General features: G+C 72.6%; 52 protein-coding genes and 1 riboswitch (1 of these 53 running past the window's edge). Of the genes, 26 read left to right on the forward strand and 26 right to left on the reverse strand.

The features are described from left to right. Nucleotides 1–116 precede the first annotated feature (116 nt). A complete protein-coding gene (locus tag IT780_RS02195; protein ID WP_199509641.1) occupies nucleotides 117–2498 on the reverse strand; it encodes a glycoside hydrolase family 32 protein in 2382 nt (793 codons plus the stop codon). A gap of 89 nt (nucleotides 2499–2587) precedes the next feature. Between IT780_RS02195 and IT780_RS02200 the strand changes: the two genes are divergently transcribed. Then, a complete protein-coding gene (locus IT780_RS02200; RefSeq protein WP_199509642.1) occupies nucleotides 2588–3271 on the forward strand; it encodes a response regulator transcription factor in 684 nt (227 codons plus the stop codon). Between the two features lie 2 nt (nucleotides 3272–3273). On the opposite strand, the gene IT780_RS42965 is transcribed toward IT780_RS02200, so the two are convergent. Beyond that, nucleotides 3274–5133, reverse strand: coding sequence for a sensor domain-containing diguanylate cyclase (locus tag IT780_RS42965; protein ID WP_199509643.1), 1860 nt, complete (start codon nucleotides 5131–5133; stop codon nucleotides 3274–3276). 379 nt (nucleotides 5134–5512) lie between these two features. Between IT780_RS42965 and IT780_RS02210 the strand changes: the two genes are divergently transcribed. The 4 genes from IT780_RS02210 to IT780_RS02225 all read left to right on the forward strand — a co-directional run bounded on the left by IT780_RS02210 (nucleotide 5513) and on the right by IT780_RS02225 (nucleotide 9345). After that, on the forward strand, nucleotides 5513–6883 hold the full coding sequence (locus tag IT780_RS02210; RefSeq protein WP_199509644.1) for an ABC transporter substrate-binding protein: 1371 nt from the start codon (nucleotides 5513–5515) through the stop codon (nucleotides 6881–6883). A 110-nt stretch (nucleotides 6884–6993) separates the two neighbouring features. After that, nucleotides 6994–7935 (forward strand): carbohydrate ABC transporter permease, encoded by a 942-nt coding sequence (locus tag IT780_RS02215; protein WP_199510046.1) that lies wholly within the window; start codon nucleotides 6994–6996, stop codon nucleotides 7933–7935. After that, nucleotides 7932–8846, forward strand: a complete 915-nt coding sequence (locus IT780_RS02220; RefSeq protein ID WP_199509645.1) for a carbohydrate ABC transporter permease — start codon at nucleotides 7932–7934, stop codon at nucleotides 8844–8846. Before IT780_RS02215 ends, IT780_RS02220 begins: the two co-directional genes overlap by 4 nt. A gap of 133 nt (nucleotides 8847–8979) precedes the next feature. Continuing rightward, complete coding sequence (locus IT780_RS02225) at nucleotides 8980–9345, forward strand: hypothetical protein (RefSeq protein ID WP_199509646.1); 366 nt, start codon at nucleotides 8980–8982, stop codon at nucleotides 9343–9345. A 55-nt stretch (nucleotides 9346–9400) separates the two neighbouring features. On the opposite strand, the gene IT780_RS02230 is transcribed toward IT780_RS02225, so the two are convergent. Beyond that, nucleotides 9401–9967: a hypothetical protein gene (locus IT780_RS02230; protein WP_199509647.1), complete on the reverse strand. Its 567-nt coding sequence runs from the start codon at nucleotides 9965–9967 to the stop codon at nucleotides 9401–9403. 162 nt (nucleotides 9968–10129) lie between these two features. On the opposite strand from IT780_RS02230, the gene IT780_RS02235 reads away from it, so the two are divergent. Then, on the forward strand, nucleotides 10130–10885 hold the full coding sequence (locus IT780_RS02235) for an SGNH/GDSL hydrolase family protein (RefSeq protein WP_199509648.1): 756 nt from the start codon (nucleotides 10130–10132) through the stop codon (nucleotides 10883–10885). Nucleotides 10886–10912: 27 nt separating this feature from the next. Here IT780_RS02235 and IT780_RS02240 read toward each other — a convergent pair whose 3' ends face one another. Genes IT780_RS02240 through IT780_RS02255 form a run of 4 tightly spaced genes read right to left on the reverse strand, consistent with a single transcriptional unit; the run spans nucleotide 10913 to nucleotide 14509 of the window. Further along, nucleotides 10913–11866, reverse strand: coding sequence for a protein kinase family protein (locus IT780_RS02240; protein ID WP_199509649.1), 954 nt, complete (start codon nucleotides 11864–11866; stop codon nucleotides 10913–10915). Between the two features lie 32 nt (nucleotides 11867–11898). Then, a complete protein-coding gene (locus IT780_RS02245) occupies nucleotides 11899–13317 on the reverse strand; it encodes a HAMP domain-containing sensor histidine kinase (protein ID WP_307831001.1) in 1419 nt (472 codons plus the stop codon). Then, nucleotides 13314–14021 carry a response regulator transcription factor gene (locus tag IT780_RS02250; protein ID WP_199509650.1) on the reverse strand — a complete coding sequence of 236 codons (708 nt, stop codon included), beginning with the start codon at nucleotides 14019–14021 and terminating at the stop codon, nucleotides 13314–13316. Before IT780_RS02250 ends, IT780_RS02245 begins: the two co-directional genes overlap by 4 nt. A 20-nt stretch (nucleotides 14022–14041) precedes the next feature. Then, the gene (locus IT780_RS02255) at nucleotides 14042–14509 is read right to left on the reverse strand and encodes an FMN-binding protein (protein ID WP_199509651.1); all 468 of its coding nucleotides are present in this window, start codon (nucleotides 14507–14509) and stop codon (nucleotides 14042–14044) included. A gap of 177 nt (nucleotides 14510–14686) precedes the next feature. Here IT780_RS02255 and IT780_RS02260 point away from each other — a divergent pair, with 177 nt between their 5' ends. Further along, nucleotides 14687–16036, forward strand: a complete 1350-nt coding sequence (locus IT780_RS02260) for an AI-2E family transporter (RefSeq protein ID WP_199509652.1) — start codon at nucleotides 14687–14689, stop codon at nucleotides 16034–16036. 3 nt (nucleotides 16037–16039) lie between these two features. Here IT780_RS02260 and IT780_RS02265 read toward each other — a convergent pair whose 3' ends face one another. Both IT780_RS02265 and IT780_RS02270 read right to left on the reverse strand, forming a co-directional pair. After that, on the reverse strand, nucleotides 16040–17953 hold the full coding sequence (locus IT780_RS02265) for an ATP-binding protein (RefSeq protein ID WP_199509653.1): 1914 nt from the start codon (nucleotides 17951–17953) through the stop codon (nucleotides 16040–16042). A gap of 10 nt (nucleotides 17954–17963) precedes the next feature. Then, nucleotides 17964–19592: a GAF domain-containing sensor histidine kinase gene (locus IT780_RS02270; RefSeq protein ID WP_199509654.1), complete on the reverse strand. Its 1629-nt coding sequence runs from the start codon at nucleotides 19590–19592 to the stop codon at nucleotides 17964–17966. 440 nt (nucleotides 19593–20032) lie between these two features. On the opposite strand from IT780_RS02270, the gene IT780_RS02275 reads away from it, so the two are divergent. Beyond that, nucleotides 20033–20662 (forward strand): DUF6230 family protein, encoded by a 630-nt coding sequence (locus IT780_RS02275; protein WP_199509655.1) that lies wholly within the window; start codon nucleotides 20033–20035, stop codon nucleotides 20660–20662. An 88-nt stretch (nucleotides 20663–20750) separates the two neighbouring features. Further along, on the forward strand, nucleotides 20751–22421 hold the full coding sequence (locus IT780_RS02280; RefSeq protein ID WP_199509656.1) for a DUF6114 domain-containing protein: 1671 nt from the start codon (nucleotides 20751–20753) through the stop codon (nucleotides 22419–22421). On the opposite strand, the gene IT780_RS02285 is transcribed toward IT780_RS02280, so the two are convergent. Together IT780_RS02285 and IT780_RS02290 are read right to left on the reverse strand one after the other, a co-directional pair. Next, nucleotides 22418–22816, reverse strand: a complete 399-nt coding sequence (locus tag IT780_RS02285; RefSeq protein WP_199509657.1) for a DnaJ family domain-containing protein — start codon at nucleotides 22814–22816, stop codon at nucleotides 22418–22420. The genes IT780_RS02280 and IT780_RS02285 overlap by 4 nt on opposite strands. Nucleotides 22817–22836: 20 nt before the next feature. After that, entirely contained in the window at nucleotides 22837–23604 is a 768-nt protein-coding gene (locus tag IT780_RS02290; protein WP_199509658.1) for an endonuclease/exonuclease/phosphatase family protein, read from the reverse strand. Between the two features lie 95 nt (nucleotides 23605–23699). Here IT780_RS02290 and IT780_RS02295 point away from each other — a divergent pair, with 95 nt between their 5' ends. Together IT780_RS02295 and IT780_RS02300 are read left to right on the forward strand one after the other, a co-directional pair. Then, nucleotides 23700–24776, forward strand: a complete 1077-nt coding sequence (locus IT780_RS02295) for a glutamate-cysteine ligase family protein (RefSeq protein ID WP_199509659.1) — start codon at nucleotides 23700–23702, stop codon at nucleotides 24774–24776. A 62-nt stretch (nucleotides 24777–24838) separates the two neighbouring features. Beyond that, complete coding sequence (locus IT780_RS02300; protein WP_199509660.1) at nucleotides 24839–26044, forward strand: helix-turn-helix domain-containing protein; 1206 nt, start codon at nucleotides 24839–24841, stop codon at nucleotides 26042–26044. On the opposite strand, the gene IT780_RS02305 is transcribed toward IT780_RS02300, so the two are convergent. Beyond that, entirely contained in the window at nucleotides 26045–27679 is a 1635-nt protein-coding gene (locus tag IT780_RS02305) for a serine/threonine-protein kinase (RefSeq protein WP_199509661.1), read from the reverse strand. 111 nt (nucleotides 27680–27790) lie between these two features. On the opposite strand from IT780_RS02305, the gene IT780_RS02310 reads away from it, so the two are divergent. Further along, complete coding sequence (locus IT780_RS02310) at nucleotides 27791–28195, forward strand: four-helix bundle copper-binding protein (protein WP_199509662.1); 405 nt, start codon at nucleotides 27791–27793, stop codon at nucleotides 28193–28195. Between the two features lie 25 nt (nucleotides 28196–28220). After that, the gene (locus tag IT780_RS02315; RefSeq protein ID WP_199509663.1) at nucleotides 28221–29207 is read left to right on the forward strand and encodes a DUF6461 domain-containing protein; all 987 of its coding nucleotides are present in this window, start codon (nucleotides 28221–28223) and stop codon (nucleotides 29205–29207) included. On the opposite strand, the gene IT780_RS02320 is transcribed toward IT780_RS02315, so the two are convergent. From IT780_RS02320 to IT780_RS02350, 7 genes are all read right to left on the reverse strand, one after another. Further along, on the reverse strand, nucleotides 29204–30064 hold the full coding sequence (locus IT780_RS02320) for a TauD/TfdA dioxygenase family protein (RefSeq protein ID WP_199509664.1): 861 nt from the start codon (nucleotides 30062–30064) through the stop codon (nucleotides 29204–29206). The genes IT780_RS02315 and IT780_RS02320 overlap by 4 nt on opposite strands. Next, entirely contained in the window at nucleotides 30061–30843 is a 783-nt protein-coding gene (locus IT780_RS02325) for an ABC transporter ATP-binding protein (RefSeq protein WP_199509665.1), read from the reverse strand. The genes IT780_RS02320 and IT780_RS02325 overlap by 4 nt, the downstream gene beginning before the upstream one ends. Continuing rightward, entirely contained in the window at nucleotides 30830–31858 is a 1029-nt protein-coding gene (locus IT780_RS02330; RefSeq protein WP_199509666.1) for a taurine ABC transporter substrate-binding protein, read from the reverse strand. Before IT780_RS02330 ends, IT780_RS02325 begins: the two co-directional genes overlap by 14 nt. A gap of 8 nt (nucleotides 31859–31866) precedes the next feature. Continuing rightward, nucleotides 31867–32730 (reverse strand): ABC transporter permease, encoded by an 864-nt coding sequence (locus tag IT780_RS02335; RefSeq protein ID WP_199509667.1) that lies wholly within the window; start codon nucleotides 32728–32730, stop codon nucleotides 31867–31869. Between the two features lie 56 nt (nucleotides 32731–32786). Next, nucleotides 32787–33824: a BMP family lipoprotein gene (locus tag IT780_RS02340; RefSeq protein WP_199509668.1), complete on the reverse strand. Its 1038-nt coding sequence runs from the start codon at nucleotides 33822–33824 to the stop codon at nucleotides 32787–32789. 8 nt (nucleotides 33825–33832) lie between these two features. Continuing rightward, nucleotides 33833–35437, reverse strand: a complete 1605-nt coding sequence (locus IT780_RS02345; protein ID WP_199509669.1) for a methyl-accepting chemotaxis protein — start codon at nucleotides 35435–35437, stop codon at nucleotides 33833–33835. A 100-nt stretch (nucleotides 35438–35537) separates the two neighbouring features. After that, nucleotides 35538–36518 carry a DMT family transporter gene (locus IT780_RS02350; protein WP_199509670.1) on the reverse strand — a complete coding sequence of 327 codons (981 nt, stop codon included), beginning with the start codon at nucleotides 36516–36518 and terminating at the stop codon, nucleotides 35538–35540. A 72-nt stretch (nucleotides 36519–36590) separates the two neighbouring features. On the opposite strand from IT780_RS02350, the gene IT780_RS02355 reads away from it, so the two are divergent. From IT780_RS02355 to IT780_RS02380, 6 genes are all read left to right on the forward strand, one after another. Further along, nucleotides 36591–37895, forward strand: coding sequence for a M20/M25/M40 family metallo-hydrolase (locus IT780_RS02355; RefSeq protein ID WP_199509671.1), 1305 nt, complete (start codon nucleotides 36591–36593; stop codon nucleotides 37893–37895). Between the two features lie 28 nt (nucleotides 37896–37923). Further along, a riboswitch (SAM riboswitch) is annotated at nucleotides 37924–38040 on the forward strand. 33 nt (nucleotides 38041–38073) lie between these two features. Next, the gene (locus IT780_RS02360; protein ID WP_199509672.1) at nucleotides 38074–39306 is read left to right on the forward strand and encodes an aminotransferase class V-fold PLP-dependent enzyme; all 1233 of its coding nucleotides are present in this window, start codon (nucleotides 38074–38076) and stop codon (nucleotides 39304–39306) included. Between the two features lie 107 nt (nucleotides 39307–39413). Then, nucleotides 39414–39653, forward strand: coding sequence for a PspC domain-containing protein (locus IT780_RS02365; RefSeq protein ID WP_199509673.1), 240 nt, complete (start codon nucleotides 39414–39416; stop codon nucleotides 39651–39653). 103 nt (nucleotides 39654–39756) lie between these two features. Continuing rightward, nucleotides 39757–41298, forward strand: coding sequence for a serine/threonine-protein kinase (locus IT780_RS02370; protein ID WP_199509674.1), 1542 nt, complete (start codon nucleotides 39757–39759; stop codon nucleotides 41296–41298). A gap of 77 nt (nucleotides 41299–41375) precedes the next feature. Beyond that, entirely contained in the window at nucleotides 41376–42209 is an 834-nt protein-coding gene (locus IT780_RS02375; protein ID WP_199509675.1) for a cyclase family protein, read from the forward strand. Nucleotides 42210–42268: 59 nt separating this feature from the next. After that, complete coding sequence (locus IT780_RS02380) at nucleotides 42269–42601, forward strand: STAS domain-containing protein (RefSeq protein WP_199509676.1); 333 nt, start codon at nucleotides 42269–42271, stop codon at nucleotides 42599–42601. Nucleotides 42602–42620: 19 nt separating this feature from the next. On the opposite strand, the gene IT780_RS02385 is transcribed toward IT780_RS02380, so the two are convergent. Then, nucleotides 42621–43037 carry a universal stress protein gene (locus IT780_RS02385; RefSeq protein ID WP_199509677.1) on the reverse strand — a complete coding sequence of 139 codons (417 nt, stop codon included), beginning with the start codon at nucleotides 43035–43037 and terminating at the stop codon, nucleotides 42621–42623. 102 nt (nucleotides 43038–43139) lie between these two features. Between IT780_RS02385 and IT780_RS02390 the strand changes: the two genes are divergently transcribed. Together IT780_RS02390 and IT780_RS02395 are read left to right on the forward strand one after the other, a co-directional pair. Continuing rightward, nucleotides 43140–44534: an APC family permease gene (locus tag IT780_RS02390; RefSeq protein WP_199509678.1), complete on the forward strand. Its 1395-nt coding sequence runs from the start codon at nucleotides 43140–43142 to the stop codon at nucleotides 44532–44534. Between the two features lie 31 nt (nucleotides 44535–44565). Continuing rightward, the gene (locus tag IT780_RS02395) at nucleotides 44566–45372 is read left to right on the forward strand and encodes an SAM-dependent methyltransferase (RefSeq protein WP_372443597.1); all 807 of its coding nucleotides are present in this window, start codon (nucleotides 44566–44568) and stop codon (nucleotides 45370–45372) included. A gap of 3 nt (nucleotides 45373–45375) precedes the next feature. On the opposite strand, the gene IT780_RS02400 is transcribed toward IT780_RS02395, so the two are convergent. Continuing rightward, nucleotides 45376–45840 (reverse strand): hypothetical protein, encoded by a 465-nt coding sequence (locus tag IT780_RS02400; protein ID WP_199509679.1) that lies wholly within the window; start codon nucleotides 45838–45840, stop codon nucleotides 45376–45378. Nucleotides 45841–46108: 268 nt separating this feature from the next. Here IT780_RS02400 and IT780_RS02405 point away from each other — a divergent pair, with 268 nt between their 5' ends. From IT780_RS02405 to IT780_RS02415, 3 genes are all read left to right on the forward strand, one after another. Next, nucleotides 46109–46900, forward strand: coding sequence for an MBL fold metallo-hydrolase (locus tag IT780_RS02405; protein ID WP_233412051.1), 792 nt, complete (start codon nucleotides 46109–46111; stop codon nucleotides 46898–46900). A 128-nt stretch (nucleotides 46901–47028) separates the two neighbouring features. Continuing rightward, entirely contained in the window at nucleotides 47029–47415 is a 387-nt protein-coding gene (locus IT780_RS02410) for a MarR family winged helix-turn-helix transcriptional regulator (protein WP_199509681.1), read from the forward strand. Continuing rightward, entirely contained in the window at nucleotides 47412–47819 is a 408-nt protein-coding gene (locus IT780_RS02415) for a carboxymuconolactone decarboxylase family protein (protein ID WP_199509682.1), read from the forward strand. Before IT780_RS02410 ends, IT780_RS02415 begins: the two co-directional genes overlap by 4 nt. 70 nt (nucleotides 47820–47889) lie before the next feature. Here IT780_RS02415 and IT780_RS02420 read toward each other — a convergent pair whose 3' ends face one another. Then, on the reverse strand, nucleotides 47890–48294 hold the full coding sequence (locus IT780_RS02420) for an NUDIX domain-containing protein (RefSeq protein WP_199509683.1): 405 nt from the start codon (nucleotides 48292–48294) through the stop codon (nucleotides 47890–47892). Nucleotides 48295–49505: 1211 nt separating this feature from the next. Between IT780_RS02420 and IT780_RS02425 the strand changes: the two genes are divergently transcribed. Continuing rightward, entirely contained in the window at nucleotides 49506–50021 is a 516-nt protein-coding gene (locus IT780_RS02425) for a helix-turn-helix transcriptional regulator (RefSeq protein WP_199509684.1), read from the forward strand. A 9-nt stretch (nucleotides 50022–50030) separates the two neighbouring features. Here IT780_RS02425 and IT780_RS02430 read toward each other — a convergent pair whose 3' ends face one another. The 3 genes from IT780_RS02430 to IT780_RS02440 form a co-directional block, all read right to left on the reverse strand. Then, complete coding sequence (locus tag IT780_RS02430; protein WP_199509685.1) at nucleotides 50031–51044, reverse strand: hypothetical protein; 1014 nt, start codon at nucleotides 51042–51044, stop codon at nucleotides 50031–50033. Nucleotides 51045–51237: 193 nt separating this feature from the next. Then, nucleotides 51238–52113, reverse strand: coding sequence for a choice-of-anchor Z repeating domain-containing protein (locus IT780_RS02435; RefSeq protein ID WP_199509686.1), 876 nt, complete (start codon nucleotides 52111–52113; stop codon nucleotides 51238–51240). 5 nt (nucleotides 52114–52118) lie between these two features. Beyond that, the gene (locus tag IT780_RS02440) at nucleotides 52119–53663 is read right to left on the reverse strand and encodes an ROK family transcriptional regulator (RefSeq protein WP_199509687.1); all 1545 of its coding nucleotides are present in this window, start codon (nucleotides 53661–53663) and stop codon (nucleotides 52119–52121) included. 359 nt (nucleotides 53664–54022) lie between these two features. On the opposite strand from IT780_RS02440, the gene IT780_RS02445 reads away from it, so the two are divergent. Continuing rightward, on the forward strand, nucleotides 54023–55585 hold the full coding sequence (locus tag IT780_RS02445; RefSeq protein ID WP_199509688.1) for a carbon-nitrogen hydrolase family protein: 1563 nt from the start codon (nucleotides 54023–54025) through the stop codon (nucleotides 55583–55585). 34 nt (nucleotides 55586–55619) lie between these two features. On the opposite strand, the gene IT780_RS02450 is transcribed toward IT780_RS02445, so the two are convergent. Continuing rightward, a protein-coding gene (locus tag IT780_RS02450; RefSeq protein ID WP_199509689.1) for an HD domain-containing protein crosses the window boundary here: on the reverse strand, nucleotides 55620–55693 show its final stretch. The gene runs 484 nt beyond the window's last position; the window shows 74 of its 558 coding nt (coding positions 485–558); its start codon lies beyond the right edge, outside the window — the gene reads right to left on this strand; the stop codon is at nucleotides 55620–55622.

Here is a 55693-nt window from a genome sequence, read left to right on the forward strand (position 1 = left end):
GGGGCCGGGGGGGGGGTGGCGGCCGGCCCCCGGCCGGGCCGCCGTGCGGCCATGACGCCGGGCCGGTGGCGGTCGGCAACCCGGACCGGCCGACGTGCGCGAATGACGCCCGGCCGTCAGCGCACGCTCACCCGTTCGATCAGGCAGCTGCCGTCGAACACGTTGACCCCGAACCGGCCCTCGGCGTACGCGTCGTCGGTGGCCCGGATGACCACCGTGCCGTCGAGCGACACCTCGAGCTGCGGGCCGGCCGCCACGACCCGCAGGTGGTACGTCCGCCCGGGCACGACGGTCGCGGCCTGCACGGCGATGTCGCGCCCCGGGCGCCACAGCTTGACGTACCCGTCGGTGTCGATGTTCGCGGTGTAGTGGCCGCTCGCGCCGGGTGTGGCGCGGAAGGTCAGCCCCGCCGCCCGGCCGGCGACGACCCGCAGGTCGGCCTCGTAGGTGAAGTCGCGTCCGGTGCGGCCGGACAGGTAGAACCCGTCCCCGGCGCTCCGCCCCGCCAGCGAGGCCGACGGCGTCGTCCAGGTGCCCGACGCCGGGCTCCACGTGCCGCCGACGTCCTGACGCCAGGGCGCCGCGCCGATCCGGGCGTTCTGCACCACGGCCGCGCCCTGGAACACGTTGAGCCCGAAGGCGCCCGACGCGTACGCGTCGTCGGTGGCGTCGATCAGCGCCGTGCCGTTGTGGTCCAGGTACGCGCGGAATCGGTTGCCCTCGGCCACGACGCGCAGGTGGTGGAACCGGCCACGGGCCACGGGTGCGGCCGCGGCGGCGATGTCACGTCCGGGCCGCCACAGCTTCATCACCCCCGCCCCGGCATCCACATTGAGCGTGTACGCGCCGCGGAACATGACCCCGGCCGCCGTGGCGGTGTCGAGCCGCACGTCGGCGTCGTACGTGAAATCGGTGCCACCACCCGCACCCAGATAGAAGCCGTCGCCGGACGCCTCGCCGCGCTTGCCGTCGGCGGTGTCGGTCCACGTCCCTCCGTCGGCGTGCCACGGGCCGGCCACGTCGGTGCGCAACGTCGGTTCCCCGGCGCCCCATGCCGGGCGCAGCGGCGTGAGCCGCAGCGACAGCAGGCGGACCGAGCCGCCGTCGGCGAAGGTGCGCACCCCGGAGGCGTCGAAGGCGACCGTACGGGTGACCGACACGCGCCCCTCATCGCCGAAGGTCTCCACCTGGCCGCGGTCGACGAGCATGCGCACCCGGACCCGCCCGTGGTCCGGGGGCAGCGCCGCGCCGTCGAGCGTGCCGGCGGCCCGGTCGTACGCGACCTCGCGGGCAGCGGTGCCGTCGGGGCGTACGCCGAGCCGGAACCCGAACCGGGCGGCCGTGGCGGTGCCCGCGTCGAACTCGGCGGTGAGCTCGTACGCGTCGGCCGCGGCCTCGCGCAGCGGATCGGCCGCCGGGTCACCGTTCAGGGTGCGATCAGTCCACTGTGTGGAAGACAAGCGCAGGCTGTCGAGCTCGCTGATCGGCGTACGGGTCACCCGGAGCCCGTCCGGGTACGTGCGCAGCCCCAGCTCCACCGGGAACGTGGCGCTGCCGGTCCAGACGCTGCCGTGGTTGCCCGGCATCCACGCCATCTGCACGGTCCGGCCGTCCGGCAGGTTGCTGAACGTCAGCCCGGCGTACCAGCTGCCGTCGAAGCGGGTGTCGCCCTCGTCCATGCGCTTCGGCGTGGGCGAGTCGGCCGCGAACGTCGTGCCGTCGAAGGAGCCGACGACGTACTCGCCGCTCGCGTCGTTGAGGATCCACTTCGTCACGCCGTCGCCGTCCGCGCGCAGCGGGAACATGTCGGGACATTCGAAGAGCCAGTCGGCGGCGTACCGGCTGCGGAACGTCCACGTGAGAAGGTCGGGTGAGGTGTAGAGGTGCGCCGCATTGCCGCCCGCGCCGGACCACACCACCATCACCCAGCGGCGGGTCGGCTCGTGCCAGAACACCTTGGGGTCGCGGCTCTCGGCCGGCATGGTGATGACCTTGCGCCCGTGGTCGTACGGCTGGAATGTCTCCCCGCCGTCGTTGCTGAACGCGACGCTGACCCCGTCGGTGCCGGTGAACACCACGATGGGGGCCCGGTCGCCGGTCCGCAGCCCCGAGGTGTTCGCCGAGTCCACCACTCCCCCGCCGGAGAAGAGGTTGCCGGGGTGCACACCGGGCTCGAGGGCGATGGGCCGCTGCGTCCAGTGCACCAGGTCGGGGCTGGTCGCGTGTCCCCAGTGCATGGTGTCCCACTGCAGGCCGTGCGGGTTGTGCTGGAAGAACAGGTGGTAGACGCCGTCGGCGTGGAGCGGGGCGTTCACGTCGTTCATCCAGCCGTTCGCCGCGCTGAAGTGGAACTGGCCGCGGTTCGGCTCGGCGTACGCGGTCGGCGCGTACGGATATTCGGGGTAGTCGCCCGCGGCACCGGCGGCGGCCGGGCGGCCCGGGACGACGACGGCGATCGCGACGATCAGGACGAGGACGGACAGACCACGCAGACGCATCCCTCATATCACCATCGGTCGATGTCCTCGCACCACCCTTCGGGAACACCGGCCGGGTTTCGCGGCCCCTGTGGTCTGATGGGCCTGAGATGACCGGCGCGCGCATCCTCGTCGTCGACGACCAGCCGTACATCGTGGACATGCTGGCCACGGTGCTGACCTTCCACGGCTTCGCGGTGGACACCGCCGGCACCGCCGCGCAGGCCGTGGCGAAGGCCGCCGAGCGCCGGCCGGACGTGGTGCTGCTGGACGTGACGCTGCCCGACGGCAACGGCATGGACGTGTGCCGGCGGCTGCGCGAGGAAGGTTCCGGCGCCGACGTGGTGTTCCTGACCGCCCGGGACGCGCGGGCCGAGCTGATCGCCGGGCTGGCGTACGGCGGCGACGACTGGATCACCAAGCCGTTCGACGTCGAGGTGCTCCTCGCGCGGGTGCGGGCGCTCCTGGGCCGCGCGGACCGGTCCGGGGCGCGGGTGCTGCGCTACGCCGACGTGGAGCTGGACCTCGATTCCCGGGTGGCGCGCCGGGCCGGCGACCGGGTGCCGCTGTCCCCCACCGAGCTCGACCTGTTGCGCTACTTCCTGCGCCATCCCGGCACGGTGCTGCCGCGCGGGCAGATCCACGAGGCGGTGTGGGGGCCCGGCACCGCGACCCGGGTCCATGTCGTCGATACGTACGTGGGGATCCTGCGCCGCAAGCTGGAGCGGCTCGGGCCGCCGCTGCTGGTGGCTCACCGCGGGTTCGGATACGCCCTGCGCGCCGCCCTGCGCTGAGGTCAGCGGCGGGCGCCGTGCTTGACCCGGTACATCGCCTCGTCCGCGGCGCGCAGCAGCGACTCCGGCTCGACCGCCGCACCGGCCACCACGCCGACGCTGGCTCCCAGGCTCAGCGTGTGCCCGTGGACGTGCACCGGCAGTTCCAGGGCGGCGCGGAAGCGCTGGGCGGCCTGCTCGGCGGCCGGCGCCCCGGTGCCCGGGAGCAGTGCCGCGAACTCGTCACCGCCGAGGCGGGCCGGCACGGCGTCCGGCGGCAGGGCCGCGCGCAGCCGCCGGGCGACCTCCACGAGCACCGCGTCGCCGACGTGGTGGCCGTACGTGTCGTTGACCGGCTTGAAGCCGTCCAGGTCGGCGTGCAGCAACGCGACGCCGCGGCCGGCCTCCTCGGCGAGCCGGTCGCCGAAGAGCTTGCGGTTGGCCAGGCCGGTGAGCGGGTCGTGGGTGGCCTCGTGGCGCAGCCGGTCCTGCAGCTCACGCGCCTCGGTGACGTCCCGGGCGTTGCTGACCACGGCGCCGACGCTCGGTTCGTGGGTCAGGTTGCGGCTCATCACCTCCAGCCAGCGCCAGGAGCTGTCGGCGTGCCGGTAGCGCGCCTGGTACGTGTAGGTGGCGCCGGGCGTGGCCATCAGCTGCCGCAGCTCGGGCCAGAGCGCGGGCAGGTCGTCGTCGTGGATGAGCGAGACCACGCGGACGCCCAGCAGCTGCTCCGGCTCGTAGCCGAGCGCGCGGGTCGCCGGGGTCACGTACGTCATCGCGCCGCCCGCGTCGATCAGCGACGTGATGTCGGTCGAGTACTCCAGCAGCAGGCGGACCCGCTCCTCCTGCCGCGAGACGGTCAGCAGGCTGGCGTCGAGGCGGCTCACCAGCGTGTCGTTCTCGCCCGAGGCCAGCAGCTGGCGGGCGACCACGAGGGCCATGCTCACGAACAGCCCGGCGAGGCTCAGCACGGCCGTCGCGCCCAGGCCGTGCGGCAGGGCGGCGGGCAGGATCAGGAAGACCACCGCGAGCATCGCGTACGGCAGCAGCCCGTGCGAGCGCTGCCGGCGGCACGGGCCGGCCGTGGCGTACCGGTCGAGGATCTCGTGGACCCGCGGCGCCACGGCGGCCAGGGCGACGGAGGCCACCTGCACGGCGAGCTGGACCCGGGAGCCGGCGCCCGTGGGCAGCAGCCCGCCGCCGAAGCACTGCAGCGCCATCGAGGCGAGGACGGGCACCGCCGCGCCGGGCCGCATCGGGCTCGAGCCGCAGGCGACCAGGCGGGCGACCGCGGCGGCGACGACCAGCGCCATCGCGCCCGTGGTCAGGGCGGCGGCCCGGGGCACGCCGTGGGCCAGCGCGCGGTCCGCCGTGAACCAGATGACGACGACGGCGGCGACGACCACGGCCGCGCCGTCGAGCACGAAGCGCAGCTCGGCCGGGCGGCCGGCGGGCCGGCGGTACGTCACGGCGAGCACGAGCAGGACCACGATGCCGGCGGCGATGCAGGCGCGCTGGACGGCGCCGTCGGCCACCGTGGGCTCATCGGAGCCCGTGATCGCGGTGATCCCGCGGGCGAGGTTTCCCACCAGGAGCAGCGCGCCCATCAGGCTCGCGGCGTACCAGAAGCGGCGCGCCACGACGGACAGGCCGGGCGTCCGGGCGATGCGCAGGGTGACCGCGCCCAGCACGGCTGTCGCCAGCACGCCGGCGCCGGCCCGGACCAGCAGGTCCGTACGCAGGCTGCCGGAACCGTGGAGCAGCCAGCCGATCACCGCGACGGCGACGCCCGCCACCGCGAGGATCAGCGGGTCCAGCAGGACGTCGCGGGCGAGCCTCGAGGGGCTCGGGTCGTCGCGACGGCGGCCGTACGCACGCTGCACGGGACCTCCTCGGGGCACGGCGCGGGACGGCCGATGGTCCCGCGCCTCTACTGAACCCCGGGCGGGTTGCCGCTTCGGTGCGGCCCGGATGCCATCGCGGTACGCCGCGCGGCGGCCCAGCGGGAGTGAAAAATCTTGCGGAACCCGAAACGGCCATGCATCGACGGCTGCCGCTGGATATGTGCCTGCGGTCAGCGCAAGAACACTTTAAGCTTTCTTAACCGTTTAAGGATGCCGCTGGTCCGGTGCCGAATCGTTACTTGGTTGATCATCCGGAAACATTGCGAAACCCGGCCACCCGCTCTTGACTGACAGCCGGGGGAACCGGAGACGGTGACGATGTTGTCACGCCCCGGCGTGATGTGACATAGGGAGAGGTATGTTCGGTCATTCCAGGAGTCAGCGCCTGCGCGGTGCGCTCGCCGGCACGCTGGGCGTGGGCCTGGTGTTCGGGATCGCCGCCTGCGGTGGCGGAAGTGACGACTCGAACGACGATTCCAAGACGGCCACGCAGTCCATCGACTGCGCGCAGTTCAGCTCGTACGGCGACCTGAAGGGCAAGACGGTCTCGGTGTACACCGGCATCGTCACGCCGGAGGACAAGGCGTACAAGGACTCGTACAAGCCTTTCGAGGACTGCACCGGCGTCAAGATCAACTATGAGGGCGACAAGTCCTTCGAGACCCAGATCCTGGTGCGCGCGAAGGCCGGCAACCCGCCGGACCTCGCGATCGTGCCGCAGCCCGGCCTGCTCAAGCAGCTGGTCGCCACCGGCAAGGCCGTCGAGGCGCCGGCCGAGGTGGCCGCGAACGTCGACAAGTTCTGGGGCAAGGACTGGAAGGGCTACGCCACCGTCAACGGCAAGTTCTACGGCGCGCCGTCCGGCGCCAGCGTGAAGTCGCTGGTCTGGTACTCGCCCGCCGAGTTCAAGGAAAAGGGCTACCAGGTCCCGACCACCCTGGACCAGCTCAAGGAGCTGACGGACAAGATGGTCGCGGACGGCAAGAAGCCGTGGTGCGCGGGCATCAGCAGCGGTGAGGCCACCGGCTGGCCGATCACCGACTGGATGGAGGACTTCATGCTCCGGCTCTACGGGCCGGAGACCTACGACAAGTGGGTGAACCACGAGATCCCGTTCAACGGCCCCGAGTCCACGGCGGCCCTGGACGCGGTCGGCGGGTACCTGAAGAACGACAAGTACGTCAACGGTGGCCTCGGCGACGTCAAGAGCATCGCCACCACCACGTTCCAGGACGCCGGCCTGCCCATCACCGAGGGCACCTGCTCCCTGCACCACCAGGCGAGCTTCTACGCGGCGAACTTCGACCCGTCCACCAAGGTGGCCGAGGACGGCGACGTCTTCGCGTTCTACATGCCGGGCAAGGACACCAGCAGCAAGCCGGTGCTCGGCGGTGGCGAGTTCAACGTCGCGTTCGCGGACCGGCCCGAGGTCAAGGCCTTCCAGACGTACCTGTCGACCGACACCTGGGCCAACATCAAGGCCAAGGCGTCGCAGGGCTGGGTCAGCGCCAACAAGGGCATCGACCCGAACAACCTGAGCAACCCGATCGACCGGCTGGCCGCCACGATCCTCAAGGACCCCAACACGGTGTTCCGGTTCGACGGCTCGGACCAGATGCCGGCCGCCGTCGGTTCGAACGCGTTCTGGAAGCAGGCGACGAGCTGGGTGACCGGTCAGGACACCAAGACCACCGTCGACAACATCGAAAAGGCGTGGCCCGCCAAGTGAGCTAGGACCAACCGGGGCCGGTCACCGCAGGTGACCGGCCCCACCCCTCTCTTCAAGGAGGTACGGGTCACGTGTCGACCCCGGACACCAACGTCGGCAAGATCGTGCTCATGGTGGCGGCGATCCTGCTGTTCGCCGCGGTGGTGGGCGCGATCCTCTTCGCCGCCACCTTCTTCCGCGGGCGCAGGGCGGACCGCCTGACCGCCTACGCCTACCTCGCGCCGACGCTCATCATGCTGCTCGTCGGCCTGGTCTACCCCGGCGTACGCACCATCTACGAGTCGTTCTTCAACGCGGCCGGCAACGCGTTCATCGGCCTCGACAACTACAAGACGATCTTCACCGACGGCGACCAGCTGACCGTGCTGCGCAACACGGTGTTCTGGGTCGTCGTCACCCCGTTCGTCGCCACCGGCGTCGGCCTGCTCTACGCGATCCTCGTCGACAAGGCGCGGCTCGAGTCGTTCGCCAAGGCGCTGATCTTCCTGCCCATGGCGATCTCGTTCGTCGGCGCGTCGATCATCTGGAAGTTCGTCTACGAGTACCGCCCCGACCAGGCCAACGTGAAGCAGATCGGCCTGCTCAACCAGGTGCTGGTCTGGCTCGGCGGCACCCCTCAGCAGTGGCTGGTCACCTCGCCGCTGAACACGTTCCTGCTGATCGTGGTCATGATCTGGATCCAGGCCGGCTTCGCGATGACCGTGCTCTCGGCCGCCATCAAGGCGATCCCGGAGGACATCATCGAGGCGGCCCGCCTCGACGGCGTCGGCCCCTGGGGCATGTTCCGCTTCGTCACGCTGCCGGCGATCCGCCCGGCCGTGGTCGTGGTGCTGACCACCATCGGCATCGGCACGCTGAAGGTCTTCGACATCGTGCGCACGATGACCGGCGGCCAGTTCGACACCAGCGTCATCGCCAACGAGTTCTACAGCCAGAGCTTCCGCAGCGACAACCAGGGCCTCGGCTCCGCGCTGGCGGTCCTGCTGTTCCTGCTGGTCATCCCGATCGTCGTCTACAACATCCGGCAGATCCGCCGTTCGGAGGCGCTATGACCACCACGACTCCGCCGGCCACCGCGCCGGTGCTGGAGGCCGGGAAGCCGACGGCGGCCGCGATCGCCAAGCGCAAGCTCACCTCGCCGTGGGCCTCGCTGGCCGCGATCGTCATCGCGGTCCTGTGGACGCTGCCGACCTTCGGGCTGCTCATCTCGTCGTTCCGCCCGCAGCGGCAGATCAAGACGACGGGCTGGTGGACGTTCTTCTCCGACCCGCAGCTGACGATGGAGAACTACCGTCAGGTGCTGGACGCGGAGAGCGGGGCCGGGCTGGGCTCGTACTTCGTCAACTCGCTGGTGATCACCATCCCCTCGGTGCTCATCCCGCTGTGCCTGGCGACGATCGCGGCGTACGCGTTCGCGTGGATCAAGTTCCCCGGCCGCAACATCCTGTTCCTGGCGATCTTCGCCCTGCAGATCGTGCCGCTGCAGGTCACGCTGATCCCGCTGCTCACCCTGTACGTCGACGCCGGCCTGGCGAACACGTTCTGGACGATCTGGCTGTCGCACTCGATCTTCGGCCTGCCGCTCGCCATCTACCTGCTGCACAACTTCATGCGGGAGATCCCGGCCGGCCTGCTCGAGGCGGCCCGGGTGGACGGCGCCGGGCACGTGGCGATCTTCTTCCGGGTGCTGCTGCCGCTGATGCGCCCGGCCCTGGCCGCGTTCGGCATCTTCCAGTTCCTCTGGGTGTGGAACGACCTGCTCGTCGCGCTCACCTTCGCCGGCGGGGGCAACAAGGTCGCCCCGATCACCGTCGCCCTGGCCAACCTGAGCGGCACCCGGGGCACCGCCTGGCACCTGCTGTCGGCGGGCGCCTTCGTCTCGATCATCGTCCCCGTGACGGTGTTCGTGCTGGCGCAGCGCTACTTCGTCCGTGGCCTGCTCGCGGGCAGCGTCAAGGGCTGACGACCCGCCGTACGGGCCCGTGCCCGCTGCCCCTTGCGGCGGCGGTCGCGGGCCCGAGCCGTGTCCGGGCCGTCCGGCCCTACGAGGCGGGCCGGCGGCGGTGCTACGACGGTGGGGACGTCAGGAGGCCCCCATGGTGAGCATCGCGCCGGCCGGCGCCCCGGAGGCGGACCGGCTGCCCCGTACCGAGGTGGTGCTGGTCCGGTGCGGCGACCGGACGGTCGGCGCGTACGTCACCGGGCCGGACGGGGTGCGCTACCGGCCCGTCGTCGACGTGACCGCGCTCGGTGTCGCCGCACTGGCGACCATCGCGCTGACGGCCGCCGCGCTCGGTGCCGGCGTGGCCCTGCGGCGGCGCCCCGCGATCGGCTCGGTGAGCATGGGCCCGGGCGGCTGGGTGAGCCTGCGCGGCACGGGCGTCCCGCCGCTGCGACCGGCCGCGCCCCGCCCGTGGTGGGCCCGGATCCTCAAGGCGAACCGCCTGGTGGTGCAGCGCTGACACGGCAGAAGGGGGACGCCGGTCGGCGTCCCCCTTCTCGCTCGTGCGGTGCCTGTCAGACGGTCGGCTCGGCGCTCGGCTCCACGGTCGGGTCCTCGGACGGAGCGTCGGTCGGGTCGTCCGACGGGTCGTCGGTCGGCTCGGTGGTCGGCTCGGTGGTCGGCGTGGGCGTGACCGACGGGCTGGGCGCCGGCTTCACGCCCTTGCCCGAGACGCGGACGACATCGGCGGTGTAGACGTCGCCGGTGCGCCGCCCGACGACCTCGATGCGCTGGCCGGCGGCGACCCCGGAGAGGGTCACCTTCTTGCCGTTGACCCGCAGCGAGGCCTTGGCCGGCACGACGACGGTGACCGTACGCTTGCGCACGTCCTTGGTGCCGCCCTTGGCCAGCAGCGTGACCGTGCCGGCCTGGGCGTCGACGGCGGTGACCGTGCCCGAGGCGGTGAAACGGACGGGCTTGTGGGCCTTGGAGGTCTTGGCGGGCTTCGGGGTGGCCTTGAACGCACTCGCGGAGCCGGGGGCCTTCGCGGCGGGCTGGGCGGCCATGGCGGCGGCCGAGACCGCGGGAACGACGATGCCGGCGGCCAGCAGGGCGGCGACGGCGGTACGACGGATACGCATCCGATGAACTCCTTGGTCCGGGGGAACATCTCGATACTTCGGCGGGACGGTTGCCGTACGGTTGCCGGCGCCGTGTTTCCCGGTTGCGCCCCCTGACCGCTCCCGATCACCGCCGGGTGGCAGGCTTGCGGGGGGACACCGCCGGACGAGAGGACGAGGTCGATGCGCTACGTGGCGATCGGGGACAGCTTCACCGAGGGGCTCGGTGACGAGCTGCCGGACGGCACGCCGCGCGGCTGGGCCGACCGGGTCGCCGCCGGGCTGGCCGCGGCCGGCGACGAGCCCGTCGAGTACGCCAACCTCGCCATCCGCGGGCGGCTGCTCGAGCCGATCGTCACCGAACAGCTGGAGGCCGCGCTGGCCCTGACCCCGGCGCCCACCCTGATCACCCTCAACGGCGGCGGCAACGACATGATGCGCCCCGGCGTGGACCTCGACCGGCTCGTCCAGCTGACCGAGCGGGCCGTGCGGCGGTGCGCGGAGGTGGGCGTTCAGCTGGTGCTGCTCAGCGGCGCCGACCCGTCGCAGCACCTGCCCCTCGGCGCGATGATGCGCCGACGAGCCGAGGTGCTCACCACCGCCGTCGCCGAGCTGGCCGCCCGGCACGGGCTCGTCCTCGCCGACGTCTTCCACGACACCGAGATCCGGAAGGCGCCGTACTGGTCGCCGGACCGCCTGCACCTCAACGCGGCGGGCCACCAGCGCGCCGCCGGCGTGGTGCTGAACGCGATGGGCCACCCCACGGCCGCCCACGTCGTTGACCCGGGACCCGCCAACGGCCGTCGCCTGGCCGCCGAGGTGCGCTACTACCGCGAGCACGTGCTGCCGTGGATCAGCCGGCGGGTACGCGGCCGCTCCTCCGGCGACCACCGCACCGCGAAGTTCCCGCAGTGGACGCCGGTCAGCGCCGCTCTGTGACCCGCGGGCGGTGACCGGCCGGCCCGTTCATCGGGTCAGGCCCGTGGCCACGGCGAGGAACGCCTCGGCGTCCTCCCGGCGGCCGACCCGGAGGAGGAACAGGCCGGTGGAGACCAGCTCCATCACCGCCCACTGCCGGACGGCGTCCGGGTCGCTCCCGGTCAGCCGCCCGGCACGCCGGCAGCCGCGCTCCATCCGCTCCCGCACGCGCCCCGGGTCACCGGCCGCCAGCTCGGCGATCCGGCCCTGCACGCCCCGCGCCTGCACGACGCCCAGGTCGTGCGCGGGCTCGGAGATCAGCCCCTCCGGGTCGACCAGCCGGAAGCCCGCCCCGCCGGGCGCCTCCAGGGCGTTGAGGGCGTGCACGTCCCCGTGCACCAGCACCGCGCGGGACGGGTCGGCCGCGGCCTCCCGCTCGGCGGCGCAGCTCAGCGCCAGCTCCACGGTCGCCTCCGGGCAGGGCCGGCCCAGCTCCTCCCAGGCCGAGGGGATGTAGCCGGCATGCCACCGCGCCGCCTCGGCTCCGGTGGGAAGCACGCCGCCCTCTGCCACCTTCCGCCATCCTCGTGCGGCGGTCGCGGTCAGCGCGTCCAGCTGCCGGCCGGCCGGCCAGCCCAGGCCGGCCATCGGCCGCCCGAGCCGCTCCAGCAACAGGGCCCGGCGCAGCCCGTCGTGACGGATCAGCCGGGCGTACGGGTCACCGCCGGCCAGCCGCAGCGCCGTCAGCTCCCGCTCGGCAGGCGTGACCTCGTCGATGCCCGGCGGGATCGGCACCTTGAGCACGACCCGGGCGCCGTCGTGCGTCACGGCCTCGGCGACGTACGCGGCCCGGCCGCCGTCCAGCCGGGCGCCGACAGTGAGCGACCAGTCCGCCGCCAGGCTCGCGAGCAGCTCGGGAAGCTCGGCCAGCCACCGGCCGCCGGTCTCCCCCAGCGCCCGCAGGGACAGCGCGACCGGCTCGGACACGGCGATGGCCGGCATGGGCCTCCCTCCCCCGACGAGCTGCCGAGACCCTAGCCGAGCGGCGCCTCGCGGGGCAGGTGGACGGTGACGAGTGTGCCGTGCGGGTCGCGGTTGGCGGCCGTGGCCGTGCCGCCGTGCTGGGCCGCCGTCTGCGCGACGATCGCGAGGCCCAGCCCCGATCCCGGCATCGCGCGGGCCGCCGCCGAGCGGTAGAAGCGGTCGAAGACGTACGGCAGGTCCGCCCCGGCGATGCCCGGACCGTCGTCCGCCACGGTCAGGCGGCATCCGCGATCACCCTCGCGGCTCAGTCCCGTGTGCACGGTCGCGCCGGGCGGGCTCCACTTGGCGGCGTTGTCGAGCACGTTGACCACCATGCGTTCCAGCTCGCCGGGGCGGCCGGTCACGGTGACCGGCGCGAGGTCGGTGGTGAAGGTGAGGCCGGGCGCCCGGATGCGGACCCGGTTGACCGCGGCGGTGACCACGTCGGCCAGCGCGACCGGTTCGGCGGCCTCCCGGGTGGTCTCCTCGCGAGCGAGCTCCACCAGCTCGGTGGTGAGCGTGGCGAGCTCGCCCACCTGCGCCTCGAGGTCGGCGACCAGCTGGGCGCGGTCCTCCGGCGGCAGCCGGTGCGCCAGCTCGGGCTGCCGTTCGACGGCCAGCAGCAGCTCCACATTGGTACGGATGCTGGTCAGCGGGGTCCGCAACTCGTGACCGGCGTCCTCGACGAGGGTGCGCTGCGCGCGGCGGGCGGTGTCGATGGCGGCCAGCATCGTGTTCACCGAGCGGCCGAGCCGGGCGATCTCGTCGGCCCCGCTGACCGCGATGGGCCGGCCGAGGTCCATGGTGACGGCGACGCCCTCGACCGCCTCGGTGAGCCGTTCCACCGGGCGCAGCCCGGCGCGGGCCACCGTACGCCCGAGCAGCGCCGCGGCACCGACGCCGGCCACGCAGCCCACCGCGAGCAGCAGGCCGAAGGCGGTCAGGGTGTCGCGGGAGGGGTCCTGGCTGACGGCCACCTGCACCGCGCCGCCGCCGCGGACCGGCACGGTGAGCATCAGGTACGTGTCGCCGCCGATCGTCACCCGCTCCTGGACCTGCTGCTGCCTGCCCGCCGCGACCTGCCGGGCCGCCGCGGTCACGGGCAGCGGCGTGCCCGGGTCGGCGACCACGGTGGCGCCGGCGTCGAGGATCTGCCAGCCGGGTCCCAGCTGGCGCGGGTGCCGGCCGGGGCCGGGCCGGGGTCCGGGGCCGGGCCGTCCCGCCCGCCACTGGTCCGGCTGCGCGGCGATGGCCTGCGCGTCGGCGCGCAGCTGCGACTCGATGCGGTGCCGCTGGATCCCGGCGACGGCCACCCAGGCCATGCCGGCGAAGAGGAGAACGGCCACCGCGACGGCGCCGGTGACCAGCAGCGACAGCCGGGTGTGCAGCGTACGGCGGCCCCACCAGCGCAGCGCCGCCCCGGCCCTCACAGCGGCTCCTCGCGCAGCGCGAACCCGACACCGCGGACAGTGTGCAGCAGCCGCGTCTCCCCCTCCGCCTCGAGCTTGCGCCGCAGGTACCCGAGGTAGACGTGGATGCTGTTCGACGTCTCCCCGAAGTCGTAGCCCCACACCTGCTCGAACAGCGCCGAGCGGGTCAGCACCTGCCGCGGGTGCCGCAGGAACGCCTCCAGGATGGCGAATTCCGTCCGGGTCAGCCGCAGGGGCCGCTCGCCGCGCCACACCTCGCGGGTACCCGGGTCGAGGCGCACGTCGGCGAAGGCCAGCCACCGTCCCGGCCGCCCGCCGGGTGCGGCGGCCCCCGGCCCGCCCAGCGCCGAGCGCCGCAGCAGGGCCCGCAACCGGGCCAGCAGCTCCTGCAGGGCGAAGGGCTTGACCAGGTAGTCGTCCGCGCCGGCGTCGAGGCCGGCCACCCGGTCGCCCACGCTGTCGCGGGCGGTGAGCATGAGCACGGGTACGAGCACCCCGCCGGAGCGCAGCCGCCGGCACGTCTCCAGCCCGTCCAGCACCGGCATGCTGACGTCCAGGACCACCGCGTCGGGCTCGTGCGCCCGTACCTCGTCGAGCGCCTCGCGGCCGTCGCGGGCGGTGCCGATCCGGTAGCCCTCGAACCGCAGCGTACGGGCGAGCGAGTCGCGGACGGCCGCGTCGTCGTCCACCACCAGGATCCGCATCTCCCCCTCCCGCCGGGGTGTCACAGGTGCGCGGCGTCGAGCGCCGCCTGCAGCGACTCGACGTAGCCGTCGCTGGTGACGGTGGCGCCCGAGACGGTGTCGATGGCGGCGCCCTGCGCGGCGAGGGTCTCCTGGCGCAGCACCGGCAGGGCGTACGCGTTGATCTCCTGGTCCCGGTGGTTGCCGTTCGGGTACACCGGCACGGCGACCTCGGTGATCCGGCCGCCGGAGACGGTGATGGTCACCTGGACCGGACCCCAGCGGGTCTGCGCGACCGACCCGGTGTAGGTCCTGGCGGCCGATGACGGGGCAGCGGACGGCGGGGCAGCCGACGGCGCCGGCGAGGCCACGGGCGGCTCGGTCGCGGTGGTCAGCGGGGCCTCGGCCACCGGGGTCGCCGCGGCCGCGCCGTTCGTGCTGGTGCGGTAACTGACCAGCAGCACCAGCGCCGCGACCGTGGAGAACAGCCACAGGGTGATCCGTCTCATGGGCTCCACCATCCGGCTTCCGGCTGTGAGGCCGATGTCCGTCGGCTAAGCGTTTCCTAAGAACTGAGGACGGTCGCGAGCCGAGGGCGTCTCGACGTATGAACAGGGCGGATTCCGGGCATCCGGGTAGCACCGGCCGGAGGCGCCGGTGTTCGCACTATTTCCTGGGAGGGCCCGATGACATGGGCACAGACGGTCCGTGAACGGGCCCGGACCCGGCTCGCCGCCGCGGCGAGCCGGAGCGCCCCGCCGCCGTTCACCGCGGGACCGGAACTCCAGGACACGGCGCCGCCGGTGATGGTGGTGCAGCCGACCGGCCCGGACGACCTGCTGCCGCGGGGCATCCGGACGGCCGGCGCGTGGGCGTGGCGGTTCATCCTGCTGGTCGCGGCGGCGTACCTGTTCCTGCGGGTCGTCAGCCTGCTGCGCGTCGTGGTGATCCCGGTGATCGTCGCGGTGCTGCTGGCCGCCCTGCTGCAGCCCGCCGCGGCGGCGCTGACCCGGCGCGGCGTCAAGCGGTCGCTGTCGGCGGCCATCGTGCTGATCTCCGGCCTGGTGATCGTCTTCGGCGGCATCACGCTGATCATCCAGACGATCGTGTCGCAGATCGACAGCCTGTCGAAGCAGGTGACCGACGGCGTCGACGAGGTGCAGAGGTGGCTCTCGCAGGGGCCGCTGCACCTCACCGACGCCCAGCTCAGCCAGTACGTCGACCGCGCACAGCAGGCGCTCACCGACCATCAGGGCGCCCTGACGTCCGGTGCGCTCAGCACCGCGGCCACGGTCGGTGAGGTGGTCACCGGGTTCTTCCTGACGCTGTTCACGCTCTTCTTCTTCCTGCGCGACGGGGGCCAGATCTGGTCGTTCCTGTGCCGCCTGCTGCCTCGGGAGGCTCGGGTGCCCACCGCGCGGGCCGGTCACTACTCGTGGCACACGCTGGTGTCGTACGTGCACGCCACCGTGCTGGTGGCGCTCGTGGACGCGGTCGGCATCGGCATCGGCCTGTTCGTCCTGCGGGTGCCGCTGTGGCTGCCGCTGGCCGCGCTGGTGTTCCTGGGTGCGTTCATCCCGGTGGTCGGCGCCACGATCACCGGCGCGGTGGCGGTGCTGGTCGCGCTGGTAGCGAACGGGCCGGTCACCGCGCTCATCGTGCTGGGCATCGTGATCGCGGTGCAGCAGCTCGAGGGGCATGTCCTGCAGCCGCTGATCATGGGCCGGGCGGTGGCGCTGCACCCGCTCGCGGTCATCCTCGCCATCGCGACCGGCATCGTGGTGGCGGGCATCGTCGGTGGTCTCATCGCCGTGCCGCTGCTCGCGGTGCTCAACACCGCCATCCGCTACCTCGTCCGGCATCCGGCCGGCGAGCCGACACCCGACCGGGAACCGCCGGGCACGGAGTCCACCGACGACGACGAGGCCGAGGCCGACGACGCGCGGGCCGACGCGACCCGCGCCGGGGACCCGGACGAGCCGCCGCCGGCGGACACGTCGGTGGCCCGCGATCCGGAACCGGTCGCGAGGGGCTGAGCCTCAGGACGACCCGGGTACGGCGGCACGCGACAGCCGGACGGTGAAGGTGGTGCCCTCGCCCACCTTCGAGTCCACCTCGACCGTGCCGCCGTGCTCGGTGACGATCGTGCGCACGATGGCCAGGCCCAGCCCGGAGCCCTGCACCGCCTGGTCCATCGCGTTCGCCGCCCGGTGGAACGGCGTGAACAGGCCGGGCAGGTCGGCCTCCGGGATGCCGATGCCGGTGTCGCTCACCTCCACCACCGCGGTGTCCCGGTCGGCGTGCACCCTGTAGCCGACGTGGCCGCCCGTACCCGTGAACTTCACGGCGTTGCCGAGCAGGTTGCGCAGGAGGTGCTCGAGGCGCCGGGCGTCACCGTTGACCCACAGCGCGGCGGTGTCACCGGTCAGCCCGATCCCGCGGGACCGGGCGACCGGCTCCAGCTCGGCGTGCACCGTCGCGGCCACGGCGGCCAGGTCCACGGGTACGGACCCGGCCCCGGGCGACGCCCCGCTGCGGTCGAGCAGCAGCAGGTCGGACACGGTGTCGTGCAGCCGGTGGGCGTTGCGCAGGATCGCGGCGACGCAGCGCTTGTGCAGCGGCGGAAGCTCCCCGTCGTCGTCGGCGAGCGTCTCGGCGTAACCGAGGATGCTGGTCAGCGGCGTCCGCAGCTCGTGGGTCACGGTCGCGACGAACGCGTCCTTGCGCTCGTCGAGGACCCGCAGCTCGGTGATCAGCCGGGCCTGGCGGTGCTGCAGGCGCTGCTGGCGTACCGCGTGCTCGATCTCTCGGGCGGCGCCGGCGAGCAGCCGGCGCTCGTGGGCGGTCCACTCCCCCGGCTCGCGGCGCACCACGCAGACCAGGCCCGGCGGGCAGTCGGCATCGCCGCCGAGCGGCACCGCCAGCGCCCCCTCCACGTGCGGCACGGCCATGACGTCCCCGGGAACGCCTGCGAGCACGTCGCGGACGGTACGCGGCGACAGCGACGGCGCGTCCGGCGGCCAGCAGGCGCTGATGCCGTGCGCGGAGTCCAGCGAGATGCGCCCGTGCACGGCGTCGGCGCCGAGGGCCTCGCCGATCAGCCGCGCCACCCGGACGGCGCCGGCGGTGACGTCGGTGCTGTCCCGGACCGCCGCGGCGACGGCCTGGCGCAGGTCGGCGCGGACCAGGCGGGCGGCGTCGGCGGCGAGCAGCCGTTCCACCTCGTCGGCGAGCCGGTTGACCGACACGGCCACCGCCTGCATCTCGGGGTCGCCGGCGGGCACGGCTCGGGCGCCGAGGTCGCCCACGGTGAGCCGGTGCAGCGTGGAGCGGACCTGGTCCAGCGGGGCGAGCAGCGACCGCCGGGCCCATCCGGCGAGCGCCAGCGTGACGGCGAGGAACACCGCGCCCAGGCCCGCGAACACCAGCTGGGCGAGGCGGGACTCGGTACGCGCACCGGCCGCGGCGCCGGCCTGCTCGGCGCGTACGGCCCGGTCCACCGCGGCGTTCGCGGCGCGCAGCTCGTCGAAGAGCTCCTTGCCCCGTTGGGTCTGGGGGAAGTCCGGGTCGGCCTCCCCCGCGTTGACGATCGGGGTGGCGTACGCGTACAGCCACTGCGAGGCCGCCGCGCGCTCCTGCGCCACGAGCCGCAGCACGTCCGGGTCCGACGTGTTCCCGGTGATCTCGTCGAAGGCCGTGAAGGCGCCCACCCGGCCCTGGTCGTACGGCTCCAGGAACAGCGGGCGGCCGGTGAGCTGGAAGCCGCGTATGCCGGTCTCCGCGTCGGTCATGTGCTGCAGGGCGGCGGTGTTGGCGTCGCGGGCCCGTTCCAGCCGCTCGGCGCGCTCGGCGTGCCGCGCCTGCAGCCGGTCACCGGCGACGAGCTGCACGATGACGACGGCGAGGAACAGCAGGATGAGGGTGACCAGGCCGGCGACGGCGCGGCGCCGCATGGAGTCCACGTCAGGCCCCCGGCAGGGTGAAGGTGATCGTGGTGCCGCCGCCGGGCGCCGCGCCGGCCCAGATCCGGCCGCCGTGGCGCTGCACGATGCGCTGGCAGGTGGCCAGCCCCACCCCGTGCCCGGGGTTCTCGGCGCTTACCTGGGCGAACATCTCGAAGACCCGGTGCCGGTCGGCCTCGGGGATACCGATGCCGTTGTCCGTGACCCGGATCCGCCATTCGCCCTCAAGGCACTCGGCGTCGACGGTGACGGTGGCGGGCAGGCCCGGGCGGCGGTACTTGATCGCGTTGCCGATGAGATTCTGCAGCAGTTGCCGTAGCAGCGTGGGGTCGACCGCGAGCACCGGCAGGCCGGGGCCGACGGTGACCGTGGCGCCCGCGGCGGTGATGCTGTCGCGCAGGTCGGTGATGGCGAGCCCGGCGACCTCGCGGACGTCGGCCTTGTCGCGCCGGCAGGGCTCGCTGCCGGCCCGGGCGTACGTCAGCAGCGCTTCGATGAGGGCCTGCATGCGGGCGACCGCACGGGTGCCGGCCGCGATCCACTGCCGCCCCCGCTCGTCCAGCACCTCCTCGTACGCGTCCTCGAGCAGCTCGAGGTAGCCGTTGACGACGGCGAGCGGGGCGGCGAGGTCGTGGCTGACCACCCCGGCGAACTGCTCGAGCTCGGTGTTGGAGCGGCGCAGCTCGGCGATGGTGTCGGCGAGCTCGGCGTGCGCCCGTTCGAGCGCGCCGCGCTGGTCACGGTCCGCGGTCACGTCGGTCATCGCGACCACGGCGCCCAGCGGCGTGCCGTCGGCGGTGGTGAGCCGGCGGCCCCCGGCGACGACGTGCCGCGGCGCCCGGCCGGCGGGCTGGATGAGCATCTCGGCACCTCGCACGGCACCGCCGCGCAACGCCTGCATCAGCGGGATCTCGTCGACCGGCAGCGGGGTGACGCCGTCGGTCCGGAACAGCCGGTACCGGTCGCTGAAGTCGCCGGGGTCAACCGAGGGGTCGGCGTCCAGCCCGTGCCAGTCGCGCGCCGCGCGGTTGAACAGCGTGAGGTGCCCGTCCGGGTCGGCGGCCGCCACGGCGACGTCGATGGTCTCCAGGACCGCGTCGGTGAACTGCTGGCGGGCCTCCGCCTCGGCGGCGAGCCGGGCGTTGAGGCGGGCCTGGCGGCGGCGCTCGAACAGGGCGAGGATCACCTGCGCCAGGTCCTTGAGCCGGTCGATCTGCTCGGCGGTGAGCTCGTGGCGCTCCGAGTCGAAGACGCAGAGGGTGCCGAGGGCGTGCCCCTGCGGCGTGACCAGCGGCGCCGAGGCGTAGAAGCGCACGTCGGCGTGCACCCCGGTGACCCAGGGGTTGCGGGCGTACGCGGGGTCGGCGCGGGCGTCGGGCAGGTGGACGACCTCGCCGGCCTCGAAGCGGACCGCGCACATGGATTCCGAGCGCGGTGAGTCGCCGCCCTCGAATCCGGTGGTGGTCAGCTGGCACTGCCGGTTCTCGTCGATGAGGTTGAGCGTGGCGGTGGGCACGCCGGCGACCATCGCCGCGACCCGGACGACGGCCTCCAGCTCGTCGTCCGCGGGCTCGTCGAGCAGGCGGTACTCGTGCAGCGCCGCCAGCCGTCGCCGCTCGTCTGCGCTCACCGTGCGGTCCACCCTCCCGTGATGGTGCCGTCGTGAGGTAATTCGGCCGGAATTCCCCCGATCTGAAGAACGGGATCAGCACGCTCAGTGCACAGTCCTGTGAGCTTCCTGAAAGTTGTTACCGATCCGTAACCTTGCGAGCATGCGTACGTGTGGTGACGGTCACACCGCGACCGGCGGACCGATGTGTCCTTTACCGACGCATCTTGCGGGTCACATTCTCGTCATTCATCACGCTGCGTAAGCGATCTTGTTTCAGGAACGTTACCGGCCGGTAGCCAGGCCTCTTGTTCCCACCCGGCGGGACAGGCAACATTCCTCGCACGTCAAGACCGGCCGCATCGACGGGTCTCGCTTGCACGACCTGGAGTCGACCGCGGTGCGAGCCGTATGGCGGTGCGGCCGAGCCGTTACCCCATCAGTACGTACGAGGAGGATCCGTGAAGGATGCGCAAGGCGGTCCGGCATACGGTCGCACCAACTGGCGCCGTTTTGCCGTAGCGGCGGTGGTACCCGTCGCGGCAGCCGGTGCCTTGGTCGTCGGGATGGCCAACGGGGCGTTCGCCGCCTCGTTCACCGTCTCCGGTCAGTCGTTCAAGATTTCGGCCGACAAGCTCGAGGGCACCGGTTTCGCCCAGTACGGCGACAAGGACACGACGGCGGACGGCACCCAGATCCCGGTGGCCATGTCCGGTATCTCCTCCGCGAAGCTCTACAACCTGTGCCAGTCGGTGAAGATGCCCGGGCTGCCCGTCAGCCTCACCATCCGGGCGGGGCGCGAGGCCGGCAAGCCGGCCGAGGCCACCGACCTGATGATCGGCATGAGCGAGCTCAGCGGCGACGCCGAGTTCAAGAGCATCAACATCGGTCAGGACGCCGGCACCCTCGGCCTGGGTGGCGAGAACGCGAAGGGCAAGACCGGGACGTTCGGCCAGGAGGCCAAGAGCGTCACGATCACCGACCTCCGGCAGATCTCGACGTCCACCTCGGCGGGCACGTTCAAGCTCAAGGGCCTGAACCTCAAGGTGAACGGCCCCGGCGCCGACGGCAAGCCGGCGGAGTGCTTCTGACGCACCACCCGAGGCCCGCGGATCGCACCGTCCGCGGGCCTCACCCATGCCGGTAGCATCCCGGCACCGTTCGACGAGGAGGACGTACGTGGCACCACCAAGCACGCCGCCCGGCGGCTTCCGTCACTGGCGGCGCAGCCGGCCGTTCTGGGGCGGGCTCCTGCTCGTGCTCGCCGGGCTGGAGCTGTTCCTCAGCGCCAACCTGACGCTGGGCGACCTGCAGGTGCACTTCGGGCCCCAGGGCTTCCTCTCGTACCTGCTGCCGCTGATGCTGCTGCTCTGCGGCGTGCTGACCTGGGTGAGCCCGGGCCAGCGGCTCTTCTACGGCATCCTCGGCCTGCTGACCGCGGTGTACTCGCTGATCGGCCTGAACTTCGGCGGCTTCGGGTTCGGCATGCTGCTCGGCATCTTCGGCGGCGCGCTGGTGCTGTCCTGGTCGCCGGCCCGCCCGCAGCCGGAGGCACAGACCCCGGCCGGCGGCGCCCACACCGGCGATCCCGACGAGACCGCACCCCTGGACGGCGCCGACGCCGACACCACCACCCCCGCGGCGGAGCTGCCGTACGGCGCCCCGGCGGAGGAGGATCTGCGCCCGTACCCGGCGGCACCCGACGAGGCGCGTCCCGACGACACCGCGGTGCTGCGCCCGGCGAACAGCTCCGGCCTCGTGCCCGGATTCTCCAGCGACGGGATGACCCCCGCGCCCGACGACCCCGAGCAGCCGCCCCGATCCTCCGGCGGGTACCGCAAGGCGTTCGCCATCACGCTCGTACCGCTCGTGGTCACCGCCGCCGTCCTCGCCGCGGGCGGGCGCACCCCGGCGCGCGCGGACGACGAGTGCCCTGAGGGCCTGCCGTCGCGCTCCGTCGCGGCCACCGGCAAGGAGAGCGTCAAGCAGACCCCCGCCGGCGCGAAGGCGCGGGCCAAGACCCACGCGCCGGCCAAGGCGGTCCGCAAGAGCGCCGCGCCCGCGACACCGGCCAAGAGCTCACCGGCGAAGGCCGACGAGCCCGAGGAGGACGACCCGAGCGGTACCGGCAACCCCATCGTCGACGGCTGGAACGGGCTGGTCGACGGCGTCGGTGACCTGCTCGGCATCGGCGACGACGAGACCGCGGACCCGTCGGCGAGCGCTTCCCCCAGCGCGCCGGCGGCGGAACCGTCCACGCCGGCCACCTCCGCGCCGGTCACCGAGGGGCCGTCCGCCCCCGTGCCGCAGCCCAGCGGCAAGCCCTCGGCGGACCCCTCCGGGTCGTCGGCGGGCTCGGCGTCCCCGTCCCCGTCGCCGAGCTCGTCCGACATCCCGTGCCTGGGCCCCCGGGTGTTCAAGGAGGCCGGGCCGGACGACGTGCCGCAGGTGTCGATCAAGGGCGGCACCCTGGAGACCGACCGCCTCACGATGTACAACTCGACGTACGACGGCGTGATCGACCTGAGCACCGCCGAGGGCACCGTCAAGGCGCTCAAGTTCAGCATGGACAAGGCGGTCAACAAGCCGTTCAAGCTGACGATCCCGGAGCAGGGCGGCGCCACCACCCTGATCGAGAGCAGGGAACTGACCACCGACGGCAACGTGCGCTTCTACACCCCCAGCTTCAAGGGCAAGCTCTTCGGCGTCATCCCGGTGACCTTCACCCCGGAGTCGCCGCCGCCGCTGACGCTGCCGGTGCTGTGGTTCACCGACGTGACGATCAACCTGGCCTTCGTCCGCTGCGACACGCTGACCGCCAAGCCGCTGGACGTCAGCGAGAAGAGCTAGCCGAGCCGCGCCGCCCGACGCTCCCGCCAGCCGCGGACGACCTCGTCGGCGTCCAGCGGGGGCAGCAGCACGGGCGGCCCGTCCAGCAGCCCGGCGCGGGCCTGGCGCAGCTGCTCGTTGAGCGCCGCCACGTACGCCCGCACCTCCGCCTCGGAGCGGCGGGCGTCCACCGTCTCGCGCAGGTCCTCGGCCTCGCGGCGCACAGCCAGGGTGGGCGGCAGCGCCCCCGCGGTCGCTCCCTCGCGGCGCAGCCAGTCCTTGACCCACCAGTCCTCGTCGTACTCGCGGCCGTGGTCGCTCAGCGGCTTGCCCGAGCCCGGCAGGTCGTCGAACTGGCCCTGCTCCTGCGCCTCGCGGATCTTGCGGTCGATGTGCGACTCGTACCAGCTCGCCATGGATGCCAGTCTACGGCGGGTCACGGCGGGCCCGGCTCGACGAGCAGGTCGGCCAGGACGCCGGCGTGGTCGCTGAGCCACACGCCGTCCACGGGACGGTCGCCGACCAGCCGGGCGGCCGTGACGGCGACGCGATCGGGCGGTCCCGCCAGCACGTAATCGATGCGGTACGCGCCCGGAGCCACCGGCAGGCGGGCCATCTCGGCCGCGGCGAGCGGGTTGCCGGCCGTCCACGTGTGCCCCGGCCCGGCGCCCGAGGCGGTCCAGGCGTCGACGAGGCCGTACCCGGTCAGCAGGCCGACGCCCGGCTCGCCCGGCCCGGCGTTGAGGTCACCGGCGACGACCGCGATGCGGCCGCGGTGCCGGTCCAGCAGGTCGCACACCGCAGCGGCCTGGACGGCGCGGGCGGCCGGCTCCGCGGGCTGCCAGGGCGTGGTGGGCACGACGAACAGCACGCCGGGATCGACGGCCACCGCGACGGTCCACCAGTGCGCCTCCCCGGGCTCACGGTGCTCGCGGATCTCCGTGACGCGGTGGGCCCGGCGGGTGGCGACGACCGTGCCGCCGAACCGGTCGAGGCCGGGCGGCGGCGGCCCGATGAGATCGTCCTGATGGGTCGCGTGCAGGCCGGTGCCGGCGAGCAGGCGCTCGAGCTGGCCGGTACGGCGTACCTCCTGAAGCGCCACGAGGTCCGGGCGCAACCGGGCGATCTCCCGGCGCAGCAGGGGCGTCCGGCGCGGGTCCCCGGCCTCGTTCTGGACGTTGAGGGTCAGCACGCGCAGCCGCATCCCCCGATCTTCCGCCGGCCCGGCCCCACCGGCCACTGATCCCACAATTCCTATCGGTGAGGTAGTATGACGGCCCGCCTCAGAGGGAGCACGCCATGTTCACGCTGACCGAACGGGCCGCCCGGCTGCTCGTCGCCGACACCGCGCTCGCACCCGCCCGCCCCGGCTTCGTCGGCGCGGCCGTCGACCTGCTGATCTCCGAGCCCGGGCTGCCCGTCTCGCTGTCCGCCTCGCTGGCCGCCGAGCGGCCGCGACTGCGGCACGGCTTCCTCACCGCGCGCTCGCCACGGGTGGTGGTGGTCAGCGGGCCGCCCTCGCCCGGCATCGACGCGGCCATCACCCGGCTGGCCGACGACCTGCCCCGGGCCCTGCCGCTGATCGCCGGGCACCGCGTGGCCGTCCTGGAGGAGGCGTCCGACGACGCCGACCCGGCGCGGACCGGGGTGCCGTTCACGGCGGCCACCGCCGGGGTCCGCGTGGGCCTGGAGGCCGGCCTGGACGAGGACGGCATGCTCGGGCTGCGCCGCCGCTGGACCCTGGCGCACGCCCTCGCGCCGGTGCTGGCGGCGGCGTTCGCCAACTCCCCGCTGCGCAACGGGCGCCCGACCGGCTGGCGCAGCAACAGGCAGGCGCTGCGCACGCTGCCGCGCTGCACCGCCGACCCCCGCGCCGACTGGAGCAACCAGGTGCTCGGCGCGCGGGTCGCCGGCACGTCCCGCACCTTCCGCGAATGGACCGGCGCCGGCCCCGGCGCCCGCCCGTCCGTCCCCGACCTGACCCGCCACCTCGAGACGGTCCGGCCCCCGATCGCGGCGCGCCGGCACCTGGAGATCGACGTAGCGGACCGCCAGCCCGGCTCTGGCTGGCAGGTCGTCGTCGCGGTCACCGCCGCGCTGCTCGACGAACCGCGCGCGGCAGTCCAGGCGCTGACCGCCACGGAACCCCTGCGCACGACGCCGGGCCTGTGGGCACGCGCCACCCGCGACGCGCTGACCGATCCCGCGCTGGCCACGGCCGCCCGGGCCTGCTTCGTGGCGGCGTACGAGTCGCTCACCCGCCAGGGCGTCTCCCGCGGCGTCCGCGACTCGGTGGCGGCGTTCACGGAACGGTACGTTCTCCGCGGCCGCTGCCCCGCCGACGACGTCCTGGACCGCGCCCGCGCCACCTCCTGAGGCGGTGGCCACCGGTACAGCCATGACCCGGCGGGCGGGGGCTGCGGCCGTACGGTCGGTCCATGACCCCACGACCCACGGCCGACCCCACCATCGGCGACCGGATCCGGGCGCGCCGCCTGCGCCGCGGCTGGAGCATCCGGTACGCCGCCAGCCGCGCCGGCGTCTCGCATGCCACCTGGAGCCGCATCGAACGGGGGCGTCAGGCGGCCGACAACCGGTTCACGCTCGCGGAGATCGCCGGGGCGCTGGAGTGCTCCCCGGCCGAGCTGGCCGGCGCCCCGGTGCCCGCCGCCGACCGGGCCGCCGCGGCGGCGCAGACGGCGGTGCACGGCATCCGCCGGGCCCTGGTCGACGCCGACCTCACCGAGCCCGCCGCGGGCGCAGCGCCGCCGGTCGCCGGATCGGCCCGCACGCTCGCCCTCGCCGACACCCTGCGGCAGGGGTGCGACTACGCCGGCGCGGCCCGGCTGCTCCCGGAGCTGCTGGCCGCGTTGCACGCCGCGGCCGCCGGGCCGGACCGGGCGGCGGCGCTGCGGCTGCTCTGCGACGCCACGTTCATCGCCTCGTCCGTGCTGCGCAACCTCGGGCATCCGGCGGACGCGTGGCTGGGGGCGGAGCGCTGCCGTGACGCTGCGGAGGCCGCCGACGATCCGGTGCTGCGCGGGTACGCCGCGTACGCCCGGGCCAGCGCGGCGGCCGCCTGCGGGTCGTACGACCGTGCCCTCGCAGTGGCTGGGCGAGCCGTCGACGAGCTGCGGCCGCACGCCGGACGCCCCGGCGGCTCGGAGGTGCTCGGCTCGCTGATGCTGGTCTGCGCGTACGCCGGCCGCGGCGACCGCAGGCCGGACGACAGCCGCGCCTGGTCGGCGGAGGCGGAGGAGCTGGCCCGGCGTACCGGCGAGACGACCGCGCTGGGGATGTACTTCGGTCCCACCAACGTCGGCATCTGGCGCATCGGCATCGAGGCGGACGGCGGCGACCCCGGGCTCGCGGCGCAGATCGCGCGCGCCACGAACCCGGCGGGCATCACGGCCGGCTTCCGGCAGGTGTTCTACTACGCCGACACGGCCCGCGCGCTGGCCCGGATCCGCGGGCGGGAGCGGGAGGCGGTCCGCTACCTGCTGACGGCGGAACGGCTGGCGCCGCAGCACATGCACACCTCGGCGGTGGCGCAGGAGACGACGCGGGCGCTGCTGGAGCGGTCCCGCCGTACGGCCGCCGGCTCGCAGCTGCGCGGCCTGTGCGAGCGCATGCAGGTCGGCTGACTAGTCCCGGGCCGGGCGGAAGCTGTCGAAGATCAATTGCAGGTCGTCGCGGTTCTCGGCCCAGTCGGCGTCGCGGGTCTGCCAGTAGATCCCGTACGCCTGATGCGCCGACGTCACGACCCCCCGGTTGTTGACGTGCTGGCGGGAGCCGCCGTCGAAGGTGAACTCCCAGTCGGCGGCCTTACGGAAGTAGCGCACCTCCCGAATGTGGATCTCGCGGTATCCGGGGAAGTCGCCGCGCGCCACCCGGTAGTCCGCCTTGCCCCGCCAGTCCCCGACCGGGTCCCACTGCGGCTCGTCGGTCTGGTCGATGCCGAGCACGCGGCCGGTGCTGTGGTCGCGGAAGTACACCATGGAGCCCTTGCGCGACCGGGTCCAGCCCTCCGGCACGTACAGGGCGAAGCCGGTCCGGTCGCGGTAGTCGCGCCAGCCCGCGGGCCGCCGCGGGAGCTGCCGGCCGGCCACGGTCGTCCGGGCCGCGGGTGACGACGCTGCGGTCACCGAGGGCGTCGCCGAGGGTTCACCGGCCGACGGGCTCGGTGCGGGAGTGCCCGCGGTGGTGGCGGCCGGTGGCGCCGGGGCCGAGGCGGCGGGCGGCTGCTGGGCCCCGGTGCGCCCGTCGTCGCGCGTGGCCAGCCAGCCGACCGTACCCGCGAGCAGGAGCACAACCACCAGCGCCGCCGCGACGAGCAGCCCGCGGCGGGAACGGCCGGCCCGCGGCGGCGCGGCCGGGGCCGGGGCAGCGGGAGAAACGGGAGCAGCGGGAGAAACCGGCGCGGCGACGGGCACGGACGGCACGGTGGCCACCGCCGCCGGCTCGGCCGCGGCCTCCTCGAGGCGGCGGCGGGTCTCCGCCATGCCGATGCGTTCGGCCGCGTCCTTGCGGAGCAGCCCCTCCAGCACCGGTTGCAGCGGCCCGGCGCGCTGCGGCGGGTCGGGCTCGTCGGCGGCGAGGGCGGTGAGCGTCCCCAGAGCCGACGGACGGTGGAACGGCGAGCGTCCCTCCACGGCGGCGTACAGCGTGGCGCCCAGCGACCACAGGTCCGAGGCGGGCTCGGTGGTGCCGTCGCGGGCGCGTTCCGGCGCCATGTACTCCGGCGAGCCGAGCACGATCTCCGAGCTGGTCGTGACGATGCTGTCGCCGTCGATGGAGGCGATGCCGAAGTCGGTCAGCACCACCCGGCCGTCCTGTCCGAGCAGGACGTTGGCGGGCTTCACGTCGCGGTGCCGTACGCCCTTGCGGTCGGCCGCCTCGAGCGCCGCCAGCACCTCGAGGCCGATCCGGGCCACCCGGCGCGGCTCCAGCGGGCCGTCCTCGCGCAGGACCTCCTGCAGCGACCGGGACGGCACGTACTCCATGACGATCCACGCGCGGCCGTCGTCCTCGAAGACGTCGTACACCTGGGCCACGTTGGGATGGCTGATCCGCGCCGCGGCCCGGGCCTCCTGCAGCATGCGCCGGTGCACGGCGTCGCGCTCGGCGGCGACCAGGTCGGCGGGCAGCAGGATCTCCTTGACCGCCACCTCGCGGTGCAGGACCTCGTCGCGGGCGACCCACACCTGACCCATGCCGCCGACGCCCAGCGTCTCGCCGAGGAGGTACCTCCCGGCAACGGCGACGGATCCGGCAGTCATGCGGGCCGATATACCCCGGCCGGTGGCTTCCCGAACCGTTTGTCGGTCCGACCTTTACGGGGCACGTATCGACAGGTGAGCACGGCGTCGAACCGGGGTAGCCGGGTCCGCATGACGACCACCATCCGGACCATCCTCGGCTCCGCGCCGGCCGGCGACCTCGACGCCGACCGGCTCGCCATGCTGTCCGAGACCGTCATCGCCTGCGGGCAGACCTGCGCGGCCTGCGCGGACGCCTGCCTGGGCTCCGGCTTCGCCGCGGGCCTCACCGAGTGCATCGGGCTCGGCCTCGCCTGCGCCGACGTGTGCGCGACCACCGCCCGGGTTCTCGCCCGGCCCGACGGCCGGGACGCGGGAATCGTCCGGGCGCTGCTGGCGGCCTGCGTTGTGGCCAGCGCCGCCTGCGCCGACGAGTGCCGGCGGCAAGCCGACAACTACCGCCACTGCGCTACGTGCGCGCAGATGTGCCGCATCTGCGAGGAGCAGTGCCGCACCGCGCTGGCCGTGATCGGCTGAGCCCCTCGGCGCTACGCTTCCCGGCGTGGATGACCTTGGGTACGCCCGCAGCCGCGCCGACGAGCTGGGCGGGCGGTTCTGCGTGACCTTCGTCAAGGGCGTGGACGAGCGCGAGGCGCTGGCACGGATGGGTGCGTACCCGGACACCGTCGCCGAGCGTGCCGGGGCCGAGCTGACGGGTCACGCGGCCGCGCTCACCGCGGACCGCTGGACGCTGGTGATCGAGCCCGGTGGCACGGCCGGGTCCGATCACGTGCTGCTGGAGGCGGTCTCGCGCGGCACGGAGGCGGTGTCGGTGCTGCGCGACGATACGGCCACGCCGCGGTTCACGTACGCGGTCAAGGGCACGACCACCGTCGCGTTCGACCCGTCGTTCCCCTCTCCCGAGGTGACGTGGGGCACCGATCCGGGCCTGCTGCAGCACCTCATGCAGGCGGTCGGGCTGCGCGAGCCGGCCGGCGAGGACGAGGAGACGTGGCGCGACGCCGAGGCGAGGTCGCTGGTGCTGGCGCAGCGGATCACCGGCGTACGGGTGCCGGAGGGTGCCCTGGAGCGGCCGCGACTGTCGGCGCGGATCGAGCCCTGGTTCGTGGGCCCGGCGCGCCCGGCCGACCTGCTGCGGCCCGGTCCCCGGTTCGCCGACCTGTTCGCCGCCGCCCAGGCCGCGCCGGACGAGGGCAAGCGGGCGGTCGCCGTCGCGGAGGTACGCCGCCTGGCCGGCCTGCTCGGCGTCGCGGACACCCCCGGGCTGGCGGCGGCCCTCGACGACGCCGCGCGCGGGGCGGGCCGCCCGGTGCCGGTGGACTCCGAGCTGGGCCACCACGTCCGGGCCTGGCTCGAGGCCGGCGACGAAGGGCTGGGTCTGCTCACGGCGGCGTTGCGCGGCGTGCTGGACCGCGATGCCGAGGTGGCCTTGCGGGCCGCGCTGCGGCCGTTGCGGGCGGGTGGCTCGCTGTTCGACCTGGACGAGGCCCGCGAGGCCGTCACGGCGTCGCTGCGGGTTTCCTCCTAGCGGGGCGGGCCTATGGGGATGTCGCCGCGCAGCGTGATGCGGTGCATGACGCGCCGCTGCGTGCCGTAGTCGCGGTTGGCGTAGTGGGCGGTGCTGCGGTTGTCCCACATGGCCACGTCGCCCGTACGCCACCGGTGCCGCACGATGTGCTCGGGCTTGGTGAGGTGGGCGTACAGCAGGTCGAGGATCGCGCGGCTCTCGAACTCGGACACCCCGGTGATGTGCGAGGTGAAACCGGGGTTGACGAAGATGCCTTTGCGGCCGGTCTCCGGGTGGACCCGGATCACCGGATGCTCGACCGGGTCGAGGCGGGTGACGAGCTCGCCGTCCCACTCGTTGCCCTGCCCGCCGCGGCGCTGGGCCAGGTAGTAGCCGAACTCCCGGTTGCCGTCGTGCACCGCGGTCAGCCCGTCCACGAGCCGCTGCACCGCCGGGGTGAGCGACTCGTACGCCAGCTGAGCGTCGGCCCAGTTCGTGTCGCCCCCGGACGGCGGCAGCGTCACCGCGCGCAGGATCGAGCCCAGCGGCGGGCGTTTCATGAACGTCACGTCGGTGTGCCACACGTCGGCGAAGCCGTTGTCGGCGCTGTCGAGGGCGTACACCTCGGGGTGGTCGGCGTCCACGCCACCGACGACGGGGTGGCTGGCGGTGAGCTCGCCGATGCGCCGGCCCAGGTCGACCTGGCCGTCGTCGTCGAGGCGCTGGTCGCGGAAGAACAGCACCTTGCGGTCGACGAGCGCGGCCCGTACCGCGAGGACCTCCTCGTCGGTGGCGCTCGCCAGGTCGAGGCCGTGCACCACGGCGCCGAAGTGCGGGCCGAGGGGTTCGAGCTGCAGCTCGGTCAGCGTGGCTGTCATGCGGCTACTCCTTCTTCACGCGCGGTGGCGGCCTCGCGGACGGCGTGGCCGATCTGGCTGCGCAGGGCGGCGTACTCGGGCAGCCCGCGCAGTTCGTCGGGCGCGAGGCCGGTGCGGGGCAGACCGACGCTCAGGTCGAGCGCGACGCGGCCGGGCCGGGCGGTGAGCACGACGACGCGGCTGCCGAGGAACACCGCCTCGTCGACGCTGTGGGTGACGAAGACACAGGTGCGCCCGGTCTCGGCGCTGACCCGCCGCAGGTCCTCCTGCAGGCGCTCGCGGGTGAGCGCGTCCAGCGCGGCGAACGGCTCGTCGAGCAGCAGCAGCGGGTTGTCCACGGCCAGGGCCCGGGCGATCGCGACGCGCTGCTGCTGGCCGCCGGAGATCTGCCAGGTGCGCCGGTGCGCCACGTCGTGCAGGCCGACCCGGGCGAGCAGCTCGTCGACCCGGTCGGTGGGCAGCCCGGCGTAGCGCAGGGCGAGCGCGACGTTGCCGCCGACGGTCTTCCACGGGAACAGCCGGGGCTGCTGGAACACCAGTCCCGCGCCGCGCCCCGGTACGGGCGGCCGCCCGCCGGCGAGCACGGTGCCCTCGGTGGGCTCCTCGAAGCCTGCGATGAGCCGTAGCAGCGTGCTCTTGCCGCAACCGGAGGCGCCGACCAGCACGAGGAACTCCCCCGCCGGCACGGTCAGGTCGACCGGGCCGACCGCGGTGACGTCGCCGTACGCGTGCCGGACGCCGTCGAGGAGGACCGCGGGTCCGGGCTCAGCCGAGGACATCGGGAAGGCCCTTGACGTAGATGGCCTTCTCGACGGCGGCCCGGTCGGGTACGGCGTCGATCTTCTGCTGTCCCTTGAGGAACTCGGCGGCGCTGAGCAGGTTGTCGGCGAGCTTGCCCACCTTCGCCTCGGTGCCGAGCCACTCGTCGGTGGCGAGGTCGGCGGGCTTGAGGTAGACGCCCTGGCTGAGCTGCTTCTGCGTGTCCTCGGGGCTGAGGTTGAGCTCCTGCCCGATGGCCTTGGACGCGGCGGCGGGGTCGCTCGCGATGAGGTTGAGCGCCTGCGACTCGGCCTTGCGCCACGCGTCCACGGCGTCCGGGTGGGCCTGGGCGAACGCGGTGGAGACCACGCCGAGGTCCAGGGTGGGCTTGCCGGCGGTGGCGAGCTGGCGGCTGGTGATGAGGACCTTGCCGGTCTTCTTCAGCTCGTCGAGCGACGGCAGCCAGGAGTACGCGGCGTCGAGGTCGCCGCGGGTCCACGCGGCGAGGATGTCCTGCGGCTCGAGGTCGACGATGGTCACCTCGGACTCCTTGACGCCGGCCTTGTCGAGGGCGGCGAGCAGGCTGTAGTGCGCCGTCGACGCGAACGGCACGCCGACCTTCTTGCCGCGCAGCCCGGGCACGTCACTGACGCCGCTGCCGTTGCGGGCGACGAGCGCCTCGTTGTCCCCGGCGACGTCGAGCACGAACGCCACCTGGTACGGGATGGTCAGCGGCGCCGAGAGCCCGCGGGCCACCGGGCTGGAGCCGATCGCCGCGATGTCCAGGCTCTTGGCCACGAACGCGGTGTTGATGCTCGCGCCGGAGTCGAACTTCGTCCAAGTGATCTTGTAATCCGGCAGCGCCTTCTCGAGCAGCCCCTGGTTCTTGACGATCAGGTCGCCGCTGGGGAACGCCTGGTACGCGATGCGGATAGTCTTGTCCTGCGCGCCGGCGCCGCCGCTCGCGGCACCGTTGCCGCAGGCGGTCGTCGCGAGCAGGAGCGCGGCGGCGAGGGCGGTGAGCAGTTTCTTCATGGGGTTCCTTAACTACGGCCGCGCCACGGGATCAGCCGGTTCTCGGCGGTCCGCAGCAGGGCGTCGATGAGCAGGCCGGAGAGGCCGATGGCGAAGAGGCCGAGCACGACCACGTCGGTCTGCGAGTAGCGCTGGGCGTCGCGGATCATGCCGCCGATGCCGGGCACGCCGTTGATGGTCTCGGCGGCGACCACCGAGGAGTACGCGACGCCGACGGCGATCCGGATGCCGGTGAAGATCTCCGGCAGCGCGTGCGGCAGGACGACGTCACGGACGGTCTGCGCCCGGGAGGCGCCGAGCGCGCGGGCCGCCTCGACGAGGCCGGTGGGCGCGGACAGCACGGCGGAGGCGGTCGCGACGGCGACCGGCGGCAGGGCGGCGATCGACAGCAGCCACAGCTTCGGCGTCTCGTCGATGCCGAACCAGATGATGAAGAGGCTGAAGTACGCCAGGGGCGGCAGCGCGCGGATGAACGTGACCACCGGCTCGGTGACGATGCGGATCCAGCTCACGGTGCCCATGACCACGCCGAGCACCAGGCCGGCGGCGACGCCGATCACCGAGCCGACGAGGATCCGGCGCAGGCTGACGCCCAGGTGCTCGACGAGCAGGTGGCCGCTGTAGCCGCGGACGCCGTCGTGGGTGCTCGAGGTGACGATCAGCTGGTGCCAGACGGCCGCCGGGGCCGGGATGAAGGCCGGGTTGCGCATCAGCCGGGCGGTGAGCTCCCAGAGGGCGTAGAGCACGAGCAGGGAGACAACGCGCAGCAGGATGCGGCGCCGGCGCGCGGCACCGGAGTCACGGGCGGGCCGGGCGGCGCCGGGCGTGGGAGCGGTGGCCGGCGGGGCCGGGGCGGTGAGCGTCACCCCCATTGCCTACAGGATCGCTAGGCTTTATAGCAATACCCGTCCCGCGGGGCGGGCGCTCCCTAGCTGGTGGGCACCTTCACCGCGCCGCTGAGGATGCGGTAGCGGGCCTTCTCCAGCCCCGCCCGGTACGGCCCGATCGCCGGGTTGGAGATCGCGTACCCCACGCCGTCGACCTTGAGGTCGTACCGCTTGGCGCCGCCGGTGCGGTCCCCCTTGATGAACGCCTGGATCTCCTGGAAGACGCCGTTGTCCACGCGCTTGAGCATGGACGTGAGGATGCGGCCCTTCACGTCGGCGCCGGCGCTCGCGTACTGGTCGGAGTCCACGCCCACGGCCCAGGCGTCGCCGGCCGCGGCGACCGCCTCGAGCGCGCCCCCGCCGGAGCCCCCGGCGGCCGAGTACACGACGTCGGCACCCCCGCCGAGCAGCGCCTGCGCCGCCGCCTTGCCCTTCTCCGGCGAGCCGAAGCCGCTGAAGTCCGGCGGCTTGCTGAGGTAGCGCGCCTCGACGCGGATGCCGGGGTCGACACTGTGCACGCCGGCGGTGTACCCCGCCTCGAACTTGTGGATCAGCGGTACGTCGACACCGCCGATGAAGCCGACCCGCCCGCTCTTCGACGCCAGGCCCGCGGCCACCCCGACCAGGTACGAGCCCTGCTCCTCGGAGAACAGCAGCGACACCACGTTCTTCGCCTGCACCGAGTCGTCGTCGATGATGGCGAACAGCGTGCCGGGGAACTCCTTGGCGACCGTGCCGACGGCGCCGGCGTACAGGAACCCGACCGCGATGACCGGGTTGCTGCCGCCCTTGGCGAGCTCGCGGAGTACGGCCGCGCGCCCCTCGTCGGTCTCCGCCTTGGTGGTGGCCTCGGTCGCCTCGACGAGCAGTTCCTTCTTCGCCCGGTCCAGGCCCGCGCCCGCGGCGTCGTTGAAGCTCTTGTCGCCGCGACCCGCGCTGTCGTACGCGATGCCGACGTGCACGCTCTCGCGGCCCAGCCCGGTCATGGCGTCGGTCGAGACGGTGACCGGCGCCGCGGCGCACGCCGACAGGGTGCCGACCGTGGCGGCGAGCAGCGCCGCGGTGATCCTCGTACGCATCTGCATCCTCAGTACCGGAACTGCCCGACGGCGTCGCGCAGGGTGGTGGACATGCGGGTCAGCTCGGCGGCGGCCTCGCGGGCGCGGGTCACCTCGGCGGAGGTCGCCGACGTCGCCGCCGCCACCGCACGGATGTTCTCGGCGATGCTGGCCGTACCGCTGGAGGCGGCGACCGCACCGCGGTTCATCTCGCCGGTGGTGGCGGTCTGCTCCTCCACCGCGCCGGCGATGCTGGTCTGGTAGTCGCTGATGCGCCGGATGGTCCCGCCGATCTGCGCGATCGCCGTGACCGCCGCCTCGGTGTCGCTCTGGATGGCCCGGACCAGCCCGTCGATCTCCTCGGCCGCCCGGGCGCTCTCCTGGGCCAGGTCCTTGACCTCGCCGGCGACGACCGCGAAGCCCTTACCCATCTCACCGGCCCGGGCCGCCTCGATGGTGGCGTTGAGCGCCAGCAGGTTGGTCTGCGCGGCGATGCTCGTGATCAGGCGTACGGCGTCGCCGATGGCCGACGACGAGGCGCCCAGGTTCGCCACGGTGCCGTTCGCGGTCTCGGCGCCGGTGACCGCCTGGGCGGCGACCTCCGCGGCGGCGACGGCGGCCCGGGCGATCTCCTGGATGGAGATACCCATCTCCTCCGAGCCCGCGGCCATCGTGTCGACGTTGTGGTTGACGTCCTCCGCCGCGCCGGCCACCAGGTCGGCCTGCAGCGAGGTGTCGGTGACCGCCTGGGTGAACGCGGCGGAGACGGCGTCGAGCTCGGCGGAGGTGCGGGCCAGCCCGTCGGCCTGCTCGGCGACGTCGGAGACGATGGCGCGTACCGACGAGACGGCCTGTCCGAGCGCGGCCGACATCTGGGCCACCTCGTCGCGGCCCCCGGTCGCCGGGACGACGGTCAGGTCGCCGTCCGCGACCCGGCGCAGTGCGTCGCGGGCGGCGTGCACGGGACGCACGATGCTGCGCGTGACCACCACCGCGGACGCGGCGCCGAGCAGCAGGGCCAGCGCGGTGGCGATTCCGATGGCCCACTGCGCGCGGGTGGCGTCGTCGGCGGAGGCGCGTACGGCCTGCACGCTGCGCGCGTCCACCGAACCGGCCAGCTTCTGGGCGGCCACCATGATGCGGTAGTAGCTGTTCCAGCTGTCGTACATGGCGATCTGGTCGGCGTTCCACAGCGCCTGCGGCGTGCCCGGCTTGTACGCGGCCACGAGCTTGTCGTTGACTTTGACGTACGTGCCCAGCTCCGCGCCCAGCTGCTGGAACAGGGCACGCTCGGCGGCGGTGAAGGCGCCCGCGTCGACCTGCCGCAGGAACTGCTGGAACGTGTCCCGCTCCTGCTGCCAGGCCTTGTACGCGACCGAGTCGCCACCCAGCGCCCGCGCGGCGCCGAGGCGGTAAACGTCGTTGATGTAGCCCGCCTGCCACCCGCTCAGCGTGGCGGCGTGGGTCTTGATCTCCTCGGCCTGCCGGGTGAGCACCTCGAGCCGGCGGACCTCGTTGGCCGAGGACCGCTGCTCGACGATGGTCGCGAAGGCCATCGCGGCGACGCCCAGCAGCAGCACGAGGACCGCGGCGAAGGCACCGACGAGCCGGGTGCCGATCGTGAACCGCCGCACGTGGGGATCCCTTCGGGACGTACCGGTGCGGCCGTGGTGCCGCCCGGGTTCCCCATTCGGCGCCCGGGGGGAGGACCTGAGAGGGGCCGGCTGTGATGGATCAGCCAGATTTGAGCGTAGTTGTCAGATCCCGGGCGGTGGCCGAATCGGCCGGAACGGCGGCTCTGCGGCGCGAGAACACCCCCTGCGAGGTGGCCACGCCCGCGAGCACGATCAGCGCGCCGACCGGCTGGTACCACCGCAGGTGCTCACCCAGGACGGTCACGCCGACCACCGTGGCCACCAACGGCATGAGGTACGTCACCGACGCGGACGTGCTCGCCCCGGCCAGCCGGATGACCCGGAAGTTCAGCACGAACGCCAGCCCGGTGCCGAGCGCGCCCAGCGCCAGCACGCTCAGCACGACGTCGGCCGACAGCCCGGCGGGCCGCGGCGGCGCACCGGCGATCAGCGGCGCCGCGACGGCGAGCTGCGCCAGCGCCACCAGCAGCTGCGCGGCCGCGATGGCGACACCCGAGCCGGCCCGCCCGGCGACGAACTTCTTCTGGTACGGGATCGCGACGGCGTAACACATCGCGGCGGCGAAGCACAGCAGCTGACCGGTGAGCTCGGTGCCGCCGACGCCCCGCCAGACGCCCAGCACCACGAGCACGCCGGCGAACCCGATGGCGATGCCGGCCGCCCGGCGACGGGTGAACAGCTCGGTGCGGAACACCAGCGCCGCCAGCGGCAGCGCGACCAAGGGCGTGGCGGCGTTCCAGATGCCCGCGAGCACCGAGGAGACGCGCTGCTCGCCGTACCCGAAGAAGGTGAAGGGCAGGGTCACGCCCAGCGCGGCCACGACGATCAGATGGGCCCACAGCCGGCCGTCGCGCGGCAGCCGGTCGCGCGTCAGCGCGAGGATCACCAGCAGGGTGAGCGCGCCGGCCGCGACCCGGCCGAAGGTCAGCCACAGCGGCGGCAGCTCGCGCACGCCGACCTTGATGAACAGGAAGCTGGTCCCCCAGATGGCGGCCAGGGCGAGGAAGCCGGGCAGCCAGGCGCGCGCGCCGGGGGTGTCAGGGGCGGTTTCGGTCTGCACCCCTGACACTCTGCCGCCCGGGTACGACACTTCCCGCCGACTTTCCCACCCTTCGGCGGTTGAATGGCCGGCATGACCTCTCCGGCCGACGAGGTGGTGACGCTCGCGAGCGAGCTCATCGCCATCGACACCACCAACCCCGGCACGTACGGCGGCCCCGGCACCGAACGCCCCGCCGCCGAGTACGTCGCCGCCCGCCTGTCCGAGGCCGGCTACGCCTGCGAGTACGTCGAGTCCGGCGCGCCCGGCCGCGGCAACGTGGTGGCCCGGCTGCCCGGCGCCGACCCGTCGCGCGGCGCGCTGCTCGTGCACGGGCACCTCGACGTCGTACCGGCCGAGGCGGCGGACTGGACGGTCCACCCGTTCTCCGGCGAGGTGCGCGACGGCTACCTGTGGGGGCGCGGGGCGGTCGACATGAAGGGCATGCTGGCGATGACCCTGGCGGTGGCGCGGCACTTCAAGCGCACCGGGGTCGTACCGGCCCGCGACCTGATCTTCGCGTTCCTGGCGGACGAGGAGGCCGGCGGCGTCGTGGGCGCGCAGTGGCTCGTCGAGCACCGGCCCGACCTGTTCGCCGGCGCCACCGAGGCGATCAGCGAGGTCGGCGGGTTCTCCGTGACGCTCGGCGGCGGGCCGCGGGCGTACCTCGTGGAGACGGCCGAGAAGGGGTCGATGTGGCTGCGGCTCGCGGCGCGCGGCACCGCCGGGCACGGGTCGCTGCTGCACACCGACAACCCGATCGCGACGCTCGCCGCCGCCCTGGCCCGTCTGGACGCCCACCGCTTCCCGGTCGTGCTGACCGATCCGGTGCGCGAGTTCCTCACCGGTGCCGCCGAGCTGACCGGCGTGCCGTTCGACCCGGCCGACCCCGAGGCCGCCGTCGCACGGCTCGGACACCTCTCCCGGCTCATCGCGCCGACCCTGCGCGACACCGCGACGGTGACCATCGTGAACGCCGGTTACAAGTCCAATGTGGTGCCCGCCGTCGCGCGCGCCGAGGTCGACGGCCGGATGCTGCCCGGACGCGACGAGGCGTTCCGAGCCGAGCTGGGCCGCGTGCTCGGGCCGCGCGTCGAGGTCGAGTGGAGCAGCCTGCCCGCGGTACAGACCACCTTCGACGGGCCGCTCGTGGCCGCGATGGGCGCCGCGATCCGGGCCGAGGACCCGGGTGCCCGGCTGCTGCCGTACATGATGCCGGCCGGGACCGACGCCAAAGCGTTCGCGCGCCTCGGCATCCGGCATTTCGGCTTCGCACCGCTGCGCCTGCCCGCCGACCTCGACTTCACCGCGCTGTTCCACGGCGTGGACGAACGCGTGCCGGTGGCGGCGCTCGAGTTCGGCACCCGGGTGCTGGACCGGCTGTGGCGCTCGTGCTGAACGGGGCGGGTCTGCTACGGTCGGCGGTGGTCATGAGTGCCAGCGCGTAGCCCCGGCTTGCTGGCCGGCAACCCTTGCGTTCGCGATGGGGTGCCCCGGGTGAGGACCGGGCCGGCGTCGATCCCGACGCGGGCAAGCGCGGACCCCTGGGCGGGTCCCCGACCGCCGGGAGGCTTCCATGACTCTGACGACTCTCCAGCACCCCCTCGACGTGGTGGGTGACGATCTGAGCGCCCCGAACGGCCTGCGCTTCGCGCACCTCGACTACGCGGCCTCGGCCCCCTGCGTGCGCGCCGCCGCCGACGCTGTCGCGGACCTACTCCCCCGCTACGGCAGCGTGCACCGCGGCACCGGCATCCGGTCACAGGCCTCCACCGCCGCGTACGAGCACGCCCGTCAGGAGGTTGCCGAGTTCGTCGGGGCGCGCGCCGGGGACACGGTCGTCTTCACCCGCAACACCACGGACGCCCTGAACCTGCTCGCCCGGGCCCTCCCGCCGGGCACCACGACGATCGTCTTCGACGGCGAGCACCACGCCAACCTGCTGCCCTGGCCCCGGCAGCTCCGGCTCGCCACCCCGCGCAGCCCCGAGGCCGCCGTCGCCGCGGCCGCCGAGGCGCTGCGCACCGTACGCGGGCCCGCCGTGCTCGCCGTCACCGGTGCGAGCAACGTCACCGGCGAGGTGTGGCCGGTGCGCCGCCTCGCCGACGTCGCCCACGCGCACGGCGCCCGCATCGTCGTCGACGCCGCCCAGCTCGCCCCGCACTCCCCCGTGGACCTGGCCGCCCTGGGCGCCGACTACCTCGCGTTCAGCGGCCACAAGCTGTACGCCCCCTTCGGCGCCGGGGTCCTCGCCGGGCGCGCCGACTGGCTGGACGCCGCCCCGCCGTACCTGAGCGGCGGCGGGGCCAGCGCCGCGGTCGGCACCGGCGCCGGCGACGTCCGGTGGGCCACCGGCCCGGCACGGCACGAGGGCGGCACCCCCAACCTGCTCGGCGCGGTGAGCCTCGCCGCCGTGTGCGCGGCGCTGCGGCGTGCCGACCGCGAGGAGCTGCACGAGCGCGAGCAGACCCTGCTCAGGCGGCTGCGCCACGGGCTCGCCGCGGTCCCGGGCGTGATCGAGGTCAGCTGTTTCGGCCCGGACCACCCGCGCGTCGGCATCGTCTCGCTCGCGCTGCCCGATCACGACCCGGCCGTCGTCGCGGCCCGGCTCGCCGACCGGTACGGCATCGGCGTGCGCGCCGGCCAGTTCTGCGCGCACCCGCTCACCCGCCACCTCACCGGCTCCACCGTCATCTCCGGCTGCGGCGCCGGGCCCGCCAGCCTGCTGCGCGTCAGCTTCGGGCTGGGCACCCCGGACGAGGATGTCGACCGCGTCGTGGCCGCGCTCGCCGAGCTGACCGAGGGGTGACCCCGGGGCCGGAGATCAGGGGTGGGTCCGGGGCTTTCCCGATGCCGCGGGAGCGTCGCTCAGCGGAGTCTTGAGGTAACAAGTTCCGCGTACGGAAGGCGCAGACCATGACCTCGTTCTCCGACTCCATGACCCGCCAGGGCCTGACCCGGCCGCGCGAGGGTCGCATCCTCGGCGGCGTGTGCGCCGGCCTCGCGCGGCGTTTCGGTCTCGACCCGTGGCTCACCCGGCTGCTGTTCGTGCTGGTCCTGCTCGCCATTCCGGGCAGCCAGCTCCTCGTCTACCCGCTGCTGTGGGTGCTGATGCCGGCCGAGCGTTCCGGCTACGCCACCCCGTCCACGATCTGACGCACCGCCCCGGGGGCCCGCACGGGTCCCCGGGTGATCACCGCGCTCGCGCACGGACGGTAAGGTCCACCGGTGTGCGCCGGCGCGATGAGGTGAGGGACCGATGAGCAGCCCGTTGCTGCCCGGCGATCCCCGGCACCTCGGCGGGTACGCCCTCGAGGCCCGGCTCGGGCAGGGCGGCATGGGCGCGGTGTACCTCGGCCGCGCCCCGGACGGCCGCCCGGTCGCCGTCAAGGTGGTCCGCCTCGAGTACGCCCACGACCCCGAGTTCCGCGGCCGGTTCCGCAGTGAGGTCAACCGCGCCCGGCAGGTGCCGCCGTTCTCCACCGCCGAGGTCCTCGACGCCGACCCGGACCACGAACCGCCGTACCTGGTCGTCGAGTACGTCGACGGGCCCTCGCTGGCCGCCGTCGTCCGCGACCGCGGCCCGCTGACCGGCTCGGCGCTGCACGGCGTCGCGGTCGGCATCGCCACCGCCCTCACCGCCATCCACGGCGCCGGCGTGATCCACCGCGACCTCAAGCCCGGCAACGTGCTGCTCGCCCTCGGCGGCCTCAAGGTCATCGACTTCGGCATCGCCCGCGCCTTCGAGGCCACCAGCCACCACACCGTCACCGGCCAGATGATGGGCACGGTCGCGTACATGGCGCCCGAACGCTTCGACGCCGACAGCGCCCGGACCACCGGGTTCGCCGCCGACATCTTCTCCTGGGGCGCCGTCGTCACGTACGCCGCGACCGGCCGTACCCCGTTCGCCGGCGACTCCGCCCCGGCCACCGCCATGCGGATCCTCACCCAGCCGCCCGACCTCACCGGCGTCCCGGCGCCCCTGGCCGGCCTGGTCCGGCAGAGCCTCGAGAAGGACCCCGCCGACCGGCCCACCGCCCGCGAGCTGCTCGACCGGCTCCTCGCCTCCCAGCCACCGGCGCAGGAACCACCCGTACCCAGGCTGCCGGTGAGCGGCCCACCGCAGCCCTGGCAGCCCCCACCCGTCACGCCACCGCGCCGCCGCGGCCGGGCGGCGTCCTTCCTCGGCGCGCTCGTGCTGCTCGGAGCCCTCGGCGTCGGCGGCGGCCTGCTCGTGGCCAACGCGGGCAGCGACGACCCCGGCGCCACCGCGCCACCCGCCTCCACCGGGCCGTCCGGCGGCACCCGCCCGTCCGGCTCGCCGGTCCCCGCCGCGGCACGCACGGACCCCGAGGCCGTCCTCGCCGGCACCCGCCGCACCCTGCTGCACATGGCCGAGATCGACCGTGACCTGGCCCTGCCGGCCACCGGAGCGGCGCGCGCCTCCGACGGCACCGGCGAGGACGCCCAGTTCGTCCTCGAGCCATACGGCGTCGACTACCTCATCAAATCGGTCCGCCCGGACGCCCAGGGCCGCGAGCGCTGCCTCGCCGTCCGCCCCGACGAGAACGGGCCGGCCTCGCTGGTGGCCGTGGAGTGCACGACCAGCAAGGCCACGATCTTCGAGATCGGCGCGGCCGGCGGCAAGGACGACAAGGGCCGGCCCACGTACGTCATCGGCAACGACACGTACGGCCTGGTGCAGTGGGACGACAGCCGCCGGACGGTCTACGTCCAGGAGGTCGGCGACGCCGAGGTGGACCTGACCTTCAGCTTCGTCGACCGCGGTCCACGCTGACGCGCCGCGTCCGGGTCTTGCCACGGTCCGCCCGGCTGTGATCGCCTCGGAGGGTCACCTTCGAGGGGAGTCCTGCGATGTGCACCGAGAAGTGTCTGCCCCAGGCCATCGACGGCACGGGGGTGACCCGCCGCGCGGCGCTGGCCGGCGCGGCCGCTGCCGGCGTCCTGGCCGTCCCCGGCGCGGCGCAGGCGTCCCCCGCCGCGGCCCCGCTGACCCGGGAGCACCGGGGCCTGCAGGACCTCACCTATCCGCTGTCGCCCTCGTTCCCGTCGTTCGCCGACGGTGAGGAGGCGCGCCGCCGCACGTACGTCACCATCGAGGACGACGGGTACTACATGCAGGAATGGCGGATCGTCGAGCACACCGGCACCCATGTCGACGCGCCCGGCCACTTCACCGCCGGCGGCCGGTTGTCGACCGATCTGACCCTCGACGAGCTCATCGTGCCCGCGGTCGTGGTGGACATCGCCGCGCGGGCGGCCGCCGATCCGGACGCCGTCGTGACCGTCGCCGACCTGCGGGACTTCGAGCGCCGGCACGGTCGTATCCCGCGGGGTGCGGCGGTGCTGATGCATTCCGGGTGGGGTGCCAAGGTGGGGTCGGTCCAGGCGTACCGGGGCACCGACGCGGACGGGGTGCTGCACTTCCCCGGGTTCAGCGCGGACGCCTGTGAGTGGCTGCTGGAGCGGCGGTCCGTCCGGAGCCTCGGCGTGGACACGCTGAGCATCGACCCGGGCGTCTCCGAGGACTTCCCGGTGCACGTGACGCTGACCGGGGCCGACCGGTACGGCCTGGAGAACCTGGCGAACCTGGCAGCGATCCCGCCGCGGGGGGCGACCGTGGTGGTGGGGCTGATCCCGTTCGAGCAGGGCTCCGGCGGGCAGGCACGGATCTTCGCCACCTGGTGAAGGCGGCCCCGGGGTCCGTGCGGATGCCGGGTGCCCCGGTGGCGGCTATCCTCGGGCAGATGTCCAGGAACACCTTGGTCGCGTACGAGCCGGTCACCACGGACGGGCTGCTCGTCGCGGCGCTCGACGGAGAGCTCGACCTCGACAGCGCCGACGAGGTGCGCGACAGCCTCGCCTCGGCGGCCGTCGGCACCGGATGCCGCTACCTGCACGTCGACGTCGGCGGGCTCACGTTCATCGACTCGTACGCGATGGGCGCCCTGGTCAGCGCGCGCAACAGCGCCGCGGCCGCCGGGGTGACGCTGACCCTGACGAACCCGTCGCCGCCGGTGCGCAAGGCGATCCAGGTGACCGGCCTCGCCGACGTCTTCGGGCTTCCCCCGGGCGAGTGAACGTCCGGCCCGATCGCGGTCAGGCGCGGTGCGGGTGGGTGATCACGACGACCGGGCGCGCCGACCGCCTGATCAGGTCGAGCGGCACGCTGCCCAGCAGCCGCTGGGCCACGGCCGGCCGGGTGCTGGAGCCGACCACGATCAGGTCGGCCTGCACCTCGTCGGCGAACTGCAGGATCCGGTGCAGCGGGCGTCCCGGCAGCACGGTCCTGGTCACCTCCACGCCGGCCGCGGCGAGCCGATCGGCGGCGGCCGCGACGGCCCGCTCGGCCCGCTCGGTGAAGACCGAGCGCGGGACCGCGGCCAGCCGCTCGACCTCCACCTCGTCGACGGCGACCACCGCGACGGTGGCGCCGGTCTGCCGGGCGAGGTCCGCGGCCGCGTCGGCGACCCACGGCTGGTCGGCCTCCGGGTTCGCGGCGAGCACGATGCGCATGCAGTGATCCTGGTGCACGCCGCGCCGCGGGACAAGGTGGCTCGACAGGGCGGCCTTTCTGTACGACGCTCAGACCGGACCCGACGCCGGAGGTGGACCGCCATGGCAGAGGCAGGCACGGACGACGCGGTACGGACCGGCGGGCAGCCGGCGCTCAACCGGGTGATCGGGCCCGGCCTGCTGCTGCTCTTCGTGGTCGGCGACATCCTCGGCACCGGCGTGTACGCGCTGACCGGCAAGGTGGCGGCCGAGGTGGGCGGCGCGGTGTGGCTGCCGTTCCTGCTCGCGTTCATCGTCGCGCTGCTGACGGCGTTCAGCTACCTGGAGCTCGTCACCAAGTACCCGCGGGCGGCGGGCGCGGCGCTCTACACGCACAAGGCGTTCGGCATCCATTTCCTCACCTTCATGGTGACCTTCGCGGTGATGTGCTCGGGGCTGACCTCCGCGTCCAGCGCGTCGAAGGCGTTCGCCGGCAACTTCGCCGAGGCGTTCGACCTGTCGCTCGGCGAGGGCGCCGGGCTGACCGCGGTGGCGGTCGGGTTCATGACGCTGATCGCCCTGGTCAACTTTCGCGGCGTCGGCGAGAGCGTCAAGGTCAACGTGTTGCTGACCTGCGTGGAGCTGGGCGGCCTGCTGATCGTCATCGGGATCGGCGCGTGGGCGCTGGGCGGCGGCGAGGGCGACCTGTCCCGGCTGGTCGAGTTCCGGTCGCCGCCGGGTGAGAACGCGGTGCTCTCGGTGACAGCGGCGACCGCCCTGGCGTTCTTCGCGATGGTCGGCTTCGAGGACTCGGTCAACATGGCCGAGGAGACCCGCGACCCGGTCCGCATCTTTCCGAAGGTCATGCTCACCGGCCTGTGCGTCACCGGGCTGATCTACGTGCTGGTCGCCGTCTCGGCCATCGCGCTGGTGTCACCCGACGACCTGAGCGAGGGCGAGGCGCCGCTGCTCAAGGTCGTCGCGGCGGGCGCGCCGGCGTTCCCGCTGACGGTGTTCGCGTTCATCACGATGTTCGCGGTGGCCAACTCCGCGCTGATCAACATGCTGATGGCCAGCCGTCTGCTGTACGGGATGGCCAACGAGCGCGTGCTGCCCCGGGTGCTCGGGCTCGTGCACCGCACCCGGCGTACTCCCTGGGTCGGGATCGTCTTCACGACGCTCGTGGCGTTCGGGCTGATCTGGTTCGCCGACCTCGCCGCGCTGGGCGGGACGACGTCGCTGCTGCTGCTCTGCGTGTTCACCGTGGTCAACGTCGCGGTCCTCGTGCTGCGCCGGGACCGGGTCGAGCACGCCCACTTCCACGCGCCGACGGTGATCCCGGTGCTGGGGGCGGCGCTGTGCGCGTACCTGGCGAGCCCGTTGTCGGGGCGGGCGGCGGGCGACTACCGGGTGGCGGGCGTGCTGCTGGTGGTCGGCGTCGCGCTCTGGGCGGCCACGTACGCCCATCGCCGCATGACCAGCGACCGGGCCGCGACCGGCCCGTCCAGGGAGGACTAGACTCCGTCCACATCGATTCACAGGGGTGAGGATCGTGACGGGTTCCGAACTGCCGGCCACGCTGAACACCGAGGTCGCGCACTCCGCGCGGCTGTGGAACTACCTGCTGGGCGGCAAGGACAACTTCGCCGCCGACCGGGAGGCCGCCGAGTACGCGCTCGCGCTCATGCCCGAGCTCGTGCAGTCGGCGCGGGCCAACCGGGAATTCCTCGGCCGGGCCGTGCGGCACCTGGCCGGCGAGGCCGGCATCCGGCAGTTCCTCGACATCGGTACGGGCCTGCCGACCGCGAACAACACGCACGAGGTGGCGCAGGGCACCGCCCCGGACAGCCGGATCGTGTACGTCGACAACGACCCCATGGTCCTGGTGCACGCCCGGGCGTTGCTGACCAGCACCCCCGAGGGCGCGACCGACTACGTGGACGCCGACGCGCGTGACGTGGAGCGGATCCTCGATCAGGCCGCGGCGACGCTGGACTTCACCGAGCCTGTCGCGATCATGCTGCTCGGGATCGTGAACTTCCTCGTCGACGACGAGCAGGCGCACGCGGTGGTGCGGCGGCTGCTGGCGGCGGTCCCGCCGGGCAGCTACCTGGTGATGTCGCACCCGACCGAGGAGGTCAACGGCCCCGCGGTCCGCGAGTCGATGCGCCAGTGGAACGCGAGCGGCGCCGCGCCGATCGCGGCCCGGAGCCCGAAGCAGATCGCCGCCTTCTTCGACGGCCTGGAGCTGCTCGAGCCCGGGATCGTCACGTGTACGGCGTGGCGGCCCGACCCCCGGCACCCCGGCATCACCGACCAGGTCTCCGAGTACGCCGGCGTGGGCCGCAAACCGTGACCGTCAGGCGCGGCGTACGACCATGACCATGACCGGGTACGGCCCGGCGGCCTTCTCGGCGGTGGCGTACTCGGCGGGGATGATGTTGTCCATCCCCACCCGCAGGTTGTCGGCGTCGGTGCCGTCGAGGCGGATCCGCCACCCCCAGCCGCCGCCGTAGTCGCCGGTGAACTCGAACGTCGCGTCCCCGGCCGGCCCGCCGGGCAGCGACATCGTGACGGGCTTCTGGTGCCACGAGTCACCCCAGACGGCCACGAGCGAGCCGTCCTCGCCGGCCGACGCGACGACGATCAGGCCGTCCTGCGGCCCGTCGGCGGGGTGCACCCAGGTGTACGCGACGAGGGTCAGGTGCCCGCCGGCGGCCGTCGTCACGATCACCGTCGCGGGCGCCTCGGCGAGCGGGTCACCCGGCATCAGGCGGAAGCCGTTGGTGCCCGTCCAGGACCCGGCGAAGTCGGAGAGGATCATCGGGCCACCGTAGGCGGTCGGCGATCCGCGCTCAACGACAACCCGCCGGTCGCCAACCCAGGAGTCTGCCGATCTTGACCGCGACATCGACAGGAGTTGGCCGGCCTCTACAGCGATCCCGGCAGCGTGTGAGCGCCAGCCAAGTGCTCTTGGCTCAGATGTTCTTGACTCGGATGGTCTTGGGTCGTACGGTTTCGGCATGGTCATCTCACCTTCCTCGTACTGGACAGGCCCGCTGCCCGAGGCGACTCCGCCGGCGGACATGGCGATGTACCGTCTGCCCACCGGCACATACACGACGCGAGCGGTGTTCGCCGTGACCGGAGGGTCCGTACGGGACAAGCGGGATTTCGCGGCCACCGCCGTGCTGATCTCCCACCCGAAGGGCGACCTGCTCATCGACGCCGGGTTCGGCGCTCACGTGGCGGAGCACATCAAGATGCTGGCGCGCATGGAGCGTGCTCCCTACCAGCTCGGCCGCACCGCCGCGCAGCAACTCGATGCGGCCGGCTATGACCGGTCCCGGCTGTTGGGCGTGCTCGTCACGCACGTTCACTGGGATCACGTCAGCGGCCTGGACTCCCTGCCACGGGTGCCGGTGTGGATCAACGAAGCCGAGCTCCGCTACGGCGCCGACGACTCGCACGGCACGGTGTTCCGCGCGGTGTCGCAAGGCCTGGAGCTCCGGGAGTACACCTTCGACGGCCCGGAGTATCTGGGCTTTCCGGCGAGCTTCGACTTCTACGGAGACGGCTCAGTGATCGTGGCCCTCGCCGCGGGGCACACTTCGGGTTCCGTCGTCGTGTTCGTCACGCTGCCCACCGGAAAGCGGTATGCGTTCATCGGCGACCTCACCTGGCAGATGGATGGCATCTCCCGTGGCGCGCAACGCCCGTGGTTGATGCGCCGGGTCGCCGATGTCGACGCCAAGACCGTCCGGGCCGGCCTGCAGCGCAGCATCGCCCTCAGCCGTGTGTTGCAGGTCGTTCCGGCCCACGATGTCGCCGCCTACGACAGCATCCCGCTCCTACCGTCCCGGTTCCCGAGCGTGACACTGTGACCATGCCTGCCTCACCCGCCTCGAGCCGCCCCGATCCGACGACCGACGACGAGGCACCGCAGCACCCCACGCTGGGACCGGGGCCCGACTCCGAGCTGACGTGGCTGCTCCACCGGGCGGCCCAGCGGATGCACGCACTCGTCGGCGCGGAAGCGGAACGCCATGGCCTGACACTGCGCGACCACATCGTCCTCAGTGCTCTGCACAAGACCGCCGATCTCACCCAGGTCGAACTCGGGCAAGCCCTCGGCATGGACAAGACGACTCTCACCGCGGAGATCGACCGGCTCGAGCGCAGGGAACTCGTCTCACGGCGCGTCAACCCGCGAGACCGGCGGGCCCGCATCATCGCCATCACCCCGAAGGGCGACGCGACGCGGGCGGCGATCGCGGCCGGCACCGAAGCTCGTGAGGCCGACGCGGTCCGGCCCATCCCGGCGGCCGAGGTCGCACAGCTGCGACGGGCCCTCTATCTCATCATCGGCTCGGCCGAAGACCCGGGATCGTGCATATGAACGCTTCCGACACCATGGCCGGCCGCATCGCCGCCGGCCGCGCCGTGTACGCCCGCAACCTCGGCGTCCCGGAGGACGAAGCCCAGCGCATGCTTCAGGCGCGAGCCGGCGCACAATACGCCCGGGAGGCCTTCCTCGCGGCCGGCGGACCCGGCTGGTCCGGAACGGACCTGACCGACCGCGACCGCAGCATCGCCGTCATCGCCGCCCTCGTCGGCCATCACGTCGTCGATGCCCGGCTGACCCCCTATCTGAACGCCGCACGCGCCGCCGGTGTCACGGAAGAGGGCCTGGCCGAGTTGATGGTGCTGCTGACCGCCTACCTCGGCCAGCCGGCGGCATCGGCCGCCATGGCCGCCGCCCTGAGCACGGCGCCACGGCCCGGCGCGGTCACCACCGACTGATGCCGGGCCGGTTCCCCCGACTGACGTGCGTGCACACCTGCAAGATCAGGTCGAAAGAGCTTCGTGTGGTTCAGGCGTGGGTGCCTCGCATCGCTTCCATCACCGCCGTGCGTACGGGTTCGTGGGTGAGCGGAGGTAACTCCTCGGGCCGGAACCAGCGGATCTCGTCGTGTTCCTCGGGGGCGGCGTTTGCCGGTGTTCCCTCCCACTGCTTGACGATCCAGGCGCTGAAGTGCACGGCTTCCTCTCCGCGGCCTACCTGCAGCCGGCACAGGTGGGTCGCCGAGCCCCGCTCGATCTGCACGCCCAGCTCCTCGTGGAGCTCCCTGGCGAGCGCATCCAGTTCGCTCTCACCCGGCTCCATGTGCCCACCGCCCAGGCCCCACATGTCCGGATAGACATGGCGGTCCGGACTTCGGTGCACGAGCAAGACCTGACCCTCGCGAACCAACGCCTCCGTGACGATCTGAATCATGGGCGGGATTGTGGCATGACCATCCGACAAGAACGTCCACGACAGCTTCGGTGACCGTTGGCGCTCCGGCTCGGGTTCGGTATGTCGGCCCTCGATGCTGGCGTGAAGCGGTACCCACCGCTGCGCATGGATGCCGAACTCGCCCTCGGGACCGGCTGAACCCTACCGGCCAGGTGGCCGGGTCCAGCGGGACGTGTCCCAGAACGGGAGACATCTCGGGTTGATCCCCTCGACCAGGAGGTCTCGGCTGACGGCCGCCGTCGCGCTCGGCGCGGCCGTCGTCTGGGTCCTCGGCGCGACGCCACCGGCGTCCGCGCGCCCCGGCCGGCACACCATCAGCGGCAGCAAGCCGCGGTGGATCGGCCAGGCCCGGCAGGCGCTCCGGCCGCCGCGAGCACCATCCACTTCGGCCTGCTGCTCGCCATGCGGGACCGTGCCGGCACCCGACGGCAGGAAGATGCCGTACGTCGTCTGCGGCTACGAACCCAGGCAGTACCAATCGGCGTACGGGGTGACCCGGTAGCTCCGGCGGGACTGGACGGCCGCGGCGTCACGGTAGCGATCACCGACGCGTACGCCTCCCCCACGATCCTGCGCGACGTCCAGACGTACAGCCGCAGGCACGGGGTGGGCGGAGACGATCGACGACCACGTCACCGACGACATCGACCTGCTCGGCGAGGCCGTCGTGGAGTTCTACGAGCAGTTCTCCCTCGAGGCGGCGCTCACCGGCATCACGTTCTTCTCGGCCGCACCGTCCCACCGATGAGTGTCCGCCGGGCGGGCCCGCACGGCCCCGCCCGGCGCCATCGCCCGCCCTTCAGCTGCCGCCACTCATGACGCCCACGACCCAGTTCGCGATCGCTCCGACCAGAACGGGCGAAACGCCGACGAGCCAACTAAGAATTCTCCCTCGCATTCTGCGCGAGGCCGGCGCCGGCTGACCTTCGCCGTTCTGGATCGGCCCATGAGACTCATCGGCGCTGTCCCGATCCGACGATTCCTTGTCAATGCTGAGACGGGCTTCCACTATCACCCTGACCATCCGCATTCGATGTCATTCCCTCCCGTGCGGCACCCGACGGATCCAGTCTGGAGTGCCATCCGGGCCGGCCTGACGATGCTGGACCCGGGGTCACGGAAGATGTCACTGTAGGATGCGATCTGACAACTCGTGACAGCCGATGACATCGCGAACCGTGGGGTCCAGCATGGCCGAACTGCCGATGCCTGACATTCCCGACGGCAATCTTCGCGATCTGATAGCCGAGCTGCACAGCCTGCACGCGCGCGCCGGCTGGCCGAGCGTGCGGGACATGGCCAAGGGCCAGCCGTTCTCGTACCACGTGGTGCACGAACTCTTCACGACCTGCAGAACGGAAAGGCCGAGCCTGCCGGTGCTCCTGTCGGTGGTGGCGACCCTGGCGGCGCGAGATCCGCGGTCGGATCCGGATCGTGTCCTGGACAAGTTCGATCGTCTTTGGCAGGCGGCGAAGAACGTCGAGCAGGAGATCGATCAGAAGCGCCCCGCCGATCTTCTCACCTTCCGGGAGAGGCAGATCCTGGAGCTGTTGATGCTCGGCGCATCGACCCAGCAGATCGCCACGCAACTGATGATGGGAATCAGGACGACCGAGACGTGCGTGGGGCGGATCTACCGCAAGTTCGAGGTTCATTCGCGCGACGAACTCCTCGCAAAGGCCGAGGAATTGAAGCTGCGCGAGTAACCCTCTTGGTCACTCGCAGTATTTCTTGTTCGCCGCTTCGGCGATGTCGTTTGCCTTCTTGGTCAAGGCGGCCGCCTGGCGCTCGTACGACTTCCCGGATGCACGCCATCCCGCGATCTTGCGCGCTGCCGCCTGCAGGGTATCTGCCACCTGGCCCGCATCGGGAGCGTTCGCAGGGGCGAATCCCGGAAGCCCGGACGCCGCATCCTTGTATGCGGACAGGTCAGCTTCGAGCTTGTCGGCGGCACCGTCCACATCACCGATGGCGGTGGAGAGGTCGCTGACATCGGTGGCGATGTCATAGCCGCTGTTGGCCACGTCATAGGCCGAATTCTGTGCGTCGTAGGCCGTGTTGCAGGCGTCGTACGGGTCACTCTGCCGCCCGGCCGCGGCGGCGTACTTCTTGGTCTCGGCGAGGTGGTCCTCGGCCTCCCTGAGGTGCGTCTCGAAGTTCTCGAAAGACGGTGGCTTCGTCAGCGCCTCCTCAAGGGTGGAACGGTCGGTCGCGACGGTATCGGCCGCAGAAGTTATCTCAGCCTGCTGGCTGCGGAGGCGATCGGCTTCCTGCTCGTCGGCAGCGACCTGTGCTTGCCGGGTGGCGTTCGCATCGGCGCCGGCATGCAGGGCCGCAACATCGCTGTTGTAGTCGCCGACCGTTCCGGGGCGCAGTTCCACCGCCGCGACTGTGCCGTCGTCCTGCGGGATCTGCAGGGTCATGGCGGACTCGGTGAGCGTGCCGGCGATCGTGGTGACAGCACCGAAGCCGAGGGGAAAGGACAGCGTCATCGCGTGTTCCTGCACGGTGCCGGTGAACGCGAGGTGTTCCGGCTTCACGTCGGTTTCGCCTGCGCCGCCGATGGAGGCCTCGTCGAGCGTGCCCGTCAGGGCGTGATCCGCTCTCGTCATCTGGATCATGAACGCCGAGGTGGAGGTCTTACCCACCCACGCCTTCGCATCGTTGCCGGCGCTCCCCGTCGGTTTGCCGCACGCCGATATGGTGAGGAGTGCGAGTGAAAGCACCAATGGGCCACGGTGCCACCATGCCGGCTGGGAACTGATCAACTGACTGACTCCGGACTTCCGGGCGCGTTCGGCGGGTGAGGCACTGAGGACATCACCGCGCGGCGGGTGCCACCATCGGGAGAATCGGCAGAGTCGGCCGAGGGCTCAGCGGCAGCGGAGAGCCGGCAACGCCGGCACACCAGCGCATCGACGGTCAACTGGGGGTGTCGTGGACATCGAGGAGCACCCGGTTCGACGGTCCGCCGCCCGGTTCCGGGTTCATCACCATCACTTCGAGGGCCCCGGTCTGGGCCAGGTCACCGGTGTCCAGGGCGATGCTGATCTCTGTAGGACCGACATAGGTCATCGTACGTGCGACCGCCTCGCCGGGCCGGCCGGGCACTCGGACCTGAGTGACGGAACTGGGCAGGAATCCTTGCCCCTGCAGGACGACGTTCATGTGGTGGGAGCCGACCGGCACCCGGTTCGGCTCCACCCCGACGATGATCGGCTGAGGATTTGCGGCCTTGTCCCTCCGCTCGTCATCGCCGTATCCCTCGGCCGTACGGAACATGGTCTCGAAGATTTCGCGTAGCTTGTCCGTGGCCTGTTTGGAGAACAGCCCGACGAGAGCGGCGAGCGCGGCGATGCCGTACGGGTTGATGCTGTCGCTGGACACCTGCGCCGACAGCAGACCGCCGCGCACTGCGAAGTAGAACGAGATCGCCAGCGCCGCCCCGATGAACAGCCGCAGCAGGTACCACCAGATCCAGCTACGGTGCAGGCGCCGATTGCCGACATAGGTGGCGAACGACGTCGCGGCGTGGACGAAACTGCCCAGGGCACTGGCGATCATCACGAGCGCCAGCAGGGCGCTGTCCGCTGTGAACGTCACGGTCAGTGCGGAGCCGAGCAGTGACACCCGCTGCGGGACGGCTCCTCGCTGCTGGGTCTGCTCGAGGACCGGCCAGAGGCGCATGAGCAGGAACATCAGCGCGGCGCCGCCCGCGGCCAGGGCCACCCCCAGAACCATGACGCCCATGCGGCCGATCAGGTCGTCATCGCCGGAATCGTCCTGGGAGCGGGCCACGGCCCCTACCGTTCGTCCCGGCCGAGCCGCAACAGTGCGATAGCCGCGGCTGCCCGCGCGCCCGCCTCGTCAGAGGACACTTTGGTCACCAGAGTGCACTTGCTTCCCGCGTTGGAGAAGGCGTGCCCCGTGCTGGCTTCACGCAGCGCCGACATGAAGTATCTCGCCGACGCGAAGCGGGATTCGGCAATCATCTCGCCGGGACCGTAGATGACAATCTGCTCGGGGTTGACGAGGTTGAGCACGGCCAGCAGACCCTGGCCGAGAGCCCGTCCGGCGCGGGTGAAGCCGTCAACCGCGTTGCGTTTGCCTTTCTCGGCCAGCTCGGAGGCGCTCGCCAGGCTTTTGGCATCCGGGTCGCGCATCCGTTCGCTGATCCGGCCGGCTCCCGTCACCGTCTCCAGGCAGTCCTCGCGGCCGCAGTGGCACGGGTCGCCGCCCTCCGACTGGACGGTCAGGTGCCCGATCTCCCCGGCTGAACCAGCAGATCCACGGACAAGGTGGTTGTCGACCACAATCCCACAGCCGACGCCTTCGTCGAGGAGGACCGTTGCAGTGCAGCTCAGGCCGCTGTGCGAGCCGAACGCGTGCTCGTACTCGGCCAGCGCGTTGGCATCGTTCTCGACGACCGCAGGCAGGCGGGCCTCGTCGGCAAGTCGGCGACCGAGGGCATCGATCCACTGTGCCTGCTGGTGATTGGGCGCGGAGACCACTTCGCCCTCCGCGGATACGTGCCCGCCGATCGTCACGCCGAGACCCACCCCGTCGAGGCCCCCGTCGATCTCGGGTGTACTGCTGACCAGTTCGCCGACGAAGTCGACGAGCTCAGCGCGGGCCTCCGGTCCGGCCAAGGGGCGCGACAGCCGCCGCTGGCGACTCGCGAGGATCTTCAGGTCCCGGTCGATGACGATGCCCACCAGTCGTTCCGGCTGGATGGTGATGCCCAGCGCGAAGTGCAGTCTGATGGACGCGGCCGACGCGACCGGCGGCTCTGTCCGTGGCGCCTGCGTCGGTGCCGGAAGATTCGCTGTCTTGAGGTACTGGCGTCCGCGTGGAGTCACGTCCCACACGTTCGTCCGCCACTCCCTACGCCGCCAGACGACGCCGGCAGCCACCAGCCTGCGACCGATCCGGCTGATCTCGGTCTCGTCGACGTGCAGCTCCGAGGCGAGATCACGGTTGGACAGGCCTGGCCGTCCGGCGACGGCCACCAGGAATCGCGCGGCGTGGCTGTCGGGAGTCAGGCTCAGCTGAAGGTTGGACGGCAGACGCCGGAGGGCCCAATGGGTCACGTCGATGAGACCGAGGATGCGTCCCCGGTGCTCCGCAGCAACGGCGCGGTCGCCGTCCATCGCGGGAAACCGGCGGCAGAGCCATTGGAGACCGTCTTGCGCCGCCTGCAGGGCGGGTCCGTCGGCGGCCAGGGACGCGTCGTTCACCAGCATCCCCAGTGCGTTGTAATGACCTTGAGTCGGCTGATCCACGGTGTCCATCTCGTCGGTCACCCGGCGGATCTCGGTCACACGGCTACGCGCGCTGGATCTCTCCATCTCGGCGCTCCCTAGGTCGAGCGGCAGGGCATGACTTAGACGATGCCGGTCGTGTCAAGTGACTGTCAAGCGATGCGCGCGTGCATGAAGTGACAGCCTTCTTACACAGATTTCAGGCCGATCATCGTGGCGGCCGATCCGGACGATGGAGTAACGGCAGTTCAGGCGGCTGCCGATCATTGATGCTCCGCACGCGGCCACACCGACACATATCCGGTGTGGCACCTTACCCGCCACATCCCTGAACCGATAGCAACATGCCGGAAACCGGATTATTGCACGCAGACTCCGGCGCGAGGAGAAGGCGCGTCGCGTTAGCATCGCATACCCCGATCCTCATTCTTGGTCAGCGTGATGTCATGATTTCTCACCGGAACTTCTCGACTGATGATCTGCGCGAGCTGTCGACCGATCCAGCTCACCTCTTCATGCAGCTCTACGATCTCCTTCCGGAGGACGTGTTTCTTCACGGCGATGCGATGGAGTGGCTTGCCGATCCGGACGCACGCCGCCGTGCGGCGAGGATCGGGGACGAGGTCCTGGCGCACGGCCTGGCGGATCACCAGCTGCTGGCCGGGATCGCGGCGGAGAACCACGGCTGGCTCGGGGCCCGCGGAATCTTCGTCCTCCTGCGCGGACTGGACGACGCGCTGTGGTATGTGAATCCATTCAACCCGATCATTGATCGTGGCGGGCTGGATTGGCTGTCGACCAGATACCTCACCACGGGACGGCTGAACGACGATCAGCAGATTCCTGGCGCTCTCCTGCCGCGGTGCGCTTTCCCCGGCGAGCCGCGCGGCCGGGGGCACAAAGCCGATCATTTCGCCGTCCACCGGGTGCCACCGGAGTATCTGCGGGCCAAGCTCAACTATGCCCGGGTGGGGAACGAGAATGATCCGTGTTTCCTGCCCGAGCAAGAAGTGAAGATCGCTTGCGCGCCGTTCCTCCGCGACTTCGCGGAACTGCGGATAACGTACGGTCACAACAACGGTGTGGCCAAATACCGGCTGGCCCCCATGGATGCTGCAGAGATCAACGGCAGAGGCATCCGGGAACGTATGGCCTGCGTCCTGCGCAAGATGGACCGGGCAGGCGCCCAGATCGGTGTCCTGCCGGAGGGCTGCCTGTCGAAGGACATGCTCGAGACGTGGCGGGACGTGGCGACGGGCACGGCGTCGAAGGATTCGTCGGTCACACCGCTGCGCTGGCTGATTCTCGGAAGCGGCCCGGTCGACGGCGGCGACCCTCCGCACAACCGCGCCGTCCTCATCGACCGGCGGCTGGGCGACACGTTGCTGATCCACGACAAACTTGAGCGCTTCACGCTCGACCAGGAACAGGTGCGGACCTGGAAGCTGCCCCCACCTCCGGCCGCGCTTCCGCTTCTGGAGGACATCTCGTGCGGGTCCAAGCTCTCTGTGCTGGAGTCCAGCCTCGGGCGCCTTGCGATCCTCATCTGCCAGGACCTGACCGCCGTCAGCGGCTGGGAGCGCGAGGGCGCCTCGATCGGCTTGTCACACCTGTTCGTGCCGGTGTTCTCCAAACCCATCCGGCGGTACCGGTGGGAGCACAATGCAGCCGCCGATCTCGCCAACCACCACGGCACCTGGGTCGTGGTGTCCAACAGCCTGACCGTGGCGAACGCGATGGCCGCACCGCCGCGCGCCCGCTGGTACACCTGTCTGGTGCTCGGCCCCAACAACGCGAGCCGTGAGTTCTACGCGCTCAAGGAACAGTTCGGCCGCGCCACCAACGCCCACGAGCTTGCGTTCACCACCAAGGCAAGGCGGCGGGTCCTGCCGACCGTTCACGCGGCGGCCGTGCGCGCGGCATGGTTCACCTGGGCCGAGAAGCCCGCCGATGCGAGCGGGCGATCCACGCCACCGCAGGCATCCCGGTACGACTCGGCCTCGGAATGACCTACGGCGAAACCGCAATGAAAGGTCGTAAGGCTCAAGCGGCGAGCGCCAGGCGGCTCTCCATGCGAAACGCGACCGCCGACAGGTACGGGTACCGCACGTGGTCCA

The sequence above is a fragment of the Nucisporomicrobium flavum genome (assembly GCF_016464385.1).
Classification (GTDB): domain Bacteria; phylum Actinomycetota; class Actinomycetes; order Mycobacteriales; family Micromonosporaceae; genus Actinoplanes; species Actinoplanes flavus_A.

What these genes read in the sequence shown, in the direction of transcription:
- IT780_RS02195 (WP_199509641.1), bottom strand. Translation starts at nt 2,498, where the DNA reads ATGCGTCTGCGTGGTCTGTCCGTCCTCGTCCTGATCGTCGCGATCGCC.
- IT780_RS02200 (WP_199509642.1), top strand. Translation starts at nt 2,588, where the DNA reads ATGACCGGCGCGCGCATCCTCGTCGTCGACGACCAGCCGTACATCGTG.
- IT780_RS02210 (WP_199509644.1), top strand. Translation starts at nt 5,513, where the DNA reads ATGTTCGGTCATTCCAGGAGTCAGCGCCTGCGCGGTGCGCTCGCCGGC.
- IT780_RS02215 (WP_199510046.1), top strand. Translation starts at nt 6,994, where the DNA reads ATGGTGGCGGCGATCCTGCTGTTCGCCGCGGTGGTGGGCGCGATCCTC.
- IT780_RS02220 (WP_199509645.1), top strand. Translation starts at nt 7,932, where the DNA reads ATGACCACCACGACTCCGCCGGCCACCGCGCCGGTGCTGGAGGCCGGG.
- IT780_RS02225 (WP_199509646.1), top strand. Translation starts at nt 8,980, where the DNA reads ATGGTGAGCATCGCGCCGGCCGGCGCCCCGGAGGCGGACCGGCTGCCC.
- IT780_RS02230 (WP_199509647.1), bottom strand. Translation starts at nt 9,967, where the DNA reads ATGCGTATCCGTCGTACCGCCGTCGCCGCCCTGCTGGCCGCCGGCATC.
- IT780_RS02235 (WP_199509648.1), top strand. Translation starts at nt 10,130, where the DNA reads ATGCGCTACGTGGCGATCGGGGACAGCTTCACCGAGGGGCTCGGTGAC.
- IT780_RS02240 (WP_199509649.1), bottom strand. Translation starts at nt 11,866, where the DNA reads ATGCCGGCCATCGCCGTGTCCGAGCCGGTCGCGCTGTCCCTGCGGGCG.
- IT780_RS02250 (WP_199509650.1), bottom strand. Translation starts at nt 14,021, where the DNA reads ATGCGGATCCTGGTGGTGGACGACGACGCGGCCGTCCGCGACTCGCTC.
- IT780_RS02255 (WP_199509651.1), bottom strand. Translation starts at nt 14,509, where the DNA reads ATGAGACGGATCACCCTGTGGCTGTTCTCCACGGTCGCGGCGCTGGTG.
- IT780_RS02260 (WP_199509652.1), top strand. Translation starts at nt 14,687, where the DNA reads ATGACATGGGCACAGACGGTCCGTGAACGGGCCCGGACCCGGCTCGCC.
- IT780_RS02265 (WP_199509653.1), bottom strand. Translation starts at nt 17,953, where the DNA reads ATGCGGCGCCGCGCCGTCGCCGGCCTGGTCACCCTCATCCTGCTGTTC.
- IT780_RS02285 (WP_199509657.1), bottom strand. Translation starts at nt 22,816, where the DNA reads ATGGCGAGCTGGTACGAGTCGCACATCGACCGCAAGATCCGCGAGGCG.
- IT780_RS02290 (WP_199509658.1), bottom strand. Translation starts at nt 23,604, where the DNA reads ATGCGGCTGCGCGTGCTGACCCTCAACGTCCAGAACGAGGCCGGGGAC.
- IT780_RS02295 (WP_199509659.1), top strand. Translation starts at nt 23,700, where the DNA reads ATGTTCACGCTGACCGAACGGGCCGCCCGGCTGCTCGTCGCCGACACC.
- IT780_RS02300 (WP_199509660.1), top strand. Translation starts at nt 24,839, where the DNA reads ATGACCCCACGACCCACGGCCGACCCCACCATCGGCGACCGGATCCGG.
- IT780_RS02305 (WP_199509661.1), bottom strand. Translation starts at nt 27,679, where the DNA reads ATGACTGCCGGATCCGTCGCCGTTGCCGGGAGGTACCTCCTCGGCGAG.
- IT780_RS02310 (WP_199509662.1), top strand. Translation starts at nt 27,791, where the DNA reads ATGACGACCACCATCCGGACCATCCTCGGCTCCGCGCCGGCCGGCGAC.
- IT780_RS02320 (WP_199509664.1), bottom strand. Translation starts at nt 30,064, where the DNA reads ATGACAGCCACGCTGACCGAGCTGCAGCTCGAACCCCTCGGCCCGCAC.
- IT780_RS02325 (WP_199509665.1), bottom strand. Translation starts at nt 30,843, where the DNA reads ATGTCCTCGGCTGAGCCCGGACCCGCGGTCCTCCTCGACGGCGTCCGG.
- IT780_RS02330 (WP_199509666.1), bottom strand. Translation starts at nt 31,858, where the DNA reads ATGAAGAAACTGCTCACCGCCCTCGCCGCCGCGCTCCTGCTCGCGACG.
- IT780_RS02335 (WP_199509667.1), bottom strand. Translation starts at nt 32,730, where the DNA reads ATGGGGGTGACGCTCACCGCCCCGGCCCCGCCGGCCACCGCTCCCACG.
- IT780_RS02340 (WP_199509668.1), bottom strand. Translation starts at nt 33,824, where the DNA reads ATGCGTACGAGGATCACCGCGGCGCTGCTCGCCGCCACGGTCGGCACC.
- IT780_RS02355 (WP_199509671.1), top strand. Translation starts at nt 36,591, where the DNA reads ATGACCTCTCCGGCCGACGAGGTGGTGACGCTCGCGAGCGAGCTCATC.
- IT780_RS02360 (WP_199509672.1), top strand. Translation starts at nt 38,074, where the DNA reads ATGACTCTGACGACTCTCCAGCACCCCCTCGACGTGGTGGGTGACGAT.
- IT780_RS02365 (WP_199509673.1), top strand. Translation starts at nt 39,414, where the DNA reads ATGACCTCGTTCTCCGACTCCATGACCCGCCAGGGCCTGACCCGGCCG.
- IT780_RS02370 (WP_199509674.1), top strand. Translation starts at nt 39,757, where the DNA reads ATGAGCAGCCCGTTGCTGCCCGGCGATCCCCGGCACCTCGGCGGGTAC.
- IT780_RS02375 (WP_199509675.1), top strand. Translation starts at nt 41,376, where the DNA reads ATGTGCACCGAGAAGTGTCTGCCCCAGGCCATCGACGGCACGGGGGTG.
- IT780_RS02380 (WP_199509676.1), top strand. Translation starts at nt 42,269, where the DNA reads ATGTCCAGGAACACCTTGGTCGCGTACGAGCCGGTCACCACGGACGGG.
- IT780_RS02385 (WP_199509677.1), bottom strand. Translation starts at nt 43,037, where the DNA reads ATGCGCATCGTGCTCGCCGCGAACCCGGAGGCCGACCAGCCGTGGGTC.
- IT780_RS02390 (WP_199509678.1), top strand. Translation starts at nt 43,140, where the DNA reads ATGGCAGAGGCAGGCACGGACGACGCGGTACGGACCGGCGGGCAGCCG.
- IT780_RS02400 (WP_199509679.1), bottom strand. Translation starts at nt 45,840, where the DNA reads ATGATCCTCTCCGACTTCGCCGGGTCCTGGACGGGCACCAACGGCTTC.
- IT780_RS02405 (WP_233412051.1), top strand. Translation starts at nt 46,109, where the DNA reads ATGTACCGTCTGCCCACCGGCACATACACGACGCGAGCGGTGTTCGCC.
- IT780_RS02410 (WP_199509681.1), top strand. Translation starts at nt 47,029, where the DNA reads ATGCACGCACTCGTCGGCGCGGAAGCGGAACGCCATGGCCTGACACTG.
- IT780_RS02415 (WP_199509682.1), top strand. Translation starts at nt 47,412, where the DNA reads ATGAACGCTTCCGACACCATGGCCGGCCGCATCGCCGCCGGCCGCGCC.
- IT780_RS02420 (WP_199509683.1), bottom strand. Translation starts at nt 48,294, where the DNA reads ATGATTCAGATCGTCACGGAGGCGTTGGTTCGCGAGGGTCAGGTCTTG.
- IT780_RS02425 (WP_199509684.1), top strand. Translation starts at nt 49,506, where the DNA reads ATGGCCGAACTGCCGATGCCTGACATTCCCGACGGCAATCTTCGCGAT.
- IT780_RS02440 (WP_199509687.1), bottom strand. Translation starts at nt 53,663, where the DNA reads ATGGAGAGATCCAGCGCGCGTAGCCGTGTGACCGAGATCCGCCGGGTG.
- IT780_RS02445 (WP_199509688.1), top strand. Translation starts at nt 54,023, where the DNA reads ATGATTTCTCACCGGAACTTCTCGACTGATGATCTGCGCGAGCTGTCG.